The sequence below is a fragment of the Collimonas sp. genome, from assembly GCF_039923675.1.
Classification (GTDB): domain Bacteria; phylum Pseudomonadota; class Gammaproteobacteria; order Burkholderiales; family Burkholderiaceae_D; genus Collimonas.
On the sequence record NZ_JBDTCG010000078.1, the window covers coordinates 1 to 57,671 of the forward strand.

General features: G+C 57.5%; 49 protein-coding genes and 1 pseudogene. 28 read left to right on the top strand and 22 right to left on the bottom strand.

Translation table 11 applies throughout. From position 1 onward, the window contains the following. The first annotated feature begins 171 nt into the window (after nt 1-171). The 6 genes from ABI171_RS16240 (at nt 172) to ABI171_RS16265 (ending at nt 6,078) form a co-directional block, all read left to right on the top strand. Nucleotides 172-1,416, top strand: a complete 1,245-nt coding sequence (locus tag ABI171_RS16240; protein WP_348093568.1) for a glycosyltransferase family 9 protein — start codon at nt 172-174, stop codon at nt 1,414-1,416. A gap of 203 nt (nt 1,417-1,619) precedes the next feature. After that, nucleotides 1,620-2,456: a transporter substrate-binding domain-containing protein gene (locus ABI171_RS16245; protein ID WP_348093569.1), complete on the top strand. Its 837-nt coding sequence runs from the start codon at nt 1,620-1,622 to the stop codon at nt 2,454-2,456. A 14-nt stretch (nt 2,457-2,470) separates the two neighbouring features. Continuing rightward, nucleotides 2,471-3,139: an amino acid ABC transporter permease gene (locus ABI171_RS16250; protein ID WP_348093570.1), complete on the top strand. Its 669-nt coding sequence runs from the start codon at nt 2,471-2,473 to the stop codon at nt 3,137-3,139. A gap of 14 nt (nt 3,140-3,153) precedes the next feature. Continuing rightward, nucleotides 3,154-3,945, top strand: coding sequence for an amino acid ABC transporter ATP-binding protein (locus tag ABI171_RS16255; RefSeq protein ID WP_348093571.1), 792 nt, complete (start codon nt 3,154-3,156; stop codon nt 3,943-3,945). Between the two features lie 15 nt (nt 3,946-3,960). Further along, nucleotides 3,961-5,295, top strand: a complete 1,335-nt coding sequence (locus ABI171_RS16260) for an FAD-dependent oxidoreductase (RefSeq protein ID WP_348093572.1) — start codon at nt 3,961-3,963, stop codon at nt 5,293-5,295. A gap of 36 nt (nt 5,296-5,331) precedes the next feature. Then, the gene (locus tag ABI171_RS16265) at nt 5,332-6,078 is read left to right on the top strand and encodes an aspartate/glutamate racemase family protein (protein ID WP_348093573.1); all 747 of its coding nucleotides are present in this window, start codon (nt 5,332-5,334) and stop codon (nt 6,076-6,078) included. Between the two features lie 105 nt (nt 6,079-6,183). Here the strand turns inward: ABI171_RS16265 and dinB are convergent, their stop codons facing one another. From dinB to ABI171_RS16285, 4 genes are all read right to left on the bottom strand, one after another. After that, nucleotides 6,184-7,341, bottom strand: coding sequence for a DNA polymerase IV (gene dinB / locus ABI171_RS16270; protein WP_348093574.1), 1,158 nt, complete (start codon nt 7,339-7,341; stop codon nt 6,184-6,186). Nucleotides 7,342-7,459: 118 nt separating this feature from the next. Next, nucleotides 7,460-7,849, bottom strand: coding sequence for a VOC family protein (locus tag ABI171_RS16275; RefSeq protein ID WP_348093575.1), 390 nt, complete (start codon nt 7,847-7,849; stop codon nt 7,460-7,462). Nucleotides 7,850-7,871: 22 nt separating this feature from the next. Further along, a complete protein-coding gene (gene cls, locus ABI171_RS16280; RefSeq protein ID WP_348093576.1) occupies nt 7,872-9,293 on the bottom strand; it encodes a cardiolipin synthase in 1,422 nt (473 codons plus the stop codon). Nucleotides 9,294-9,357: 64 nt separating this feature from the next. After that, complete coding sequence (locus tag ABI171_RS16285) at nt 9,358-9,999, bottom strand: LysE family translocator (protein ID WP_348093577.1); 642 nt, start codon at nt 9,997-9,999, stop codon at nt 9,358-9,360. 218 nt (nt 10,000-10,217) lie between these two features. On the opposite strand from ABI171_RS16285, the gene ABI171_RS16290 reads away from it, so the two are divergent. The 3 genes from ABI171_RS16290 (at nt 10,218) to ABI171_RS16300 (ending at nt 14,351) form a co-directional block, all read left to right on the top strand. After that, nucleotides 10,218-11,078 carry a fumarylacetoacetate hydrolase family protein gene (locus ABI171_RS16290; RefSeq protein WP_348093578.1) on the top strand — a complete coding sequence of 287 codons (861 nt, stop codon included), beginning with the start codon at nt 10,218-10,220 and terminating at the stop codon, nt 11,076-11,078. A gap of 103 nt (nt 11,079-11,181) precedes the next feature. Beyond that, a complete protein-coding gene (gene gorA, locus ABI171_RS16295; RefSeq protein WP_348093579.1) occupies nt 11,182-12,546 on the top strand; it encodes a glutathione-disulfide reductase in 1,365 nt (454 codons plus the stop codon). A gap of 125 nt (nt 12,547-12,671) precedes the next feature. Next, complete coding sequence (locus tag ABI171_RS16300) at nt 12,672-14,351, top strand: acid phosphatase (protein WP_348093580.1); 1,680 nt, start codon at nt 12,672-12,674, stop codon at nt 14,349-14,351. A gap of 112 nt (nt 14,352-14,463) precedes the next feature. Here the strand turns inward: ABI171_RS16300 and ABI171_RS16305 are convergent. Both ABI171_RS16305 and ABI171_RS16310 read right to left on the bottom strand, forming a co-directional pair. After that, nucleotides 14,464-15,213: pseudogene (locus ABI171_RS16305) on the bottom strand (YoaK family protein); the annotation flags it as partial. A 153-nt stretch (nt 15,214-15,366) separates the two neighbouring features. Beyond that, a complete protein-coding gene (locus ABI171_RS16310) occupies nt 15,367-15,948 on the bottom strand; it encodes an NUDIX hydrolase (protein ID WP_348093581.1) in 582 nt (193 codons plus the stop codon). Nucleotides 15,949-16,430: 482 nt separating this feature from the next. Here ABI171_RS16310 and ABI171_RS16315 point away from each other — a divergent pair, with 482 nt between their 5' ends. Both ABI171_RS16315 and ABI171_RS16320 read left to right on the top strand, forming a co-directional pair. After that, nucleotides 16,431-17,576, top strand: a complete 1,146-nt coding sequence (locus ABI171_RS16315; protein WP_348093582.1) for a porin — start codon at nt 16,431-16,433, stop codon at nt 17,574-17,576. A gap of 290 nt (nt 17,577-17,866) precedes the next feature. Next, on the top strand, nt 17,867-19,324 hold the full coding sequence (locus ABI171_RS16320) for a catalase (protein WP_348093655.1): 1,458 nt from the start codon (nt 17,867-17,869) through the stop codon (nt 19,322-19,324). Between the two features lie 147 nt (nt 19,325-19,471). Here ABI171_RS16320 and ABI171_RS16325 read toward each other — a convergent pair whose 3' ends face one another. Next, complete coding sequence (locus ABI171_RS16325; RefSeq protein WP_348093583.1) at nt 19,472-22,111, bottom strand: TonB-dependent receptor; 2,640 nt, start codon at nt 22,109-22,111, stop codon at nt 19,472-19,474. A 79-nt stretch (nt 22,112-22,190) separates the two neighbouring features. Then, a complete protein-coding gene (locus ABI171_RS16330) occupies nt 22,191-22,340 on the bottom strand; it encodes a hypothetical protein (protein ID WP_348093584.1) in 150 nt (49 codons plus the stop codon). A 426-nt stretch (nt 22,341-22,766) separates the two neighbouring features. On the opposite strand from ABI171_RS16330, the gene ABI171_RS16335 reads away from it, so the two are divergent. The 3 genes from ABI171_RS16335 to ABI171_RS16345 all read left to right on the top strand — a co-directional run bounded on the left by ABI171_RS16335 (nt 22,767) and on the right by ABI171_RS16345 (nt 25,414). Next, complete coding sequence (locus tag ABI171_RS16335) at nt 22,767-24,308, top strand: CHAD domain-containing protein (RefSeq protein ID WP_348093585.1); 1,542 nt, start codon at nt 22,767-22,769, stop codon at nt 24,306-24,308. A gap of 120 nt (nt 24,309-24,428) precedes the next feature. Then, complete coding sequence (locus ABI171_RS16340; RefSeq protein WP_348093586.1) at nt 24,429-24,677, top strand: hypothetical protein; 249 nt, start codon at nt 24,429-24,431, stop codon at nt 24,675-24,677. Next, entirely contained in the window at nt 24,674-25,414 is a 741-nt protein-coding gene (locus tag ABI171_RS16345; protein WP_348093587.1) for an rRNA pseudouridine synthase, read from the top strand. Before ABI171_RS16340 ends, ABI171_RS16345 begins: the two co-directional genes overlap by 4 nt. A gap of 30 nt (nt 25,415-25,444) precedes the next feature. On the opposite strand, the gene ABI171_RS16350 is transcribed toward ABI171_RS16345, so the two are convergent. Genes ABI171_RS16350 through ABI171_RS16370 form a run of 5 tightly spaced genes read right to left on the bottom strand, consistent with a single transcriptional unit; the run spans nt 25,445 to nt 30,393 of the window. Beyond that, nucleotides 25,445-26,719 (bottom strand): DUF445 family protein, encoded by a 1,275-nt coding sequence (locus ABI171_RS16350; protein WP_348093588.1) that lies wholly within the window; start codon nt 26,717-26,719, stop codon nt 25,445-25,447. Between the two features lie 43 nt (nt 26,720-26,762). Then, nucleotides 26,763-27,398: a PqiC family protein gene (locus ABI171_RS16355; protein ID WP_348093589.1), complete on the bottom strand. Its 636-nt coding sequence runs from the start codon at nt 27,396-27,398 to the stop codon at nt 26,763-26,765. Beyond that, nucleotides 27,395-29,056, bottom strand: coding sequence for an MlaD family protein (locus ABI171_RS16360; RefSeq protein ID WP_348093590.1), 1,662 nt, complete (start codon nt 29,054-29,056; stop codon nt 27,395-27,397). Before ABI171_RS16360 ends, ABI171_RS16355 begins: the two co-directional genes overlap by 4 nt. Beyond that, on the bottom strand, nt 29,049-29,780 hold the full coding sequence (locus tag ABI171_RS16365; RefSeq protein ID WP_348093591.1) for a paraquat-inducible protein A: 732 nt from the start codon (nt 29,778-29,780) through the stop codon (nt 29,049-29,051). The genes ABI171_RS16360 and ABI171_RS16365 overlap by 8 nt, the downstream gene beginning before the upstream one ends. Beyond that, complete coding sequence (locus ABI171_RS16370) at nt 29,773-30,393, bottom strand: paraquat-inducible protein A (RefSeq protein ID WP_348093592.1); 621 nt, start codon at nt 30,391-30,393, stop codon at nt 29,773-29,775. The genes ABI171_RS16365 and ABI171_RS16370 overlap by 8 nt, the downstream gene beginning before the upstream one ends. Before the next feature lie 260 nt (nt 30,394-30,653). Between ABI171_RS16370 and ribA the strand changes: the two genes are divergently transcribed. Then, complete coding sequence (gene ribA / locus ABI171_RS16375) at nt 30,654-31,328, top strand: GTP cyclohydrolase II (protein WP_348093593.1); 675 nt, start codon at nt 30,654-30,656, stop codon at nt 31,326-31,328. Between the two features lie 56 nt (nt 31,329-31,384). Here ribA and fusA read toward each other — a convergent pair whose 3' ends face one another. Continuing rightward, entirely contained in the window at nt 31,385-33,505 is a 2,121-nt protein-coding gene (gene fusA, locus ABI171_RS16380; protein WP_348093594.1) for an elongation factor G, read from the bottom strand. 214 nt (nt 33,506-33,719) lie between these two features. Here fusA and ABI171_RS16385 point away from each other — a divergent pair, with 214 nt between their 5' ends. After that, complete coding sequence (locus tag ABI171_RS16385; RefSeq protein WP_348093595.1) at nt 33,720-35,528, top strand: aminopeptidase P family protein; 1,809 nt, start codon at nt 33,720-33,722, stop codon at nt 35,526-35,528. Between the two features lie 12 nt (nt 35,529-35,540). On the opposite strand, the gene ABI171_RS16390 is transcribed toward ABI171_RS16385, so the two are convergent. Then, nucleotides 35,541-35,750 (bottom strand): SlyX family protein, encoded by a 210-nt coding sequence (locus ABI171_RS16390; RefSeq protein ID WP_348093596.1) that lies wholly within the window; start codon nt 35,748-35,750, stop codon nt 35,541-35,543. A 448-nt stretch (nt 35,751-36,198) separates the two neighbouring features. On the opposite strand from ABI171_RS16390, the gene ABI171_RS16395 reads away from it, so the two are divergent. The 4 genes from ABI171_RS16395 (at nt 36,199) to ABI171_RS16410 (ending at nt 42,074) form a co-directional block, all read left to right on the top strand. After that, nucleotides 36,199-37,545 carry an MFS family transporter gene (locus ABI171_RS16395; RefSeq protein ID WP_348093597.1) on the top strand — a complete coding sequence of 449 codons (1,347 nt, stop codon included), beginning with the start codon at nt 36,199-36,201 and terminating at the stop codon, nt 37,543-37,545. Between the two features lie 24 nt (nt 37,546-37,569). Then, a complete protein-coding gene (locus ABI171_RS16400; RefSeq protein ID WP_348093598.1) occupies nt 37,570-39,366 on the top strand; it encodes an ATP-binding protein in 1,797 nt (598 codons plus the stop codon). Then, complete coding sequence (locus tag ABI171_RS16405) at nt 39,366-40,718, top strand: sigma-54 dependent transcriptional regulator (RefSeq protein ID WP_348093599.1); 1,353 nt, start codon at nt 39,366-39,368, stop codon at nt 40,716-40,718. The genes ABI171_RS16400 and ABI171_RS16405 overlap by 1 nt, the downstream gene beginning before the upstream one ends. A 213-nt stretch (nt 40,719-40,931) precedes the next feature. Next, nucleotides 40,932-42,074: an acyltransferase gene (locus ABI171_RS16410; protein WP_348093600.1), complete on the top strand. Its 1,143-nt coding sequence runs from the start codon at nt 40,932-40,934 to the stop codon at nt 42,072-42,074. Between the two features lie 15 nt (nt 42,075-42,089). Here ABI171_RS16410 and ABI171_RS16415 read toward each other — a convergent pair whose 3' ends face one another. Next, nucleotides 42,090-43,379, bottom strand: coding sequence for a TCR/Tet family MFS transporter (locus tag ABI171_RS16415; RefSeq protein ID WP_348093601.1), 1,290 nt, complete (start codon nt 43,377-43,379; stop codon nt 42,090-42,092). 139 nt (nt 43,380-43,518) lie between these two features. Further along, nucleotides 43,519-44,073, bottom strand: a complete 555-nt coding sequence (locus tag ABI171_RS16420; protein ID WP_348093602.1) for a hypothetical protein — start codon at nt 44,071-44,073, stop codon at nt 43,519-43,521. Nucleotides 44,074-44,464: 391 nt separating this feature from the next. Between ABI171_RS16420 and ABI171_RS16425 the strand changes: the two genes are divergently transcribed. The 8 genes from ABI171_RS16425 (at nt 44,465) to ABI171_RS16460 (ending at nt 54,501) form a co-directional block, all read left to right on the top strand. Continuing rightward, nucleotides 44,465-45,490: a hypothetical protein gene (locus tag ABI171_RS16425; protein WP_348093603.1), complete on the top strand. Its 1,026-nt coding sequence runs from the start codon at nt 44,465-44,467 to the stop codon at nt 45,488-45,490. A gap of 297 nt (nt 45,491-45,787) precedes the next feature. Then, the gene (locus ABI171_RS16430; RefSeq protein ID WP_348093604.1) at nt 45,788-46,912 is read left to right on the top strand and encodes a heavy metal-binding domain-containing protein; all 1,125 of its coding nucleotides are present in this window, start codon (nt 45,788-45,790) and stop codon (nt 46,910-46,912) included. Between the two features lie 126 nt (nt 46,913-47,038). Then, a complete protein-coding gene (locus ABI171_RS16435; RefSeq protein ID WP_348093605.1) occupies nt 47,039-49,003 on the top strand; it encodes an SPFH domain-containing protein in 1,965 nt (654 codons plus the stop codon). A gap of 173 nt (nt 49,004-49,176) precedes the next feature. Further along, complete coding sequence (locus ABI171_RS16440) at nt 49,177-49,842, top strand: TetR/AcrR family transcriptional regulator (protein ID WP_348093606.1); 666 nt, start codon at nt 49,177-49,179, stop codon at nt 49,840-49,842. A gap of 13 nt (nt 49,843-49,855) precedes the next feature. After that, nucleotides 49,856-50,845, top strand: coding sequence for an HlyD family efflux transporter periplasmic adaptor subunit (locus ABI171_RS16445; protein ID WP_348093607.1), 990 nt, complete (start codon nt 49,856-49,858; stop codon nt 50,843-50,845). After that, on the top strand, nt 50,842-51,843 hold the full coding sequence (locus ABI171_RS16450) for an ABC transporter ATP-binding protein (RefSeq protein ID WP_348093608.1): 1,002 nt from the start codon (nt 50,842-50,844) through the stop codon (nt 51,841-51,843). Before ABI171_RS16445 ends, ABI171_RS16450 begins: the two co-directional genes overlap by 4 nt. Further along, nucleotides 51,840-52,982 (top strand): ABC transporter permease, encoded by a 1,143-nt coding sequence (locus ABI171_RS16455; RefSeq protein WP_348093609.1) that lies wholly within the window; start codon nt 51,840-51,842, stop codon nt 52,980-52,982. The genes ABI171_RS16450 and ABI171_RS16455 overlap by 4 nt, the downstream gene beginning before the upstream one ends. Nucleotides 52,983-52,992: 10 nt before the next feature. Then, on the top strand, nt 52,993-54,501 hold the full coding sequence (locus ABI171_RS16460; protein WP_348093610.1) for an efflux transporter outer membrane subunit: 1,509 nt from the start codon (nt 52,993-52,995) through the stop codon (nt 54,499-54,501). 17 nt (nt 54,502-54,518) lie between these two features. Here ABI171_RS16460 and ABI171_RS16465 read toward each other — a convergent pair whose 3' ends face one another. The 5 genes from ABI171_RS16465 to ABI171_RS16485 form a co-directional block, all read right to left on the bottom strand. Continuing rightward, nucleotides 54,519-54,989 carry a DUF2269 domain-containing protein gene (locus ABI171_RS16465; RefSeq protein WP_348093611.1) on the bottom strand — a complete coding sequence of 157 codons (471 nt, stop codon included), beginning with the start codon at nt 54,987-54,989 and terminating at the stop codon, nt 54,519-54,521. Beyond that, on the bottom strand, nt 54,986-55,387 hold the full coding sequence (locus ABI171_RS16470) for a DoxX-like family protein (RefSeq protein ID WP_348093612.1): 402 nt from the start codon (nt 55,385-55,387) through the stop codon (nt 54,986-54,988). Before ABI171_RS16470 ends, ABI171_RS16465 begins: the two co-directional genes overlap by 4 nt. Then, a complete protein-coding gene (locus ABI171_RS16475; RefSeq protein WP_348093613.1) occupies nt 55,351-56,457 on the bottom strand; it encodes a saccharopine dehydrogenase NADP-binding domain-containing protein in 1,107 nt (368 codons plus the stop codon). The genes ABI171_RS16470 and ABI171_RS16475 overlap by 37 nt, the downstream gene beginning before the upstream one ends. A gap of 75 nt (nt 56,458-56,532) precedes the next feature. Continuing rightward, the gene (locus ABI171_RS16480; RefSeq protein ID WP_348093614.1) at nt 56,533-57,057 is read right to left on the bottom strand and encodes a hypothetical protein; all 525 of its coding nucleotides are present in this window, start codon (nt 57,055-57,057) and stop codon (nt 56,533-56,535) included. Nucleotides 57,058-57,155: 98 nt separating this feature from the next. Beyond that, entirely contained in the window at nt 57,156-57,575 is a 420-nt protein-coding gene (locus tag ABI171_RS16485; RefSeq protein WP_348093615.1) for a hypothetical protein, read from the bottom strand. Nucleotides 57,576-57,671 lie beyond the last annotated feature (96 nt).

Genomic DNA, 57,671 nt, shown 5'->3' on the forward strand with positions numbered 1-57,671 from the left:
CTGTCTCGCAACGGTCCATCTTCTCTTTTCGTTTCTTCGGCATTGTGTATCGCTTGCACGTCATCGCAAACCTGATTGTTCCATTTTGCGGATATTTACCCAAAATGGGGCGACGGCCGATGTCGGCAACCTGGGATATATTGTCAAATTCAGCAATAAATTATATAAATTATGACCGACCTGAACGACCTGATCATTTCCTTTTCCGCGTATCAACGGCAGAAAAATCCCGGTACGGCGCTTGATCTCATCAGGAAATTGACCGTTGCCAGGAAAGTTGAGGATGCTATCGATCTTGCCGGTAAATGGGGATCACGCACTGAGTTGCCATCCGCATGCGTTCAATTGGCCTTGCAAATGAATAACTTGGGCATGTATGAACCTGCCGAAATCTTGCTGACCCAGGCTTTGTCGGACTTGCCGTCAGATTTTGATAGATATATCTGCAAGAGCGAATTGTCGCTGGCGCAATATGCGCAAGGGAAGTTTGATTTCGCTTATCCGCATTTTGCAGAGATTCGTCAGCCAGCTTGGTGCGATACCTGGTTGCGTCTAGGTTCCGCGACCCTTGATAGCAGTTGGTTTGCGCCTTTCAAGGACAAAGTGCTGGGCAACCACGCGATCGATGGCAAGCGAATCATGGTGAGTGGCGAAGGTGGAGTCGGTGATATTTTCCAGCTAGCCCGTTATATAAAATATCTGAAGGCGGAGGGCGCATCCACGATCTATTGGCATCTTCCCGAGTCCCTGCACCGGATGTTTGCGCATAGTTCATTGCCTGTCACTTTTGTCAGTGGTATTGTGGTTCCGGCCGACGCATGGGACTACATAACCTGGCCATTTACTTTGCTAGCCCGCTATCAAAAAAGCCCTTACTTTCCAAACGAACCGCCGGGATATCTGGGATTGCGTTCTAGCGAACCGTTATCAGATAGTCTTCTTGGGAAGTTGCGCTGCCGTTCAGGCGATCGCCGGCGGATCGGGCTAGCGTGGCGCAGCGCAAGCGGAGCGCGTCAGGAGCCGTTTCGATCGATGAAATTAAAAGACCTGGTGCCGTTGCTTGAATCCAGCGATGCGGATTTCTATTCGCTTCAGGTGGATGGCATCCGCGAGGATGAACAGGAAATTATGGACCGTTACCGCATCGTCGACCTCGGTGCGCATCTGTACTCGTTCGGCGATACGGCAAATATTCTGGATCAGCTGGATTTGTTGATTTCGATCGACTCGGCGCCGATTCACCTTGCCGGGGCACTGAATAGGCCGGTCTGGGCCATGTTGTCGAAATCGGCGGATGCCAGATGGTACAACTGCCAGCGGTATACGCCATGGTATCCATCGATGCGGCTGTTTCGCCAGAACCATCTTGGCGACTGGGGGCCTGTGATTCACGAGATGATTGCCGCCGGGATTTAAGAGAATGAAACGGCCTGCAGTTTTGCGATAGGGTTTCCGGCTTCGTATTTCATCTTCGCGTGTCAGGCCCTGATCTTGCTTGGATTTTATTCGGCCTCGATAGGCGGCGGACTCATTTTCGGATGACTTTGCACTTCAAACCGAGTATTTTCAAATGTTCAAGATGCATCTTTACCGATCACCCTTAAATCAAGAAGGCAATCATGTATATCAATCGCCGGGATTTCATCGCCAAAACTATTGCCGCTGGTTCATTAATTGCAGCCGGTTCGGTATTTTCCGAGGAGCCGGAGTCAACCGCCGCCAGAATCAAGCGCACCGGCAAGCTGCGACTGGGTGCGATTAACGGCGCCTCTCCCTATTTCACAAAGGACCTGGCCACCGGCGAATGGCGCGGCTTCATGGTTGACCTCGGGCGCGATCTTGCCAGATATCTCAAAGCTGAAGTCGAGTGGGTTGAAACAACCTGGGGCAATGCGGTGCTTGACGTACAAACCAATAAAATCGATTGCCAGCTTGGCATGGCGCCGTCGCCGGCGCGGCGCGAAGTGGTCGACTTTTCCGGCCCGATTTTCCAGAACTACAACACGGTTGTCGCTAAAAAGGGATTCAATTTTACGCGGTGGGAACAGATCAATTCGCCTGACGTCAAGGTGGCGGTGGATGTCGGCTCCAGCCATGACCAACTGGTGACCAGGATCCTGCCAAAGGCAAACGTCCTGCGGTTCGAGACGTCGGCAGCCGCCACCATGGCTCTGCAATCCGGCCGTGTCGATTGCCAGGTGCTCGTCATCCTTCTTTCAACCGCGTTGCTGACCAAGTTGCCGAACGTCGGCCACATCGTATTTCCGTCGCCGGATGAAACCAATCCGACCAATGTCGGCATCCGCAAACAAAAAGATCAGACATTTACCAAGTCCGTGAATGCGTGGCTTGACGAAGCCAGGGCATCGGGAAAAATAAAAACCGTCATCCTTTCCAACATGCAGACTCTGGTCGGCGTACCTCCGACCGCTTTTCCACCGCAAGTTCATTTCTGAGTCGTGAGGCAGGTATGTATCAGTGGGATTTCCATACGCTTTGGCAGTACAGAAACATCATATTCACTGGCTTTGGCTACACCGTAGGGTACACCGTCGTCGTCGTCATACTGGGCCTGCTGGTTGGTCTGGTTACCGGTCTTTGCCGGCTGTCGCCGAAAGCATACATATCGGGGCCGTTCCGGGCTTATGTGGAAGTGTTCAGATGTACGCCGGTGCTGGTGCAGCTGATCTGGTTTTACTACGCGCTGCCGATATTGACCGGCATCGAACTGACGCCAGCCATGGCTGCGATATTGTCATTGACCTTGTATGGCGGCGCCTTCTATTCCGAAATCATCCGGGGCGGCGTGATTTCAATCGACCCCGGGCAGTCGGAGGCCGGCATGGCGTTAGGCATGACGCAATTCCAGTTGATGCGGCGTGTGGTGCTGCCGCAGGCGTTCAAGCGGATGACGCCGCCGCTGGTCAGCCAGTCCATCATGCAACTTAAAAACACTTCGCTGCTATCGGTTCTGGCCGTGCCCGATCTGCTCTATCAAGGACAAATCATCGCCCACGATACTTATCGGCCACTGGAAATCTACTCGCTGATTGCGGTTTTGTATTTTGTCATTTTGCTACCGGCGACGATTCTGGCAAAGCGGCTCGAAGTGAAAGTATCCGACGGGCGAGGTGCATAGCCATGGATAGCGCAATGAATGCTTCAGGAAGCAGCAGTGAGATGGTTTCGATCCGCAATCTTAAAAAATGTTTTGGCGAGAACGTCGTCCTCAAAGATATCTCCCTGCAAATCGGCAAGGGTTCGGTAGTGGCGATCATCGGACCGTCAGGGTCCGGCAAATCTACTTTGCTACGCTGCATTAATCTATTGACCATACCGGATGCCGGCATCGTCAATGTCGGCGGCCAGTCGATCACCTTCGACGGCAAAAACACGAGACTGCCGAATGCGCGGAATCTGGCAAAATTTCGCTCAAAGACAGGCATGGTTTTTCAACATTTCAACCTGTTTCCGCATATGACCGTTCTGCAAAATGTCATGGAAGGCATGGTCACGGTTCTTAAAACGCCGAAGCAAGATGCGCGCATCGCGGCCGATGCGCTGCTGCAGCGGGTTGGCTTGAGCGATCGCGCAGACGCCTTTCCCGGCATGCTGTCGGGAGGGCAGAAGCAACGCGTCGCCATAGCGCGCGCATTGGCCATGAAGCCTGATGTGATGCTGTTCGACGAAGCAACCTCCGCGCTGGATCCGGAACTGGTCGGCGAAGTGCTCAACGTCATACGGGCGCTGGCGACGGAAGGCATGACCATGATCCTGGTAACGCATGAAATTGCCTTTGCCAGGGAAGTGGCCGACCAGGTGATTTTCATGCGGGACGGCATCGTGGTCGAATGCGGGCCGCCAAGCGTCGTCATCGACAAGCCGGAAAAAGAAGCCACGCGCAGTTTTCTGTCGCGCTTCAAGAATAACGCTCACACAGCTTAATGACAGGGATGCCACTTGGACCACGAGAATAGTCGGGACAACAGCTCTCACAACGGCTCAGACCGCAGCCAAAATCAAGATCCGTCCGCCGCTTTGCGGGTGGTGGTCATAGGCGCCGGCATTGTCGGCGCCGCCTGCGCCATCGAACTGCTACGCGATGGCCATCATGTAACGCTGGTCGATCCGGGACAGCCTGGTGGAGAACAGGCCGCCAGTTACGGCAACGCGGGCTGGCTAAGTCCGGCTTCGGTGGTGCCGATGTCCATGCCCGGTTTGTGGAAAAAAATACCCGGCTATCTTCTCGATAAAAATAGTCCGTTGACGATACGCTGGCGCGCGCTGCCGGCGCTGCTGCCGTGGTTGGTCCGGTTCATCCTGGCCGGCGCGACCGTCGCCCGCGTGGAAACCACGGCACGCGCCTTGTCGGCCTTGCTGCGGGACGCGCCGGCACGGCATCGGGCGTTGGCGGCGGAAGCCGGAATCCCCGACTTGATTGCCAGCCGCGGACTGCTTTATGTCTATCCCGATCGCGCGGCCTTCGAAGCCGAAGCGCTGGCCTGGCGCTTGCGGCACGACAATGGCGTGCACTGGAAGGAACTGGACGCCCGGGCATGCCATGCGCTGCTCCCTGAACTCGCGCAAAAATATCAGTTCGCCATCCTGCTGGAACAAGGTGCGCATTGCACCGATCCGGGGCGCTATGTCGCCGCGCTGGTCCGCCACGCCACTCTCCAGGGGGCCGTGCTTCATCGCGCCAAGGCCAGCGGATTCGACATCCGGAACAGGCGCCTGCACGCCGTCCTTACCGACGGCGGCGAGCTAGCCTGCGACCGTGCGGTCATCGCTGCCGGCATTCACTCAAAGACCTTGGCAAAAGCGGCAGGCGACAAAATCATCTTGACCAGCGAGCGCGGCTATCATGTCGTCATTGAAAATCCACCCTTCAAACCGGCAGTTTCGGTGATGACAGGAGACGCCAAGACCGGCAATACCTTGACGTTGTCGGGTCTGCGGATCGCAGGGCAAGTGGAACTGGCCGGCGTACAGGCAGCGCCGGACTGGGCGCGCGCAGACAACCTTCTGCGGCACGCCGCGACCACCTATCCGGCACTTGCTGCGGTGTTCAAGACTGCTGTGATCCGGCGCTGGATGGGGAACCGTCCCTCTACCACCGATGGCCGGCCGGTGCTGGGACCGGCGTCCGGCTGCCAGGACGTGGTTCACGCTTTCGGACACGGTCATGTCGGTCTGGCGTCAGGACCGGCTTCCGGCCGGCTGGTGGCGGATATCATCGGCGGCCGGCCGACTTTCATCGATCCGGCTCCCTATGCAGTAAAGCGGCGTGACTGACACCGCCGCATTCTTCCATTCAATGCGAGAAAAATCATGATCATTCGCGGTGGTCGCGCCATATACGGCGAGAGTGTCGGCATTCTTGTGCTGGATACGAAATTTCCGAGAATTCCCGGCGATGTCGGCAATGCCACCACATTCGATTTTCCAGTGCGATATAAGGTGGTACGCGGGGCGAATCCGGAGCAGATTGTTGGGACGGCTGATCGGGCACGCGCGCTATTGCCGGCATTTATCGAGGCCGCCAGGGAGCTGGAAAACGACGGTGTCCGTGCAATCACCACCACCTGCGGTTTCCTGACAGTGGTCCAGGATGACATTGCGGAAGCGGTGAATATCCCCGTGATTACTTCAAGCCTATTTCTCATCCCGATGATGCGACGCATGCTCGGCCCCAAGCGGTCGATTGGGGTAGTCACCGCTGATGCGCAAAACCTGTCGGTCGCCCACTTACGCGCAGCCGGCATCGAACCTGGCTGGAATATGCTGATAAGAGGCATGGAATCGTGCCCGTCTTTCGGAACCATTTTGGGCAAGACAAGCGATCCTGATCACGCTCTTGACGTTGATAAAACCAGGCAGGAAGTAGTCGACGTGTGCCGCGCGATGCAGGCCGAAGTCCCCGGCCTGGGGGCATTCCTGTTCGAATGCACCAACCTGCAACCGTACGCGGCGGCAGTGCAATCCGCAACCGGACTGCCTATCTTCGGCATCTATCACGTCGTCAATCTGCTTCACTCCGCTGCGATAGCGCCTGACTTTGGGCGTGGCTACCTATGACTTGCATGTAAGTAAAGGCAAAGCAGTAACGTGATTGCCGCCGCCGGGGAGTGCATCGATTAAAGATGTCGCGAAGGAGATCGTCGCAGCTGGTTTGCCACGAAATCAATCGATGCTGAACAGCTCGCCTTGGGCAAGCACCGGAACGCCGTCAGCAAGTTCCTTCTTCGACAGCGCCGTAGCCCGCACCCCAAGCAAGCGCAAGCGCCGGTCCAGCTTTACCCGGCGCAGGCATTCACCCGCAGCTTGCCGGATAGTTGCGGCGTCATCGGTCGCATCCGGCAGGGTCAGATCCCGTGTCACACCGCGAAAATCGGCAAATTTCAGTTTGATCCCGATGGTGCGCCCGACATAACCTTTTCTTTGCAGGTCGCCGGCAAGGCGCACGCACAGATCCGTAAAGATCGGCGTGAGCGTGTCGCGGTCCAGTTTGGCGTGCAGATCCCGTTCAAACGTCGATTCTCGGCTGATAGACTTGGTTTCCGAACTGGTGACCACCGGGCGCTCATCCAGCCCATGGGATATGCGCATCAGCCATTCGCTGTAGGTGAGCCCGAAATGGTCTTGCAGCAGGGCCGGGTCGGCGGCGGCCAGGTCGCCGATGGTGTGCAATCCCAGCGCGCTCAGCTTTTCCGCCGCCTTGGGGCCGATGCCGTTGACTTTTCTCGCCGCCAGCGGCCAGATGCGCGTCGGGACGTCGGCTTCGGTGATGACGGTGACGCCGTTCGGTTTGTCCAGTTCCGAGCAGATCTTGGCCAGCAGCTTGTTGGGCGCGATGCCGATCGAGCAGGACAGGCCGGTGGCGTCGCGCACGGTATCCTTGATGCGTTGCGCCAGCGGCCGGATGTCTTCTTCATGGTCGCTGAGGTCGATGTAGATTTCGTCGATGCCGCGATCTTCTATCAGCGGCGCAATCGCGGCGACCGCGTTCTTGAACAGTCGTGAGTAGTGGCGGTAAGACTCGAAATCGGTTGGCAGCAGGAGGGCGTCCGGCGCCAGCTTGGCGGCTTTCATCATGCCCATCGCTGAAAATACGCCGAGTGCGCGCGCTTCGTAAGTGGAGGTGGTGACGACGCCGCGGCCGACATAGTCGCGCAGTTTGTGGAATTGCAGGCTGCCGTCTGCACCGATGTCGGGCTGGTGGCGCGAGCCGCCGCCGATGACCACCGGCTGGCCGCGCAGTTCAGGGTAGCGCAGCAGTTCTACCGACGCGTAGAAAGCGTCCATATCCAGATGTGCGATACGACGAATTGGCGAAGGCATAAGGTGTTTGATGTCAGATATTCGATACGGGCATAGAATACCACTACTGTATATAAATACAGGTATTGAAGGTGAAAATTTTATCTGATTGTATTGATGCCTTTTTGATACGGGATGATCAGGCCTTGGCCAGATGCGTGCCTATCCACCAGATATTTCCCTCGGGATCGCGCACGCCGGCGCTGCGGTCGCCATACGGCTGATCCTTCGGTTCAGAGATGCTGGCAGCGCCTGCGGCGAGCGCTTTTGCATAGCAGGCGTCTACCGAGGGCACATACACATGGGTGGAACAGAGGACTGGATCACGATCGTCAGGGCGTTCGCCCAGCATCACGATGGAATCGTCAATTTTCACCTCGGCGTGCCTGACCGAGCCGTCGGGCAGCGCCATTTTGTAGATTTCAGCCGCATCGAATGTGGCGTAGAGGAAGGCCAGCATGGCTTTCATGTCTTTTACCAACAGGTAGGGCGAGACTGCATTGTGGTTGGCGGGTTTATGTCGAGTCATGTTTTCTCCGGCAAGGTTAGATTCAAAGCAGGGGGCTGACGAGTCGTGCGATATGGATGAGAACCCGGTACAGATAATGCAGCTTGGCGTAATCGGCGACGTCGATTTCGACCACATGCTTAAAATCAGCCAGCAGCATGTGCTCGACCTCGCCGGCGAAGGCGTTGTCGATGTTGAGCGCGGTGATTTCAAAATTCAGCCGTAGCGAGCGGTTGTCCAGGTTCATGCTGCCGACCGAGGTGGTGTCGTCGTCGATCAGCATTACTTTCTGATGCGTGAAGCCGGGCTGGTAGCGGAATATGCGGACCCCGGAGCGCACCAGTTCGTGCGCGTACAGGGTCGACGCCAGGAATACGGTGCGATGATCGGCGATGGCGGGAATGATGATGCGGACATCGACGCCGCGGAATACCGCCAGTTGCAGGGCGGAATACACTGCCGAGTCGGGCACCAGGTAGGGTGTGGTCAGCCACAGTCTGTGGCGGGCGGCGTGGATCGCCGTGACGAACAGTAGCGAACAGGTTTCTTGCGCATCGGCCGGACCGGTGGCGGCGATCAGCGTGGTGGCCTGGCCGTCGGCCGGGCGCGGCGCCGACAGGCTGAGCGGTTGGCCGGTGATCCACTGCCAGTTCTCATCGAAAGCCAGCTGCAAATCGGCGACCGCCGGTCCTTGCAATTCCATGTGCGTGTCGCGCCAGGGCGCCAGCGGCGGTTTGTTGCCGAGATATTCTTCGCCGACATTGAGGCCGCCGACAAAGCCGCGCCAGCCATCCACCACCACCACCTTGCGATGATTGCGGAAGTTGAGCTGGAAGCGGTTACGCCAGCGGCGCGTGGCGAAGCGATGGATTTCGACGCCGCCGGCGCGCAGGATCGCGCCGTAGGAAGCCGGTAAATCGTGGCTGCCGACGCCGTCATACAGCACATACACGCGGACCCCGGCAGTGGCGCGTTCCAGCAGCGCCGCTTGCAGTTTGCGGCCAAGTTCGTCGTCGTGAATGATGAAAAATTGCACCAGCAGGTAATGCTCGGCGCTGGCGATGGCGGCAAACATCGCTTCGAAACTGGCGGCGCCGTTGACCAGCAGACGCAAGCGATGGCCGCTGAGAAACGGCACGCCCAGCATCTCGCTGATGGCTTGATAGCGTTGCGCGCCGGGGTGCGGCGGGTATTGGGACGCCAGATTGAGCAGCGCAGGATCGTCCAGCTGGCGCAGGCGCGCCAGTCGCGAGTGATGCAGTTCGGCATAGCCCGAGAAGCGTTTACTGCCGAGGAACAGATAAGGCAGCAGGGTAAAGTAGGGCAGCAGCACCAGGCCGAATACCCAGGCCACCGCGCCCTGCGGCGTGCGCGTATGCATCAGGGCATGGATCGCGGCGACGATGCCTGCCGCGTGCAACAGCAGAACCAGGGCGGAAATCAGGGCAAACGGCAAATGCGGCATTCAGACAACTCCAGATCTCTTGGACAGTTTGCATGTTAGCCAATAATCGACGCTTGCGGCTTCCTTATTTTCTAGCTTGCAGTGCAATCTTCACAGCCAGGCCGGCCAATACGGTGCCCATCAGCCAGCGCTGGATCAGCAGCCAGCTGGGCCGCGTGCCAAGAAAGCCGGCAATGCTGCCGGCCGCCAGCGTGACCATCGAATTGACGGTGATGCTGATCAGAATCTGGATCACGCCCAACTGCAGCGATTGCACCAGGACGCTGGCGCCGTGAGGATCGATAAATTGTGGCATCAGCGCCAGGTACATCAAGGCGACCTTGGGATTGAGCAGGTTTGTGAACAGGCCCATGAAGAATAGTTTGCGATTGCTGTCCTGTGGCAGGTCGCGCACAGCGAATGGCGAACGGCCACCCGGCTTCACCGCTTGCCATGCCAGGTAGAGCAGGTAGGCGGCGCCGCCGAAACGCAAGATATCGTAGGCCAGCGGCACTGCAAACAGCAACGCGGTAATGCCGAATGCCGCGCACAGCATGTAGAACAGAAAGCCGACAGCGACGCCGGCCAGAGAAATGAAGCCGGCCTTGGGGCCCTGGCAGATGGAACGCGAAATCAGGTAGATCATGTTCGGGCCGGGCGTCAGCACCATGCCGAAGGCGACCAGCGCAAAACCCAGTAGTAAATTAAAATTCGCAAGATTCGCCATAGATGATTCGATGAAGTTGTGGTGGAACCCATAGCGGGTCAGGCCCCGTATTCTGACCTAAAACCTGCCGGGCTGCATAGCGGCGCGCTTGACAGTACCGGTCTTCACTCTTACTCTTTTGGTTTAATGGTCGGACCAGATATCGGCCGAAGCAGCATTTTCAATGTCTGGCCGCTTGGCCATTTGCGCAGGCCCGGGAAAACACAAGGAAGCGATAGATGAAGCTATTACGAGTTGGTCCCAAGGGCCAGGAAAAGCCGGCCATGCTGGATGCGAGCGGGAAATTGCGCGATTTGTCCAGCGTTATCAAGGACATCACGGCAGAGCAGCTGACGCCGGCCGGCCTGGCGCAATTACGTAAAGTCGATGCCGCCAGCCTGCCGGAAATACTCGCGCCAGGCCGCATCGGCACGCCGTTCACCGGTCTCGGCAAATTCATGTGCGTCGGCTTGAACTATAGCGACCACGCGGCAGAATCGGGTTTGGCGGTACCGGAAGAACCGGTGCTGTTCAACAAATGGACCAGCTGCTTCAGCGGCCCCAACGACCCTATCGTGATGCCGAAAAATTCCATCAAGACCGACTGGGAAGTCGAGCTTGGCGTGGTCATCGGCAGCAAGGCGCGCTATGTCGAACTGGACCAGGCGCTGTCGCATGTGGCAGGCTATTGCGTCGTCAATGACGTCTCCGAGCGCGAATACCAGATTGAACGCAGCGGCACCTGGGACAAGGGCAAGGGCTGCGACACCTTCGGTCCGGTCGGTCCTTGGCTGGTCACGGCCGATGAAGTCGGCGATCCGCAAGATCTGTCGATGTGGCTGGAAGTCAACGGCAAGCGCTTCCAGAACGGCAGCACCAAGACCATGATTTTCAACGTCGCTTTCCTGATCCATTACATCAGCCAGTTCGCCACGCTGTACCCGGGCGACATCATTTCCACCGGTACCCCGCCTGGTGTCGGCATGGGACAGAAGCCATCGCTGTATCTCAAGCACGGCGATGTGGTGCGGCTGGGCATCGAAGGCCTGGGCGAACAGCAGCAGACGGTGCATGCATGGGATGAGAGCTTACTGGATTAGGGCCGGTTGACGTTTGATTTGCAGAGTGGATCGTACCCGCTGACTCTCTATGGCGTAAGATTTGGCATTGTTCGTCGTTGTAGAGCAGGCAAGGAGAATGCCAATGTCTTTCGATGTAGACCTGTTTGTAGTCGGCGCCGGTTCCGGCGGCGTGCGCGCCGCCCGTTTTTCTGCGGGCTTCGGCGCCCGTGTAGCGGTGGCGGAAAGCCGCTATCTGGGTGGCACCTGCGTCAATGTTGGCTGCGTGCCAAAGAAATTCCTGGTATACAGCGCCCATTTCAGCGAGGATTTCGAGGTCGCTTCCAGTTTCGGCTGGAGCGCCGCCAAGCCTCAGTTTGATTGGCCGACCCTGATCGCCAACAAGAATCGCGAGATCCACCGGCTCAATGAAGTCTATCGCGGCCTGCTGCACAACAGCGGCGTCGCCCTGCATGAAGGCCACGCCAGATTGCTGGATGCGCATACGGTCGAGATCAACGGCCAGCGCATCAGCGCCGCCAATATCCTGATCGCCACCGGCGGTTGGCCGCAGGTGCCGGAGATTCCCGGCAAAGAACACGCGATCACTTCCAACGAAGCTTTCTTCCTCAAGCAGTTGCCGCGCCGCGTGCTGGTGATCGGCGGCGGTTACATCGCGGTTGAGTTCGCCTCGATCTTCCACGGGCTCGGCGCGAAGACTAGTTTGCTATATCGCGGCGATATGTTTTTGCGCGGATTCGACCAGGGCGTGCGCGAACATCTGCATCAGGAATTCCAGAAAAAAGGCGTCGATCTGCAGTTCAAGGCCGACGTTGCGCGCATCGACAAGCAAGCCGACGGCAGCCTCAAGGTCACGCTGAAAGACGAGCGCGTGCTGGAAACCGATTGTGTGTTTTACGCTACCGGCCGGCGGCCGATGCTGGACGATCTCGGCCTTGAGAATGTTAACGTGGCGCTGGACGACAAAGGATTTGTCAAAGTCGATAAGGAATACCACAGCTCGGAGCCGTCGATTCTGGCTTTGGGTGATGTGATCGGCAAGGTCCAGCTGACGCCGGTGGCGCTGGCCGAAGGCATGGCGGTGGCGAGGCGTTTGTTCCGTCCGGAGGAATATCATCCGGTGGATTACCGGTTGATCCCGACCGCGGTGTTCAGTTTGCCCAATATCGGCACGGTCGGCCTGACGGAAGAAGAGGCGCGCAGCGCCGGCCACGCGGTCAAGATCTTTGAAGCCAGGTTCCGTCCGATGAAGCTGAGCCTGGGCGACTATCACGAAAAAACCATGATGAAACTGGTGGTCGACGCCGTTAGCGACAAGGTACTCGGCTGTCATATGGTCGGTCCGGATGCCGGTGAAATCATCCAGGGCATTGCCGTGGCCTTGCGCGCCGGCGCCACCAAACGGGTGTTCGATGAAACCATCGGTATCCATCCGACCTCGGCGGAAGAGTTCGTGACCCTGAGAACGCCGCTGCCGGAAAAGAAGTAAGGATCTTGGCATCGAGGCTGGCAGCCGCCGCAAAGGGGTCTAGATTAATCGATCCTCATCGGGTATCCAGCGAACGACGGCGGCCCGGCCATCATTAAATCTGGTAAAGACTGTGAATCGCACTTATGAATGAAAACGAAAACCCCGAATCAACAACAGCAGAAGAAGAGGCAACAGGTTTCACCCGCCGCCGTTTTCTCGGCAGCGTGGTGGCGGCTGGCGCTACTTTGGCGCTGTCCGATTGCGCCAGCGATGGCAGTCGGCAGGTGGCGGAGGCCGCCCAGGACAAGCTGTTGGACCAGCGGTTGCAGGCGACGGTCAAGCATGTGGTGGTGATCTATGCCGAGAATCGCAGTTTCAATAACCTGTACGGTAATTTCCCCGGCGTGCAACGGCCTTTGGCGCAGGCGATGCAAGCGCACTACACACAGCTGGACCGCGATGGCAAGACGCCGCTGGCGCAATTGCCCAAGATCTGGGGCGGCATGGTGCCGCAGGCGCAACAGGTGGACGGCCAGCGTTATACGATCACCGAAGCGCAGATTTCCGGTTTGCCGAACGCGCCTTTCAAACTGAGCGACGCACAGGGCAAGCCTTTGCCACTGGGCGTGATCACGCGCGATTTGTGGCACAAGTTTTACCAGAACCAGATGCAGATCAACGGCGGTAAGAACGACCAGTTTGTCGCCTGGGCCGATTCCGGCGGCCTGACCATGGGTCATTATGGTGAAACCGCCAGCAAGCTGCGCCTGTGGAAATTGGCCGAGCAATATACCTTGTGCGACAATTTTTTCATGTCGGCCTTTGGCGGTTCCTACCTCAACCATATCTTCCTGATTTCCGGCCAGACGCCTTTCTATCCGGATGTGCATAACAGTCCGGCGCGGCATAATGTGTCGACCGTGGAAGGCGACGACCCGAAGGGCACGCGGTTGAAACTGGATGACAAGAATCCGGCATCGGCCATCGACGGTCCGCCAAAATTTGTGCGCGACCGCGCCATCACGCCGGATGGCTATGCGGTCAACACCATGGCGCCGCCGTATCAGCCGAGTTTCGTCAAGCCGGCCAAGGGCGGCGATGCCGCCTACGCCGACGCCGGCGATCCGATGGTGCTGCCGCCGCAGACCTATCCGACCATCGGCGACCGTTTGTCGGAAAAAGGCGTCAGCTGGCGCTGGTATTCCGGTGCCTGGCAAGCGGCGCTGGACGGGAAGGCCAACGACGATGCGGTGCCGAACTTCCAATATCACCACCAGCCTTTCAACTATTTCAAGAGCTTTGCGCCGGGAACGGAAGCGCGCGAGACGCATCTGAAAGACGCCGGATTGGGCGATGATCCTGCCACCAATAAATTCCTGGCGGATGTCGACGCCGGACTTTTGCCCAAGGTCAGCTTCTATAAGCCTCAGGGTAATCTCAACCTGCACGCCGGCTACGCCGATGTCGAATCCGGCGACCGCCATATCGCCAATGTGATCGCCCATTTGCAGCGCGGGCCGCAATGGCAGAACATGGTGGTGATCGTCACGCACGATGAAAATGGCGGCTGGTGGGACCACGTGGCGCCGCCCAAGGGTGATCGCTGGGGACCGGGCTCGCGGATTCCTGCGACCATCATTTCACCGTATGCAAAGAAGGGTTTCGTCGATCACACCGTGTACGACACTACCTCGATCATGCGTTTCATCACGCGCGTGTACGGTTTGCGCAAGCTGGACGCGCTGGTGGCGCGCGACGTGGCATTCCTGGAAAACCAGCAAGCGCCGTTGGGAGACTTGACCAACACGCTGAATTTGACCTAGGCGTTTTCGGGCTGGTCGGGGTAGCCGCAGCCATACCAGCTTGCATATTGAAATGCGCGTTGTAAAAATAAGAGATGGCGAGATTTTGACCAAGTTGACATGATTGTCAGGCCTTGCGCCGATATCTCAGGAAGTCATCGAAGATAGGGACAACGGCCAGGCACATCAGCGTGGCGGCAAGCGGTGCGGTGGCGATGAAGCCGACATGCTTGAAGCCCATTGCGCCGATCAGGCCACCGCTGAAAAACAAGCTCACCAGCGTTACCAGCAACCGCAGTTTGTCGCGGTCGGCGAGTACTTGCGGCCGGCTGTGGTCCGGCTTGAGCTTGTTCCAGTAGGCCAGTTTGCCAAGTTCGATACCGATATCGGTCACCATGCCGGTGACGTGGGTGGTGCGGATTTCAGCCTTGGAAATCTTGGTGATGATGGCATTCTGCAAGCCCATGATGTAGCACAGCAGGATGACCGTGATCGGCACGAACAGCCATTTGTGGCCCTCAAGATTGCCGCCCAACAGCCCGAACAATAAAAGCAAAGCCGCTTCCAGCATCAGCGGCAGCGCGTATTCCGCCTGCAGTTCCTGGCGCCGGCCCCAGTTGATCAGCAGCGCCGAAGTCATCGCCCCTGCCAGGAACGCCAGCAGGCAAGCCAGTCCAGCCAGCATCAACCCGAGCGATCCCAGCGCCAGATTGTCTGCCATCGATGACACGATGCCGGACATATGCGAGGTATATTGCCCAACCGCGAGGAAGCCGCCGGCGTTGATGGCTCCGGCAATAAATGACAGGAAAAAGGCTAGATGGCGATTCGCTTGCTGGCTGCGATCCTTGCCAGTCAGCTTTCTCAGATACGGAATAGGCATGTATTGCAATTCTTTGCGGGACGACAAGTTGATACTACGCCGTTGAGAGCGATGCGCGCAGATTAAACGCGGTTGACAGGAAATGAATCCGGAAGATCATCAACATCGAGGGCTTGCCTGACAGAAAGAGAGCCATTTCTTTTGGCATTCAGGTTAGTCTGCATGTGCAGACGCTGACCATTGGAGCCGGCCGAGCTCCATCAACGCATAGAAAATACAGGTCAGATGGACGTTGCCGATGAGTGTGCCGGATGCCACAAGGTGTTCGACCTCCGTCAGTGAGAGCAGGGCCAGTTCTATTTTTTCGTCGGGGTCGAGCGCGTTCGAGCCGGTATCCGCGCCGCCCAGCGCCAGAAAGCAATGAATCTGGTTGTTGTGGGTGCCGGGATTGGGGGAGACAGAAATCAGAGGAATGATCTGGTCGAAGATGTAGCCGGTTTCCTCTCGCAGCTCACGGCGGATGGCGGCTTCGGGATGCTGGTCATGCGGTTCCACCCATCCCGCCGGAATTTCCAGCGTCATGGCCGCGGCAGCGTGACGGTATTGGCGCACAAAAATCACCTGGCTATCGCGCGTAACGGCGAAAGCGTTGACCCAATCAGGATATTCCAGCACGCACGCGGCGGTGTGGATCTGCGTGCCTGGAACATGAAACTGATCTTTGCGCACCACCATTTCTTTCTCGCGCAACAGATATTCAGATTCCAGGACTTCTGCCTGCGAGCCTGCATTCATGGCGACTCCCCGCCGTCTTCTTCAGCTTGACTGACATCCGATATGCGCATAGGAACGACGGGCATGCGTCGTTGTATTTCGCTACATTGAGAATAACATTTCCCATGGGAAAATTAAGAAATGTTTTGTAACGATCAATGGGCCGGACGCGAAGGGCGGCTACAGCGATGCCGGGCAGTTGCGTAGTCGAGACAGGTACAACAATAGCCGGAAAGCCTACGGCAAATGTTTTTTTGAAAATATCATTATCTCACTATGAAGCACATTCGCAGCTGCAAAAAATACTGAGGTAAATTATTGGGATTTATCTTAACTATATGAAAAATATAGTAAAAAAATAATAGTGCATATTTTACAATTGCCATTTTATATATATTATGGATCATCCATCCCCGTTATCGCGCAATGGCAGGGCTGGAAAATTTACCAACAGGGATAGCGGTTAAAACGAAACCCTGATTTCAATCAATTGAGGATATGGCATGAAAAAATTAGTATTGATCGCGGGCGTTCTGGGCTGTATTGCCGGCAGCGCCCAGGCGCAAACCAATGCCACCATCTACGGTATCGTGGATCTGGGACTCAACTTCACCAATAATGCCGGTGGCAGCCGCGCTTACCAGATGGAAAGCGGTTATCCGTCTGGTAGCCGGCTTGGCGTCAAAGGCAAGGAAGATCTGGGCGGCGGCCTGAGCGCCGTCTTCCAGCTGGAAAACGGTTTTAACGCTGATACCGGCGGCATGGGCCAAGGCCAGCGCTTGTTCGGAAGGCAAGCGTTCGTCGGCTTGTCCAACAAACAGCTAGGGACGCTGACCATGGGGCGTCAGTACGACTCGGTTGTAGACTATCTCGGCCCGTTGACCGCCAATGGCAACTGGGGCGGCTACCTGTTCTCGCATCCGTTTGACAACGACAACACGGACAATTCGTTCCGTGTAAATAATGCCGTCAAATACACCAGCGCTGACTACAACGGCTTCAGCTTCGGCAGCCTGGCCGGCTTCGGCGAAACCGCTGGCGCGCAACGGACAAACCTGACTTACAGCCTTGGCGTCCAATACGTCAACGGTCCGTGGGCCGTCGCCGCCGCGTATATGAACAACCGCCTGCCAGGCGCGAACGCCATCGGTTCGATCGCGACCAACGACGCCAATTTCATCGCCGAACAACAGAGAACTGCGGGCGCGGGGATCAATTACATAATGGGCAACGCCACTTACGGCTTCGTGTATTCGAATACCAACTTCACCAACCCGCTGTCGTCGGTATATGTCGGCGAGATTACGCCAGCCTTAGGTAGTTTGAGCAAACTGGTGTTCAACAACTATGAGTTCAACGCTAAATATCAATTCACGCCCGCCTTTTCGCTGGCGGCGATGTACACCTTTACGCAAGGAAAATTCAATACATCGGAAGCCAATTTCAAGCCGAAGTGGCACATGCTCGGCCTGATGGCCGATTACGACCTGTCAAAGCGTACCGATATTTACGCCCAGGCGGTCTATCAGCAAGTTGCCGGCAGCCCCACCGGCTCGGTGCTTGACAGCGCCTATATTCCGGGGGCAAGCGATGTGTCGTCGGCAGCGCGGCAAGGCATGCTGCGTCTGGGTTTGCGTCACAAATTCTGAGTTTATAGCTGGCGCCTGTTTGCAATCTCCGCCGCCATATTGCGCCGGACTGCTGTCAGGCATCTCGCCGACCATGTTTACATTAGTTGCCGCAAGCCATAGTTTTAATTTATTAAATTAATTAATAATTGAAATTATATAGTTATCATCTATTTGTGTAAATTGCCTATACGCAACTCTGCGTATAAATAGGAGGAACAAGCATGAATTTCCCGAGAGCTTATTCAGTGACACAATTGGCTGCGATTGGATTGACCGCATTGCTCGGTAGCAGTACAAGCGCCCAAACCATGATGACCCGCGACAACGGCGCCGCGGTGGGCGACAACCAGAATTCCCAGACCGCGGGACCACGCGGTCCGGACTTGCTGCAAGATGTACATCTGATTGAAAAGCTGCAGCGCTTCGACCGTGAACGGATTCCTGAACGGGTAGTGCATGCACGCGGCACCGGCGCTTCCGGCGAGTTTGTCGCCTCGGCCAATCTGTCGGAGCTGACCCGCGCCAGCCTGTTTGCCGCGGCTGGCAAGAAAACGCCGGTATTCGTGCGCTTTTCTACCGTTATCCATCCCAAGGGATCGCCGGAAACCTTGCGTGACCCGCGTGGCTTTGCCACCAAATTCTATACCGATCAAGGCAACTGGGATCTGGTCGGCAATAACCTGCCGGTATTTTTCATTCGCGACGCTATCAAGTTTCCAGACATGGTGCATTCTCTGAAGCCGTCGCCGGTCACTAACGCGCAAGACCCGAACCGCTTCTTCGATTTCTTCAGCCATCAACCGGAAAGCACCAGCATGCTGACCCGGGTGTATTCCGATCTCGGCATTCCGGCGTCCTACCGCATGATGGACGGCAATGGCGTACATGCCTACAAGATGGTTAACGCCCAACACCAGGTGCGCTATGTGAAATTCCACTGGAAGAGCCTGCAGGGCGAGAAGAACCTGACCCGCGCCGAAGCCGCACACGTGCAGGGCGAGGACTTCAATAACCTGACCAACGACCTGTATGCGGCAATCAAGCGCGGCGATTTTCCCAAGTGGGATCTGTATGTGCAGATCCTGAAGCCGGAAGACCTCGATAAATTCAAGTTCGACCCGCTGGACGCCACCAAGGTCTGGCCGGGCATCGCCGAAACCAAAATCGGCACCATGACCCTGAACAAGGTACCGGAGAATTTTTTCGAAACTACGGAAATGGTGGCGTTTGCGCCTTCCCATCTAGTGCCTGGCATTGAAGCATCGGAAGACCGTTTGCTGCAAGGCCGGATGTTCTCCTATGCAGATACGCAACTGCATCGGTTGGGCCCCAACAACCAGCTGATCCCGGTCAATCAGCCGCTGGTCAAGGTGAACAATTACAACGCCGATGGCGCAGGCGATACCGGCAAGCGCAGCGGTGACGTCAACTACCAGCCTTCACGGGAGAACGGCAGCGCAGTCGACGACCCGGCTTATAAACCGGTGCAAATGCCGTTGTCCGGCAGCACGCAACAGGCCGCGATCGCAAAAACCGACAACTTCACCCAGGCCGGCGATTTTTACCGTTCGCTGTCCAAACAAGACAGGGAAAACCTGGTCGGCAACCTGGCTGCGGATCTGGGGCAGGTGAAGAATGCAGAAATCAAGCAGATCATGCTCAGCCATTTCTACAAGGCCGATGCTGATTATGGGACGCGCCTGGCGGCAGCGGTAAAAGGAAATTTGAGCGACGTGCAGCAACGTGCACAGAAATTGACCGACTAAATGGACGAAGGTTAGCCGGGCTCTTGACAGTAGCTGCAGGAGTTTCAGAGAAATAACCGGGCAAGCATATCTTGCGATATGCTTGCCCGGCGGCGTATCAAAAACGGTACCTAGGCAGAGGGCCTTAGGCGAGGCACATGCAAGCCATTATTGAAACTGATAGCGCATATTCACGTAGAAATAGCGTCCCACCAGATCATTGATGCTTTGCACGAAGTCGTCCTTATAAGCCGTGTTGGCATATACCGGGCCCTTGTCAAATACGTTGTTGACGCCGAAATTCAAGGTCATGCTTTTGTTGACCTTGGTGTTCAGGTTCAAGTCCCAGACAGTGAAAGAACCGATGCGCGCATTGGTGATGGCAGGATCCTGAGTGTGGGTCGGGTCGTCGATGTTCAGCGTGCTGGCCTGGGTCCGGGCCGTCAAGGCGAGTTCGGTGTTGGCATACTCATAAGCCGTGCGGAAGGAATTGCTCCAGCGCGGATGATAGATGGAATCAAGCCGGCTTTGCGGGGAGGTGCCTGGCGTGATGCTTTGTTTGTATGTCAGCGTATAGTCATTGACTTCACGGAATTTCAGCTTACCCCATCCTGCCAGCGGCAACTCATATGACAAGTCGATATCCAGCCCCTGAATGTCGGTTTTGCCGACATTGATATAGGGTGTGGTGATGCTGTTGATACGGCCCTTGTTCAGCCCCGGATATCTGGCTTCCAGCGCAGGATTGCGCGGGTCGCGCCCGACCAGAGCGGCGTAACCCGGAATGATATCTTCGTTGTCGACGATATACTGCGGATCCAGCGCCTGGATTGTGTTGCGCTGCTTGATCGCATACCAGTCGACCGATGCAGACAAGCCTTTCAGCGGCTGCAGTACGATGCCGAGTGAGTAGTTGTTGGCTTTTTCTGCCTTCAGGTCCGGATTGCCCGACACATACTGCCTCGGGCTGTAGCTGCAATTTGCCCCGGTATAACCGAGCGGACCACAGCGGGCCAAGTCGGCGATACCGTTGGCATAGCCGGCAGTGGTCGAGCTCATTTCGGGCAAAGTAGGCGCCTTGAACGAGGTGGTGGCTGAACCGCGCAGCAGAATTTCCTTGCTAGGACGCCAGGCCAGGGCGATTTTCGGATTAAATGAAGTGCCAAAATCGCTGTAGTGGTCGCCGCGCAAAGCCAGCTGCATTTCGACCTGCTTCATCAGCGGTACATTGAATTCGCCATAGAGCGAATAGATCGAACGGCTGGCGTTGCTGGCCGTGGCGCCGGCGTTGACGATGTTGCCGGCTACGTTGAGCGGATCCGGATGGTCGTCGATGGATTCGTGACTGGCTTGCGCACCCCAGGCAAAGCCGACCGGTGCGTCGTTGAAGGAAAACAATTCCGGTGCAGACATTTTCCAGTCCAGTGTTTCGAGGCGCGATACCGCCACACGCTCAGTTGTGGTCAGCATCGGGTTAATCACGCTGGCTGGATTCCAGTAGGCAAACGGATCGTAGCCGCCGTTGCCAAGCAAACCGCTTTGCAGGGATGCCGAGGAGACGTCCTTCAGTACCGAATTCGAGGCAACGTCCTTGAGGCGGTTCTGGTTGAGGCTGATGGCGCCTTCACTGTCCCATTTGCCAATCGTGCCGCGCCATCCGCCTACCAGGCGGATGGTATCGCTGGTGATTTTATTTACGGTGGCCGGCGCTTCGTAAATGCTGCGGAACAAGCGCAGCTGATCGCCGGGCGTAAATCCTTGCAAGGAACCATCCGCGCTAGGACCTGGCAGGTTGGCCAGGCCAGGGTTGGTCGAGCCGGCGGTCTTGCCGATGAAGGACGGGTCGAAGCTCGGCAAGCCATACTCTACGCTGGTTTCGCTATGGTTGAAACTGGCTTCGCCGAACAGTTCATCCTGGCCGCTGAGTCTCTTGGTAAAGATCGCGGAAATCCCGCCACGCAAAATTTTGGGGGAGAGTTGAGTGGTCTGGTTGGTGTAGCAACGCGTGTCCTGAGTGCCGCTGCTGACGCCGACTGTGCCGCGGCAGCCGGGTATGACGAAGCCTGGCTCCCCGGTTGTAAAGTCATTGACGCTGCCCAGATAGCGGTCCACGCTGCGTTTATCGCTGCCGCCAAAACGGCGGAAATCCTGATCAGCGGTGGCATCGTGCTTGTCGCTCAACAGGGGGTTGCGGCGGAAGACGTCAACCGTCAGCAGCAGGTTCTGGCCGTCCTTGTCCAGATCGCCCCAGCCAGCCGTAACGCTGGCGCTGGCGGTGCCGCCGTCGCCCTTCTGATTGGTGCCGAGATTGGCGGTACCTTCGACGCCCTGATAATTTCTCTTGGTCTTGAAGTTGACTACGCCGGCCACCGCGTCGGAGCCGTAGATTGCTGAAGCGCCATCACGCAGGATTTCGACGGATTCAATCGCCGCCAGCGGCAGGTTGTTCAAGTCAACAAAAGAATTTTCGGCGCCGTCGGCAAAACCGTAGTTCGCGAGGCGACGGCCGTTGAGCAGAATCAACGTGTATTTGGCATCCAGGCCTCGCAAGCCAACTGAAGCTGCGCCCTGGGCAAAGGATGTATTGCTGTTGCCGTCCAGGCCGACCGAAACGGAAGGTAGTTTGCTCAGCAATTCAAGAACGGTGCTGGCGCCGGATTTTTCAATTTCTTCGCGCTTGATCACTTCGACCGCAGTCGGGCCTTCTTTGTTGATGCGCGAGATATTCGAACCGGTGATGGTGATGCGTTCGAGACCGTCCGAGGGCGGCGCGGCTTGATCGGCGCCGAAGGCGATGGGGGCGTTCATGAACCCGATTGCGGCGACTGCTGATGCCAAAAACGTCTTCTTCATCTGTGAGTGCTCCATATTATTGATAAGGAAATGATCAATTTCGCTTCATGCCTTTTGTTACAGCCAACTCGGTAAATCGGCCGTAAAGCATGGTTTGCAAAGCTTCATCAGACTGGATTTCATGCGTCCATTTGATAAACAACGCCCGCCGCTTTTGTTGCCGTTTGGAGCGTCGCAATTTCATTTTGTATCAATCTTCAAGTCGATGTAACACGGAGGAAATATTTATGTTTTTTCTTCGTTTTCCGTTGTTTTATTTTCTTGTTAGCACTATTTTTGAAGAAAATATGATAAATAAATTTCTTTTTGATAATAATTGTTAAATAAAGTTTGCCGTTTTTTTAATGATTTATTGCGTAAATAAAGCGAATTTATTGATAAATGGATGCTGATAAATGAAATTAAAATTAAAAATAGTTTGTTGCTTTGCGGGCATGAATGTAAAATCAGGAATCGGGTAAGCGATTGCAAATTAATTGCTTTATCGCTACCGATAAATACTGGCGCAGCACCTATCCAGCCGTATATGCTGTAGGTATATGGTCAAGACCAAGGGCGTTTCGTCAGACGGACTTACTGTTAACCTCTGTTTTGTTTTACATTGGAAGATATGGAAATCGAATTAAAACTGTTGCTGGATCCGGTCGATGTAAATCGCTTCCGGCGCCACCTCTTGTTAAAGAAATATGCAATCGACAAGCCGCGTTCGCAGCAGCTGAACAGTATTTACTTCGATACGCCTGACCTGCATCTCAAGCAAAATCACACTGCCTTGCGGATACGCAAAGTGGGCCGGCGCCTGATCCAGACCTGCAAAAGCGGCGGTCAGGTAGCCGCGGGTTTGCATCAGCGGCCAGAATGGGAATCGGAGATTCGCGGCGGCACGCCCGATTTGCCGGCTTTGCTCGGACTGATCGAAGCCGGCTCGGCAGTCGCTGAATTATTATCGGCGCCGGCCCTGGCGGGGCGCTTGCAGCCGATCTTTACAACCCGGTTCCGGCGCACTATCTGGATGTTGCGCATGCCTTCCGGTGCGGAAATCGAGCTGGCGCTGGATCAGGGCGCAGTGCTGCACGGCGATCAATCCACTCTTATCAGCGAAGTTGAGCTGGAATTGAAATCGGGCGATTCAGCCAGCCTGTTCGATGTCGCCCTCGAACTGCAAATCAGTTTGCCGCTGCGCGCCGCCAATGTCAGCAAGGCCGAACGCGGTTATGCCATGCACGCGCCGCAAGCCCCGACGGTAGCCAAAGCGCAGCCAGTCAGCCTGTCGCCGGTGCTGACGGTCGAGCAGGGATTCCAGGTATTGATGCACAACTGCCTGGCGCAGATACAGGGCAACGAAGACGGCGTGATGCATGGCCGCGATCCGGAACATCTGCATCAGATGCGGGTTGGGCTGCGGCGCCTGCGCGCTACCTTGAGTATGTTTAAACAGTTTATCCAGCCGCCGCCGGAGATCGCCATGCAGTTGCGCTGGCTGGCCGGCATGCTGGGACCGGCGCGCGACTGGGAGGTGCTGGCGGTATCCACCCTGGGCGTGGCGATGAGACGATGCCAGGATGAATCCCAGCTGGATCATCTGCGGCAGCTTGCAATCGCTGAAGCAGACAAGCATCGTCATGCTGCCGCAAATGCCGTGAATTCCCATGCTTATGCACGGTTATTGCTATTGTTGGGCAGCTGGCTGGAGGGGCGGCGCTGGCGCCAGCAGCAAAGTGCCGAGCAGATTGCTGCGCTATCGGCGCCGCTGAAGAAATTCGCTCGCAGCAAGCTGGCCGGTTTGCAGAAAAAACTCTTGAAGCGTGGCAAGGGCGTCAAGCGCCATGACGCTGCCAAACGGCATCGGCTCAGGATCGCGGCCAAGAAGGTGCGCTATGCAGCGGAGTTCTTCGCCTCGTATTTTCCGCTTAAACGGATGCGCAGCTATGTCGAGGGTTTGAGCGATCTGCAGGATATATTGGGTGCGTCAAATGACCTCAGCGTGGCCGGCGGCCTGCTGCAGCAAATCGCCGGTCGGCGGCCTGAGCTGGAGTCGCATTGCGATTTGACGCTGGCATTGCTGGACAGCGGCGACCGGCAGCGCGCATCGAAAATCAAGCGTGCCTGGCATAAATTTATTGAACTGACGCCGCCAGTCAAGCCAGGTTGAGGCCGATAACTTGGTCTTCAGGACGGTTTGATGAGAAAATACGGCCGCCGGGCTCTTCCTGTAACAAAATGGATGAAGGTGAGCAAGGCAGGAAATACCAGGAAACACAGGAGTTAGATCATGACCTACGAAGAATTTCTCGATGAAGTGGCAACCATCCTCACTGAACTTTACGAGCTGGAGGATGCCGAAGCCATCAAGTTGGTTGTTGATGCACAAGAAGTCGATTTTTTCAGCCTGCACGACGACCGTCCGGAGATGTGTACGGTCGAGCAAGCGAAGAAAGATGCGATAACGCTATTCGAGCGCAAACAGAACAAACAGCAGACGCAAAAAAAGCAGCAGCAACGGGTACGGCAAAAAAAATGAACGTTGCTATGTCGATCCGTCTCGCAAAACAGCTCGCCGAACAGGTTTCCTGTTCCCGCCGCGAAGCCGAGCAATATATTGAAGGTGGCTGGGTCAAGGTCGATGGCGTGGTGGTGGAAGAGCCTGGGCTTCGCATCAACGCCCGGCAACAAATCGAACTGCTGCCCGAAGCCACGCTGGAACAGCAAGATCCGGTCACCATCCTGTTCCACAAGCCGGCCGGACTGAATCTGTTCGCCGAGACGCCGATGGCCGAGCTGGCGGAGCGTCTGATTGCGCCGGACAAGCGCGCTGCCGGCGACCGCGCCGAATTGCGCTTTCTCAAGCGCCACCTGAGCAACCTGAACCTGATTGAACCCCTGGAAGCGCTGGCTAGCGGCTTGCTGATTTTCAGCCAGGATTGGCGAGTAACGCGCAAGCTGGTCGATGACGCCGCCAAGATCGAACACGAATTCATTGTTGAAGTCGCTGGCGACATCATTCCTGACGGTTTGAAATTGCTGAATCACGGTCTCAGTTTCAACCGCAAGCCGCTGCCGCCGATCAAGGTCAGCTGGCAGAATGAAAAGCGCCTGCGTTTCGCTCTCAAGGCGCCGCCGCGTGGCTTGTTGGCGCATATGTGCGAACAGGTCGGATTGCAAGTGATGTCCATCAAACGCATACGCATCGGCCGTTTGCCGATGGCTAGCCTGGCGGTCGGCGAGTGGCGTTATCTGCTGGGTTACGAGCGGTTCTGATCGCTCATCGGCATGAAGAGCTGAGGGTTTTTAAAAATGCGGCATCCATTGCCGCAGTTGTGAAATCAGATACAACAGCAAGCCGATCAGGCCACCGACGATGGTGCCGTTGATGCGTATCCATTGCAGATCCTTGCCGATGTTCAGCTCGATCTGTTGCGCCATTTCCTTGCTGTCCCAATTCTTGACGGTATCGCTGATATGGCGAGTCAGGAAATCAGCGAAGTCCGGCGCCATGTTTTTTGCCGCGTCCTCAAGATGCGCATTGACCGAGCGGCGCAAGGCAGGATCGTCCGCCAGTGTCTTTCCAAGCCAAAGTCCGGCGGCGACAATGTTCCGGTGCAGCAGGGAATCGCTGCGTTCCAGGTTGTCTTTCAGCCACGCCCGCAGCGAGCCCCACAGGTCTTTCAGATAGTTGTTCAGGATTGGATCATTGAGCAGGTAGGCTTTGATCTGCTCACCTTTTTCGATGAATTCCGGATCGTCTTTGAGCTGCCCGATAAAACGTTTGGTAAAGTCATCGAACCTGCCGCGCAAGGCGTGGTTTTTATTGGCGCTGATCTCGGCAAGCAGGTGGCTGACGGCATTGACTGCGATATCCGCGCCTTGCCGGCCTATCCATTCGGACGGCAGGACCTTTTCCTTCAGCGGATGATCCTGTTTCAGCCAGATCACGATTTCGCTGGCGATCAGGTCTTGCGTATCCTGGTTCGCCAGCAAATCCGCGCATTGCAACAGTGCTTCATCCAGCAAAGCCTGATGGCGGCCATCCTTGGTCAAATGTCCGAGGATCACGCCTGCCGATTGCGACAAATCCACCTTTGCCAGCGCCACGTGAAGCGCACGTGTCATGAAGCGTTGCACCGGCGCGTCCTCGATGAAATCCAGCATGCGCGCGGCTACCGTCAGCAAGTGGCGGCCGAGGTTTTCGGTATTGCCCGGTGCGATCAGCCAGGTCGAAAGCAGGTTGGCAGGATCGTGTTTGCGGATCAGGCCGGCGATGGAGTCGATGTCAAAGAACTTGTCCTTGACGAAGATCGCCAGATTGTCCGCGATCTTGTCTTTATTCCTGGGGATGATGGCGGTATGGCGCGACAGCAGCGGAATCGGCACCCGCCGGAACAGGGCATGCACCGCAAACCAGTCGGCCAGCGCGCCCACCATCGCCGCTTCGGAGACCGCCTTGACCAGGTCGGGCCAGAAGCCGCCCGGAATGAACAAGGTAGCGATAAACACAGCGCTGGCGACTGCCAAAAATAACAGGGCGATATTCTTGGATTTTTTCAGTTCACGCTGTTTGTTCATCGTGGCGACTGGTTGGCCTCATGCGGGCTGCCGTTTTGCATGCTCAGCTTGGGCAAGCAGGCGTGGCGCCACTTTTGAACGTAGTGACATTGGCGGCGATAGCGTTGACCGCATCCGCCACCGTCCGTTGTACGCCCTGCACCAGAGCATCAATGCCGGCAGCGACCGGCTGCGATACGCTCAACTGGCAGGCGCTGGTCTTGGCATTGTCCGAGCGGGTGATGCTCCAGCCATAGGTCGCCTGTACTTTGTCGCCCGGCGCCGCATCGAATTCGCGCAACTCGATGGCGATCCGGTAGACCGGCTGGTCGGTCGGCCTGCCGCTGCGGCTGACATCGATCGCGCCGAGGCGGTTGGCGATGCCGCTAGCCAGCGCATCGCGCAATTCGTTGTTGAATGGTGAGGACCAGCGCTCCTGCTCCAGGATATCGACCCGAGCGCCGGAACTGCTGCCCGCGCTTCTCACCACCAGTTGCGGCCGCGCCAGCCGCTCGGGCAGGGCGATTGGTGAAATTTCGATAAATAACCGGGAATTTTGCGTCTGCGTCTGCGCTTGCGGCGGCGTCGAGAGCGTATAGAAGCGCGTCGGGCTGGAGGCGCAGCCGGCCAGCGCCAGCGCTGCTGCCAGGGTGAGAATGGCGCTGCACAGGCGGTTTGATGTGGTCTTGGTCGTTATCATTTGTTGCTTTCCTCTTGCTTGCCGCGAATCAGGGATTCCGGATGACGTTCCAGGTAATCGGTCAAGATCCGCACCGAGGCTGCCGAGCGTGTCAGCTCTTGCAAGGTCTGGCGGATGTCTTGCTGCAGCGGCGAATTGTCGGACAGGGTGCGGTCGGCGTTGTCCAGCGTCTTGCGCACATCTTTCATCGCCGCCATGATTTCCGGCGCAACATCGTTGTTCAGGCTCTTGGTCAGCTGTTCGGCGTTGAGCAGCGTGCGGTTCATGGTGCCGATGGTCTTTTGCAGGTCGGCGGCGATCTGGTCGAACGGCACCTTGCTCAGTTTCCTGGCAATCTCGGCGATCTGCGACTGGATTTCATCGAGACTGTTCGGAATCGTAGGCAGCACGATCACTGACGTCGAGGTATCGAATTTCACCGGCGGCGCTTTCGGGAAAAAGTCGAGCGCGATATACAGCTGGCCGGTCAGCAGGTTACCTGTACGTAGCTGTGCCCGCAGGCCGCGGCTGACCATGTATTCCAGCCTCTGCTTGGCGGTATAGGTGGATCGCCGCTCATCTTCGGCATATTTGCGGCCCAATCGTTCCGGATAGATCTGTACCGCTACCGGCATCTGGAATTCGCGCTGCTTGGTGTCATACTGGATGCCTATCGATTTGACTTCTCCCAGCACCACGCCACGGAAGTCAATTGTGGTGCCCGGCGTCAGGCCGCGCAGCGACTGGTTGAAATACATGACCACGGTTTCCGACGGTCCATCCGGTTCTTTCAAGGCGGTTTCTTCATCTTCAGCGAGGTTGAAGGTGGTGTTTTCCTTGGCTTTCATGCCCAGTTCGTCATCCGGCGACTGGAACGCGATGCCGCCCAGTACCACGGTCGCCAGCGATTGCGTGCGCAGCTTGAAGCCGCTGGCGTTGATTTGCATGTCGAAGCCGCTGGCATGCCAGAAGCGGGTATTGACGCCGATGAATTTGTCGTAAGGCGAATTGATGAAAATGCGCAGGGTCACGCCTTTACCGTCTTCATCGAGGTCGTAAGCCGCCAGTTGGCCGACTTTGATGTGGCGGAAATAGATCGGCGAACCGATATCCAGCGAGCCGATATCGGTCGTGTGCAGCATGTATTGCTTGCCCGAGGCGTCCTGCGTGACGATAGGCTGGACTTCCAACCCGGTAAATTCGTCCTTGGTATCCTTGGCGGTGCCGGCGTCGGCGCCGATGTAGGCGCCCGACAGCAGGGTTCCCAGCCCGGAAACGCCGGAAGCCGCTACGCGTGGCCGCACTACCCAGAAGCGGGTGTCGGCGGCTGTGAAGCTGTCGGCTTCTTTCGACAGCTGGACGTTGGCCAGCACGTGCGAGCGGTCTTTGCTGAGCTTGATGGTTTGCACCAGGCCGATGTCGACATCCTTGTACTTGACCTTGGTCTTGCCGGCTTCCAGCCCTTCGGCAGTGCGGAAAGTGATGGTGATCGAGGGGCCGCGCTCGACCAGGATCTTGACCACCAGCGTCAGGCCGACCACGGCGGCGACAATCGGGATCAGCCAGATCAGCGACGGCAGCCAGTCGCGTTTGCGGCTCAGCTTGGGTTCGGGTAAAGGCGGCAGGGCCGGAGGCTGGCTGCCTGGCGGGGCGCCAGGCAAAGTATTCTCGTCACTCATCTTGTGCTTTCATTCTGTTACTTTGATTTGCTGTCAATTCCGTATCGCTGCTATCCCAGGTGAGGCGTGGATCGAAGCTGAGCGCGGCCAGCATCGTCAGCACCACCACCGAGGCAAACGCCACCACGCCGAAACCGGCCGTGATCTTGGCGAATCCTTCAATCTGCACCAGCCCAGCCAGCAGCGACACCACGAACACGTCCAGCATCGACCAGCGGCCGATGATTTCAACCAGGCGATACAGCTTGGCGCGTTGCAGGCGGCGCCAGCGGCTTTGCCTTTGCGCCGTCAGCGTCAGCAGGATCAGCGAGGCCAGCTTGAACAGCGGCACCAGGAAACTGGCGATAAAGATGATCGCCGCCAGCTCCCAGGAGCCGGACACCCAGAAATAGATGACGCCGCTCATGATGGTGTCCTGCTGCGTGCCCAACAGGGTTTTGGTGACCATCACCGGCAGCAGGTTGGCCGGGATGTACATGATGCAAGCGGCGATCAGCAAGGCCCAGCTGCGCATGATGCTATGCGGCTTGCGCATGTGCAGCGGCGTGCCGCAGCGCTGGCAGTCTTCATGTTCGCGGACTTCCTGCCACACTGTTGCGCAATGATGGCAAGACATCATGTCGTGGCTGGCCGCGGTATGCACCGGCAGATCGGCGTCGCCGGCGACAATGATCGGGCCGTTGTCGTTGTTGTCGCTAGCGCTGAGGCTGCCGGCCTTATTCATGGTGATCCTTGCCGGCGAACGCCATCTGCCAGAAATGGCGCGGATTGAAGGAAACCACAGCAGTCAACAGTACGGTCAGCACCCCGAACGCCCATAACGCCACACCGGGAATCACCGTCGCCATGTTCGATAATTTCACCACCGCCACCAGCACCCCTAGCAGAAACACCTCTACCATGCCCCATGGTCGCAGGTTTTGCATGGCGCGCACCAGCCATCTGAAGCCGGGCGGGCGCTGCTGTTTGCGTAGCGATAGCAGTAAATACAGTAAAAACAACAATTGCAGCAACGGAAACAGAATGGTGGTCGCGAGCACCAGCATGGCTACCAGCGACATGCCCTCGGTGGTCAGCGACAGCACCGCGCCGAACAGGGTGGTCTGGCTGCGCAAGCCTTGCAGCTCGATTTCGACAATTGGAAAGCTGTTGGCAATCAGGAACATGATCAGGCTGGCGACGGTCAGCGGCAGGATACGGTCGCGCTGGCGGCCTTCGTCGCGCTCCAGTTCGGTGCCGCAACGCGGGCAGTGGGCGATTTCTCCACGGCGCAAGGTCGGCTTGCGATACAGCGCATCGCATCCTTCGCAGGCAATCAGGTCAGGGACTTCAAGCATTGATGGTCTTAAATTTGAGTAGATGAGATTCTAACAATAAATTCCCCGAGTAGATGAGAGAGTGTTGAAATCGCCGGATTAAGCCCTACTTATGTTCTCTACTTATATGGCCGGGAGTTGTCCTCGGGATACGCTGTCATACGTAGTTTTTCGAATGATCGTAAAATGAACCCTGTGTCGGACAATGTTAGAACAAATATCATTTTTCAGGCATATCATTTATGCAATGACATGCCTTTTATTCACCTCGAACCTATCTGATGAGCACCACTAATAATAAAGGCAATCTACCTGCCGCCTCAATCAATCACAACCTGGAGTATGTGACGTCGTGCGCGCTGCCGACGCCATGGGCAACATTCCAGCTGCATGCGTTTATCGAACATAGCACCGGTAAAGAACATCTGGCCCTGACACTGGGCGAAGTCAACGACGGCGCGCCGGTACTTGCGCGCGTCCATTCCGAGTGCCTGACCGGCGATGCGCTGTTCAGCCAGCGCTGCGATTGCGGCGCGCAGCTCGAAGGCGCCTTGCAAAAAATCGCCGCCGAAGGGCGCGGAACCATCTTGTATCTGCGCCAGGAAGGGCGCGGCATCGGTTTGATCAACAAGATTCGCGCCTACCATATACAAGATGGCGGCGCCGATACCGTGGAAGCCAACCAGCAACTGGGTTTTGCGGCAGATTTACGCGACTACAGCATCTGCGAAACCATGCTGGAACATCTGGACATTACGGCACTGCGGCTGATGACCAACAATCCGCGCAAGGTCGCGGCGCTGCAAAAAATCGGCATCAACGTGATCGAGCGGATTCCGCTGATACTCAACCGTAATCCCTTCAATACCCGCTACCTGGACACCAAGGCAGCCAAGCTCGGGCACTTGCTGCCGATTGACGGCATGGAACACGATCTCGACGAAAACGAATTGTGATTGCATCGCAGGCCGGATGGTGTTGCACTCTTCCGGCCCACGGTTCTTTATCGGCGTTAATGCTTTGACGTCCCCACATGCTTGGCATTGATCACCGCATCGGTTATGTTGGCGGGCGCTTCCGCGTAGTGCTTGAACTCCATCGTATAGGTGGCGCGGCCCTGGGTTAGCGAACGCAGAGTGGTGGAGTAGCCGAACATTTCGGCTAGCGGCACTTCGGCGCGGACGATCTTGCCGACGCCGCCTGGAATGTCATCCATGCTCTGGATCATGCCGCGCCGCGACGACAAATCGCCAATCACGTCGCCCATTTTTTCTTCCGGCGTTTCCACCTCGACCGCCATCATCGGTTCCAGCAAGGCCGGGCTGGCTTTGCGGCAGCCATCCTTGAAGGCCATCGAGGCCGCCATGCGATAGGCGTTTTCGTTGGAATCGACATCGTGCGAGGAGCCGAAGAACAGCGTGACCTTGACATCGACCACCGGATAGCCCGCCAGGACGCCGGTAGCCAGCGTTTCACGTACGCCTTTTTCAACCGCCGGGATATATTCGCGCGGCACGGTGCCGCCCTTGATGGCGTCGACGAATTCAAAGCCCTTGCCGGGCGTTTGCGGTTCGATTTTCAACACGACGTGGCCATACTGCCCGCGGCCGCCGGATTGCTTGATGAATTTGCCTTCGCTCGATTCGCATATCTTGCGGATGGTTTCGCGGAAGGCCACTTGCGGCTTGCCAACCGAGGCTTCGACGCTGAATTCGCGCCGCATGCGTTCCACCAGCACTTCCAGGTGCAATTCACCCATGCCGGAAATGATGGTCTGGCCGGATTCTTCATCGGTCTTGACGCGGAACGACGGGTCTTCCTCGGCCAACCGGCTCAGCGCAACCCCCATTTTTTCCTGGTCGGCCTTGGTCTTCGGCTCGACTGCCTGCGAAATCACAGTATCCGGAAAAATCATTTTTTCCAGCATGATGATACTGCCCGGATCGCACAAGGTATCGCCGGTGCTGGCTTCCTTGAGGCCGACCGCGGCGGCGATGTCGCCGGCGTACACTTCGCTTATTTCGGTGCGGTGATTGGCGTGCATCTGCAGCACGCGGCCGATTCTTTCCTTCTTGCCCTTGTTCGGATTGAATACCGTATCGCCGGAGATCAGCACGCCGGAATAGACCCGGAAGTAGCTCAGGTGGCCGATAAACGGATCGGTCATGATCTTGAAGGTGAGGGCGGAGAATTTCTCGTCGTCGCTGGCGCTCCGTTCAACCACCAGATCGTCCTGGTCGTGGCCTTTGACTGGCGGGATGTCGGTAGGTGCAGGCAGGAAATCGATGACGGCGTCCAGCAAGGCTTGCACGCCACGGTTCTTGAAGGCGCTGCCGCACAGCATCGGCACGATTTCGCCCGCGATCGTGCGCTGCCGCAGGGCGGCCTTGATTTCATCCTCGCTGAGGTCGTCGCCATCCAGGTATTTCTTCATCATGGCGTCGCTGGCGTCGGCCGCCGCTTCCAGCATGCGGCCGCGCCACTCCTTGGCGCTCTCTTGCAGCGCCGCCGGAATCTCGATGTACTCGAACTTGACGCCCTGGCTGGCGTCGTCCCACATGATGGCCTTCATCTTGATCAGGTCGACCACGCCGTGGAAATTCTCCTCGGCGCCGACCGGAATCTGCACCAGCACCGGATTGCCCTTGAGGCGGTCCTGGATTTGCTGGTGCACCCGGAAAAAATCGGCGCCGACGCGGTCCATCTTGTTGACAAAAGCCAGCCGCGGCACGCCATACTTGTTGGCCTGGCGCCAGACGGTTTCGGATTGCGGCTGGACGCCGCCAACGGCGTCGTACACCATGCAGGCGCCATCCAGCACCCGCATCGAGCGTTCCACTTCAATCGTGAAATCGACGTGGCCAGGGGTGTCGATGATGTTGATGCGGTGGATCGGGTAGTTGCCGGCCATGCCTTGCCAGAAGCAGGTGGTGGCCGCCGAGGTGATCGTGATGCCGCGTTCCTGTTCCTGCTCCATCCAGTCCATGGTGGCGGTGCCGTCGTGCACTTCGCCGATCTTGTGGCTGACGCCGGAATAAAACAGGATGCGCTCGGTCGTGGTGGTCTTGCCGGCGTCGATATGGGCGCTGATGCCGATGTTGCGGTAGCGCTCGATGGGTGTTTTGCGCGTCATGACGATTTCCTCTGAGAGAAATTATGATGATCAGTTTTTTGCAACTGCATTGAGGTGTGAGCTTACTCGTTTTTCAGGTTCCCGGTTGGGGGAGATGGCAGCCCTCGCCGCAACCCCCGTTTCCCTGCGCGCAGTGGTATGCTAGCTACCTTCACGGTAAGCAAACACCAACCATCCGATTTGTTCCGAATAGCCTATCTGCCCACTGCCAACGATGAATTCCCGAACTTTCTCCCAGACTACCGCCGCGCCACGCATCCAGTTGCTGCGCGACGCCATGAAACGCCATAATGTCGACGCCTGCCTGATTCCTTCGGCCGATCCGCACTTGTCCGAGTACCTGCCGGGACGATGGAAAGGCAGGGAGTGGCTGTCGGGATTCACCGGTTCGATGGCGACTTTGATCATTACCGCCGATTTTGCCGGCCTGTGGGCCGATAGCCGCTATTGGTCGCAAGCCGAAGCCGAACTGGCCGGCACGGAAATCATGCTGATGAAAATCCCGACCGGCGGCAGCTTGCTGCATCTCGACTGGCTGGCCGCCAACCTGGCTGCCGGCCAGACGCTGGCAGTCGATGCCGCAGTGCTTGGGCTGGCCACCGCACGCGCGCTGGAACAGGCGCTGGCCAAGGGCGGCAGCACATTGCGCAGCGATCTGGACTTGCTGGAAGAGGTCTGGAGCGAGCGTCCGGGCCTGCCGATGGCGGAAGTGTATCAACACCAGGCATCGCATGCGCCGCTGTCGCGCGCCGCCAAGCTGGAACAATTGCGGCTATCCATGCAACAGCATGGCGCGCAATGGCACTTCATTTCTACCCTGGACGATATCGCCTATCTGTTCAATCTGCGTGGCGCCGACGTCAACTACAATCCGGTCTTCCTGGCCCACGCTCTGGTCGGCCCGCAACAGACCACGCTGTTTCTCGCCGACGGCAAAGTGCCGGCGGCCCTGCGCGACATTCTCAGCGAGGACGGCATCGTCCTGGCGCCTTATGCGCAAGCGACCGCGGCCTTGGCCGCCTTGCCGGCCGGCGCCACGCTGCTGATCGATCCGCGCCGCATCACCCTGGGCTTGCGGCAGGCGGTGCCGGCCACGCTCAAGGTGGTGGAAGCATTCAATCCGACCACTTTCGCCAAATCGCGCAAAACCCCGGAAGAGATTGCCCATGTGCGCCTCACCATGGAACAGGACGGCGCGGCGCTGTGCGAATTCTTTACCTGGCTGGAGCAGGCGCTGGGCCGCGAAACCGTCACCGAACTGATGATCGACACCCACATCACGGCCGCGCGTGCCCGGCGTCCGGGTTTCGTCAGTCCGAGCTTCGGCACCATCGCCGGGTTCAATCCCAACGGCGCCATGCCGCACTACAAGGCTACCGAAGAATCGCATGCCACCATCAGCGGCGACGGCTTGCTGCTGATCGATTCCGGCGGCCAGTATGTGGGCGGCACTACAGACATTACGCGCATGGTGCCGATCGGCCAGCCCTCGGCCGCCCAAAAGCGCGATTGTTCGCTGGTGCTGAAAGGTGTGATTGCCTTGTCTGCCGCGCAATTCCCGCGTTCGATCAAATCGCCGCTGCTGGACGCTATCGCACGTGCGCCGATCTGGGCTGCCGGCGTCGATTACGGTCATGGCACCGGCCACGGCGTAGGTTATTTCCTGAATGTCCACGAAGGCCCGCAAAGCATTTCCGCTGCGGCGCCGGAAGCGCATACCGCGATGGAAATCGGCATGATCACTTCGATCGAACCGGGTATCTATCGCCCGGGCCGCTGGGGCGTGCGGATCGAAAACCTGGTGCTGAACCAGGCCGCCGAGACGACCGAGTTCGGCGAGTACCTGCGTTTCGAAACGCTGACGCTGTGCCCGATCGATACCCGTTGCCTCGATATCAGCCTGTTACGCAGCGATGAAATCAGCTGGCTCAACGCCTATCACGCCGAAGTGCGTGAACGGCTGTCGCCGCATCTGCGCGGCGATGCCCTGCAGTGGCTGGAAACCCGTACCCAGGCGCTGTAAAAGCCGGCGCTATCAGTAATGCGGCGGCCGCTCGTGGGCGGCCTGGCTTGTATTGCTGTTGTCGGCGGCATCCTTGATGCGCTGCGCCAGCGCCGCGCATAGCGCTTCCAGCTGGTCAATCTTCAATTGCTGGCGATAGACCAGTTTGTTCAGCTCGTCCAGCAAGTCATCCTGGCGGGTCAGCTTGATTTCGATATCGACCATGCGTTCTTCTTGATTCATCTTGCCTCCTTGATTTTTGCAGCGCAGATGGTAGCGCAATAGCGCCCGCTGTATCTGAATATTCATCCTGTGCCGGCGATCCGGCCGGGCGAAAAACCGCAAGCGGTTAGTCGGAAATTCGGGATTTCCGCACAAAAACCAGCCTCCGATAAAAGTTTCGTGTAAGAAATTCGTCAGTAAATCAATTACTTGGCCTATTTACCCGGGGCTGGCACGAAGTCTGCGATGTCTTTTATAAAAATATAATCAACAGGAGACAAACATGCCTAACAAGACAGCTTTTCTGCGTCGCGCCGTAAGCGCGGCCCTGCGCCGACTCTACCCGTAAATTCCCCCTTTGCTAGTTGTGCCTTCCGGATGGCATGATGTCACTTGCGCACCAGTTCATGCTGCACAAGTACGGCCGTTGCCAGGATTGCACAAAAAACATGAAAACCAGGAGACCACCATGACCATACTTCATCCGTCCGAGCAGGCCGCCGATACCAAAAAACGCATTTTTGCCATCGTCGGCGCTTCTTCCGGCAATCTGGTGGAATGGTTCGATTTCTACATCTACTCGTTTTGCGCGATCTATTTTGCGCCGGTATTTTTCCCTAGCGATAATCCGACTACGCAACTGGTCAATACTGCCGCGATTTTTGCAGTTGGCTTCCTGATGCGGCCGATTGGCGGCTGGCTGTTCGGACGGATTGCCGATAAACACGGCCGCCGCACCGCCATGATGATCTCGGTGCTGATGATGTGCGGCGGCTCGCTGATGATCGCCTGCCTGCCGACCTATGCCAGCATCGGCATGGCGGCGCCGGCGTTGCTGCTGCTGGCGCGCTTGTTCCAAGGCTTGTCGGTTGGCGGCGAATACGGCACCAGCGCCACTTACATGAGTGAAGTCGCGCTGGAAGGACGGCGCGGCTTTTTTGCCTCGTTCCAGTACGTGACCTTGATCGGCGGGCAGTTATTGGCGGTGCTGGTGCTGGTGATCTTGCAGCAATTGCTGACGTCTGAACAGCTGCACGCCTGGGGCTGGCGCATTCCCTTTGTGTTGGGCGCGATGTCAGCCCTGATTGCACTGTATCTGCGTAAATCACTGAGCGAAACCTCAACCGCGGAAACCCGCAAGAACAAGGATGCGGGCACCTTGGCCGGCTTGATGAAACATAAAAAGGCGTTCATGACGGTGGTTGGCTTTACTGCCGGCGGCTCGCTGATTTTCTATACTTTCACCACCTACATGCAGAAATACCTGGTGAACACCGCCGGCATGAACGCCAAGACCGCCAGCACCGTCATGACGATGGCGCTGCTGGTGTACATGCTGATGCAGCCCCTGTTTGGCGCGCTCTCCGACAAGATCGGCCGCCGCACCTCGATGCTGTGGTTCGGTGCATTGGCCGCGGTGGCGACGGTGCCGATCCTGCATGCGCTGAAAGACGTGACCAATCCGTATGCGGCGTTTGGCCTGGTGATCCTGGCATTGTCGATCATCAGCTTCTATACCTCGATCAGTGGTTTGATCAAGGCAGAAATGTTCCCGCCGGAAGTCCGGGCATTGGGAGTGGGCTTGTCTTATGCGGTCGGCAATTCGATTTTCGGCGGCTCTGCCGAGTATGTTGCGCTCAAGCTGAAGGAGTTCGGCATCGAATCCAGCTTCTACTGGTATGTCTCGGTCATGTGCGCGCTGGCTTTCATCGTCGCCTACAAGATGCGCGACCCGAGCAAAGAGGGCTATCTCAAGGACGTTCCGCTCGACATGCGCAAGTACGCACCCGATGGCGCTGCGTCAGCGTCACGTTAAACAAAGACGCCGCCAGATGCCGTCATGAAACTGAGAAAACCGTGGTTGCTGCTGGCGCCGGCGATCGTTCTTTCGATCGCCGTAGTGGCGGCTACCTACGTGCTGGCGGCCAGGAAGGCGGGCAACGATATCAGTGAAGCCAGCGAGCGGCAGTTGCAAATCGTCGCGCTGGATCTGGAATCGGTACTGCAAAAATTCGAAACCTTGCCGTTTGCGTTGGGCTTTCAGTCGGATGTGCTGCAGGCGCTGGCGCAGCCTGGCGACCAGCGGAATATCCAGCGCCTCAATCTGGTGTTACAGCTGATACAGCGGCAGTCCAAGGTGGTGGCGATCTACATGCTGGACCGCAAAGGCATGACGCTGGCCTCCAGCAATTGGGATACCGCGACCAGTTTCGTCGGCAGGGATTTCGGTTTTCGCCCCTATTTCAGCGCGGCGATCGATGGCAACCCCGGGCGTTTCTATGGCATCGGCAACGCCACCAACGTGCCCGGTTATTTCATCGCCCAGCCGATCTATGCCAACGCCGCCGAATACGGCGGCAAGGCTGCGCTGGGTGTGATGGTGGTCAAGATCGACCTGACGGAATTCGAGCACACCTGGAGCAGCAGCGAAGACCCGATTGCACTGACCGACAGCCGCGGCGTGGTGTTCCTGAGCAATCGGCCGGCGTGGAAATATCACAGCATGTCTCCCCTGAACGGCATGGTGCAGCAGGATCTCACAGGCACCCATCAATATGCCGACCAGACGATCACGCCGGTGGCCTCATTGCCGAAGCCACAGAGGGCCGGGTTCGGCCAACATGTTTCACGCCAGGTAGGGCGGCTCGGCTGGCAACTGATGGTATTCCCGTCGCAAGCAAGAATCTCCCGCATCGCCATGTTATGGAGCCTGGCCGCGGTGCTGTTGCTGGCGCTCGCGGCACTCGCCTTGTGGGCGGCTTACCAGCGGCGCCGACGCTTGGAAGAGCGGCTCACATCGGCGGAATATCTGGATCGCACGATTGCCCAGAGAACCCAGGAACTGATGGTGGCGAACCATACGCTGGAAGTGAAGTATGCCAAGCTGAAGGAAACCGAGCACCTGTTGCGATCGACCCAGAACAAGCTGATCCAGGCCGGCAAGCTGGCGATGCTGGGCCAGATGGCGGCAGGCATCGCGCATGAGCTGAACCAGCCGCTGGCGGCGATCCGGGCGTTTGCCGACAACGCTATTACTTTCCTGTCGCGCGAGCAGCGCGACAAGGCCACCGAAAACCTGGGCCATATCAGTAATGCCAGCGCCCGCATGGGCAAGATCGTCGGCCAGCTCAACGGATTTTCCAGGAAAAGCCATGAAGCGGTGGCAGTCATCGATTTGTCGAAATCGATAGAAGCCTCGGCCTTATTATTGAACAACGAATTCCAGACGCACGGCGCCAGCCTGAGTATCGATATCCGCGATGCCGCTCAGGTGGTGGGCGATTCGGTGCGCACCGAGCAGGTGCTGATCAATCTGTTGCGCAATGCGTTGGACGCGGTGGATAATGCCGAACAAAAAAATGTCTCGCTGGTGCTGGAACAGGAAGTAGGTGAAGCAGTGATCCGCATCCGCGATTCGGGACCGGGCATTCCGGCGCAGGTCGCTTTGCATCTGTTCGAGCCGTTTTTCACCACCAAGCCTTCCGGCAAGGGACTCGGCCTGGGCCTTGCGATTTCCTCCTCCATCGTGCAAGCGATGAACGGCCGGCTGACGGCGAATAATCACAGCGATGGCGGCGCCGAGTTCGTGTTGCGCATACCATTGCTGGAATCGATAGAAAAAGCGCTTGAATCCTGATGGAGAAGACGGTGGCGACGCTGGAAGCAGTATTGATTGAAGATGAACAGTCGGTGCGCGAGGCGATCAGCCAGACGCTGGAACTTGGCGGTTTTGCCGTGCATGCTTGCGACAGCGTGGAACAGGCGCAACCCTGGCTGACATCAGGTTTTGCCGGCGTCATCGTTACCGACGTGCGTTTGCCCGGCCGCTCCGGACTGGAATTGTTGGCGCAGGTAGTGATGCTGGATCCGGACTTGCCGGTCATCGTGGTGACCGGCCATGGCGATGTCAGCATGGCGGTGGATGCGATGCGCGCCGGCGCCTACGATTTTATCGAAAAGCCGTTTGGCGCCGAGCGCTTGCTGGAAACCGCGCACCGGGCCCAGGAAAAGCGCAGTCTGATCCTGGAAAACCGTCGCCTCAAGGCGGCTTGGATCGCTCATCCTGACATGCCCAGCCTGATCGGCCAGTCGGCGCCGATCGAAAGGGTCAGGACCATGATCCGCAGCGTCGGCCCGACCATGGTCGATATCCTGATCAATGGCCAGACCGGCAGCGGCAAGGAAGTGGTGGCGCGCCAGTTACATCTGGCCAGCGGCCGCAAAGGGCCGTTCGTGGCGATCAATTGCGGCGCCTTGCCGGAAGCCGTGTTTGAAAGCGAGATATTCGGCCACGAAGCAGGGGCGTTTACCAGCGCCCAGAAACGCCGTATCGGCAAGCTGGAATACGCCAAGGGCGGCACGGTTTTCCTGGATGAAATCGAAACCATGCCGCTGGCCTTGCAAGTGAAATTATTGCGGGTGCTGCAAGAGCGCAAGCTGGAGCGGCTGGGCGGCAATGAAGCGATTGCCATCGACTGCCGCATCATTGCAGCCAGCAAGGCCAACCTGCTGCAGATGAGCGCGCAAGGCAGTTTTCGCGAAGACCTGTATTACCGCATCGGCGTCGTCAGCATCGACCTGCCGCGACTAAATGAACGGCGCGAAGATATTCCCCTGCTGCTGGCGCACTTTATCCAAGGGGCGGCGATTCGTTATCAGCGACCGTTGCCGCAATGGAGCCTGGCGCAAATGGCGCAATGGCAAACCCGCGACTGGCCCGGCAATGTGCGCGAATTGCGCAATTTTGCCGATCGCCTGGTGTTGGGCGTGGCGGAAGGCGTTGCCGATCTGGTTCAGGAGGAGATCGGGGATTTGCCGCAAGGCCTGTCTCTGCCGCAACAAATGGATGTCTACGAACGCCTGCTGATTGCGGAAATGCTCAATGCCAGCAACGGCAATGTTGCTACTGCAGCAGACCGCCTTGGTTTGCCCAAGAAAACCCTGTACGACAAAATCAAGAAATACCAGCTGGCCGTTGGCAAGGCATGATGCGGCTGGGTTTGGTGAGCCTTGGACCATGCCATACGGATGCAAACCAGTGCTCCATGAAATGAAAGTCTATAACGTTTGATTGCATCGCTTTTGCGCAGGTTATAGGTGGTTTGCTGCGGTTCACATTCCTAATTGTTACAAAACGATATTCCACTGGACAAGCGCGTCTGGATGTTTATCATTGGCATCTTTTTTAACATGGATGTGACAATGAGCGCTTCATCGCAGCTGCCAAGCTCATCTTGCGCACCAGATCGCAATACCAATTTTCAATTCGGCTTTATCGACCTGTTAAAGGTGGTTGCCGCCCAGTTGATCGTTTTGCATCACCTGGCGTTCTACGGCCCGATGGCCGATTACGTGCGCCCGCTGGCGCCGGCCTTGATCGACTGGCTGGATACCTATGCCCGCATTGCGGTGCAGGTGTTCCTGGTGGTTGGCGGTTTCCTTGCCGCCAAGTCGTTGTCGCCGCAGGGGAATTCCGGCATTGCCGATCCGATGCGCGTCTTGTGGCGGCGCTATATGAAGCTGGTGCCGCCGTTTCTGATCGCGACCGGATTGGGTGTCGGCGCTTCGGCCTGGGCCGCCATGTGGATGGACCATTATTCGATATCCGCCATGCCGTCGGCACTGCAACTGGCTGCGCACGCGCTGTTGCTGCATACCGTGCTGGGCTACGAATCGATTTCGGCCGGCGCCTGGTATGTCGCCATCGATTTCCAGTTGTATGCCTTGCTGACCATGCTGCTGTGGTTTACCGGCAGCATCGCCAGCCGCCGCTCGGCGCCTTGGCTGGCGCCGGTATTGGTGGTGATCGGCGTCACCACATCGCTGCTGTATTTCAACCGGGATGCAGCCTGGGATGCCTGGGCCCCTTACTTCTTCGGCAGTTACGGCCTCGGCATCATCGCCTGGTGGGCGCGCGACCTGAGCCGTCGTCCCGCAGTGGTGGCGCTGTTGCTGGTGGCGATTCTGCTGCCGGCGCTGTGCGCGCTGGCGATCGATTTCCGTAGCCGCATCGCGCTGGCGCTGGTTGTCGCTTGCGCCCTGGTGCTGGTGAGCCGGCGCGGCGTGCCGATGTCGCGCCAGCGGCTGTCGTGGATTCGCGCCTTCGGCCGAATTTCCTATTCGATTTTCCTGGTCCACTTTCCAGTGTGCCTGGTCATCAATGCCGCCTTCACGCGCTTTGTGCCGCCGCAGCCGCTGTACCAGGCTGCCGGCATGCTGCTGGCATGGGCTGCCAGCCTGGCGGCCGGCGCCCTGTTTTACCGCTGGGTGGAGATCCCGCTGAGCCGGCTTTCCGCGCGGGCATCTGGCCGGGATATGGCTTTGCCTATCGCCGTCACTGCCTGAGCAGGGCGGCCGGTTTTATCCTACGTCCTCAGTTTCAGGTCGGCCGGCAAGGACAGGCGTTTCTGCCGGTGACTGGCGTTGCCGCCGGAAGTGCAGAAACGCCAGCACCAGCGACGCTAACTGCAGCGCCGCGCAAAAATAGAATGGTGCACCGATGCGCCAGTCGCCTTTCGGCAAATTCGATACCGCACCTAGCAAAGGCGCGCCGATCATGGGCGCAACCACCGCCATCAGACTGTTGAGCGAACTGACTGCGCCCAAGGTCTGTCCCTGGTTATGCGAATCGGCCGCGCCGGAAATGATGCTCTGGATCGCAGCGTTGACCGTGGGGCCGAAGATGTTGCCGAAAATGATGGCGTACATCATCCAGCCCTGGTTCGCCGCACCCCACAGCAGGTAAGCGGCAGTCGACGACAGCAGGCCGATGATCGCCAGCCGCTGCGGGCTGAAGCGCTTGAGTAGCGGACCCAGCAATACTCCTTGCACCAGCACCGACATGATGCCGACCGCTGCCAGCGACTGGCCGTTTTGCAGCGGGCCCCAGTCAAACTTGAACGTGGTGTACAGCACCCAGGTGGTGAACAGCATGAATTGCGCAAGGCCGCTGCAGGCAATGACTCCCACCAAAGGGCCGACCGTCTTCAGGCGCGACAGTGCTTGCAGCGATGACAACGGATTGGCGGATTTCCAGCTGAAGGCGCGCCGCCGCTCCATGGGCAGCGATTCGGGCAGGACAAAATAACCGTAAGTCAGGTTGATCAGCGCCAGGCTGCCGGCCACAATGAACGGCAGGCGCAAATTGACCGCACCCAGCAATCCGCCCATTACCGGCCCGATGATAAAGCCGACGCCAAACATTGCGCCGATCATGCCGAAGCGTTTGGCGCGCTGCTCCGGCGGCGTAATATCAGCAACATAGGCGTTGCACACCGCGGCATTGGCTTGCATGGCGCCGCCGACCAGGCGCACCACGATCAGAATCCACAGCGCGGTCGAAAAAGCGGTGGCGAAAAAATTCAGCGCCAGGCCGCAAAACCCCAGCAATAATACCGGCCGCCGGCCATATTTATCGGACAGTGCGCCGAGGATCGGCGCGCCGAAGAAATTTGCCAGGCCAAAGGAAAACGCCACGGCGCCATACCAGAACGCCTGGTCGGCTTGCGAGCCGGTAAATTTGCCGACCAGCGCAGGTAATACCGGCACAATCAGTCCGATCGAAATCATGTCGATCAACACCGTCAGCATGATGAAGGGCATGGCGGCGGCGCGGGCCTTGTGCTGCGTCGTGGTGCTGGAATTGGTCACGCTTTGCTACTCCGGTAGGTAGTTTCATGGTGTGGTGGCATACAGGGATCACCTATTGCCACCCGTCATCATATCCAAAACACCATCACCGTGTGATGACAATGTGTTTACATCAGCGCGAATTCACCATTGCATGGCATCAGGGGTTTTTTGCCTCGGCATCCATGTGTTGTTGCGTCACCGGACCGATGCTGAAATGTTCCGCCGCCGCCGGCAACTGCTGTTCGGTAAACGTCGACCAGTTGATCTTGTCGTACAGCGCCCGCGTCATCACCAGCGCATAGGCGGCCACCGGCGTGTTGTCCGCCGGGGTAATGGTTTGCAAAAAGCCGCAGCGGTCGATTTCGGGATGGTCCTTGAAGGTGCTCTGAATCAATTTCGGCTGCAATTTCAAGCCTATCGCTGAAGCGGTAGTCCACGCATGCGTGCGGATGTGGGCGACGTCGACATTTTTCCGCACCATGCCACTGCGTTGGAGATCGGCGGTTTTTGCGATCATGGTTTCAAGATCGATATTGGAGGCAACCAGGCAGTCCTGCGGCGTGGCTTTGGTCAGGATCGAGTAACCCTGCTCGGTGAATGGGGTAGTCACATCGACAGGCGTCGCCGCCGGGGTGGCGCTTGCAGCCGAAGCGGATGTTGCAAAGCTGAACGACGCAGCGGCTGCGATGGCGATGATAAGGGAATTACGCATGAGAGCCTTGGATCCGTTTGACAGCCTTTGAGTATATTACGGCCCGCCGGCAAGTGCGTAGCTCCGCATTCTGACTTCGCTATTGACGTTGAAAATCGATTCCCTATTGGTACTCGTTGCGACTGCGCAACGCAACTGTCAATTCTTGCATTATGTACATTTGGTAACATTTTTTTATTATCAACCAGTCATGTTGCTGTGTAGTATCCAGCTTCAGTCGTGTCGAGAAGGTAATACAAAGGCTTAAGCGGGGAGTGCTATTGAGACGCCGGTTGATTTTGCCGGATTGGCGCCAGCAGAAAAAGAGCAACTTGTTACCGAGCTGTCTGTATCAATCCTATTGATGCCCCTGTAGTTCAATTTGTCAAAATTTAAATTGCAAAGGTTATTCATGAAGATAGTTCCATGTGCCGTGACCGTGTTGACTCTCGCGCTGGCAGGTTGTGGTGGAGGTGGCGGCAGCTCTTCCAACACCCCGGTCACGCCAGCGTTAAGCGATGCGCAAAAAAACTTTGAAAGTATGGGGCTTGCTGCAAATGGCGGGTTACATGAACTGGATGGATACTTAAGCATTTCCAGCTCATCGACCGGTGCGCTGACGGTGAATCCGGGTAGCTATTTTTTCACTTACGACTACAGTATTCCTCTTACAGCGGCGAATCAAACGCAGCCGATGACGCTGACTTACTCGACAGCGTCTACACTGTCATTACCTACATTTGGTCCCGCGCCTAGATATCTGATTAACTCAGCCGTCTATTCGGGCGCGGTGCCGGTGCAAGATAGCGTTAGCTACACTGGTGGCAACGTCCGGACCGATCATTACGCGGCTGACGGCAAAACTGTCATTAACTCTACGATTGAAATCAGTTCAACGGTCGTGGGATTGACAGGATTGATCAAAAACTCACCGGCCGAACTCTTCACCAATAGTTACCTTGGCCTCATTACTAACACCCTCAACGGCGCATCGCTATACAACCAGCAGGCTAGCTGGCAAGCCGGCTCGACATATCTCAAGTCGGTCAAGCAAAGTGTCGGCGATCGTCTTTATGTCTCCGACTGTGTGCTTCCCGTAACTACCGGGCCGAATCTGACGCCTTGTTCCACTACCATTTCTGCGTTAGAAAATTTCTTCCCGCATGTGAGCGCAGACGCATTGACCTATCAGTTGGGCGATGGCCAGATAGTTACACTGGGAGGTGTGCGAGCCTGGGTCGCGAATGCGCCACTGAAGGCATCCGCTACGACTGAATACCGCGTGTATTATCAAAACAATGGCGTCATTTATCGCGGTACCCTGATAAAAGACGGAACGCAGCTTCAAGTGCAATCGATTGGCGGCGTGGTGCAAAATTTCACTCTTTATATGAACAGTGCTGCTATGCAGTCGATCAAGTCTGCAGTCATTTTCTAAAACTTATCGCACTAGCGGCGAATGGCTTCTTTGTGACGCTATTCGCCAGCGCAATATCAGACTGGAACAGATTTATCTCGATACCGCAAAAAAACCAAGAAATACCACCCCTGAATATCAGTAATTCACGCCACCATGCCTGAAGAAACCCTCGAATCGCAACCCTCCGAAATCAGTAGCAGCCTTCCAGATTAAGGTTCAGAATCAATTCGTCTCCGGTGCATATTCCCTGGTTATCCAGGGCGAACCGTTGGACATTTGATTAGACATTCATTGTCGATAAAAAAAGGAAGGCGTATGGCTAAAGTCACGGGTTTATCCGGAAATGAAATCTTCTGCCTGGCGTTAAAAAATTATTCTGCGGGCGAGATCGTAGTAGGCAACAGCGTCAATTCGATGGGCTTTCTGGGCGGGATTGGTACCGGTCTGAAGAACATGCTGGGTGGCGAAATCACCCAGGTCACTGCGGCGATTCACGAAGGCCGCGCCAATGCCTTCGAGCGCATGAGCAAGGAAGCCAAACAAGAAGGTGCGTCGGGCGTGGCGGGCGTTTCCAGTGAGCTGAGATCGTTCAGTGGCAGCACCGAGTTCCTGTTTGTGGGCTCCTGCGTGCATGCAAATGGCGTTTCCGGCCGCTTCTTCACCACCGCAGGCGATGCGCAGGAACTGTACTGTCATATGGATGCCGGCTATGAACCGATCCAGCATGCGTTCGGCAATATCGCGTATTCGATGGGCGTCGGCGGCGGCATCATGGGCTCGCTGAAGACCCTGGTGCGTGGCGAGATCGCCGAGTACAGCAATATCTTCAACGCCACCCGCCACAAGGCGCTTGAACGTCTGGTCGCTCAAGCCAAGGCAGATGGCGCCAATGCGGTGGTTGGCATCCGCACCACCATCCTGCCATGGATGGGTACGCACGAGATGCTGATGGCCGGCACGGCTTCGCGGCATAACGCGCTGCCATCCAGCGCCGACAGCAATCCGGTCACCAGCGATCTCACCGGCGAAGAACTGTGGGCCATGACCAGCCTTGGCTATGCGCCGGTCAAATTGCTGATGTCGACCTCGATCTATTCGCTGGGCGTGGTCGGCGGCTTCATGGCGGCATTCAAATCCTTCACCAAGGGCGAAATCAGCGACCTGACGACATTGATCCATGATGCCCGCGAAATAGCGATCGACCGCTTGAAAAATGAAGCCGATGCATTGGGCGCGGAAGAGGTGGTCGGGGTCAAGACTTACATTGCTGAAATCGGCAGTGGCCTGGTGGAGTTCATGGCGATCGGCACCGCCGTCAAGAAAATGTCCGGCTTTTCGGTCAAGACCGCAGCATTGCCGGCGCAGGCCATCATTCGCGACAAGGATACCTGGATCGACGGCGATTTCGGCTTTTCACTGGATCGCGGCGCCAATTCCTGACGGGCCTGGTCTCGGATCGTCATCAAAAAATCCCACTTTTGCTATGACATTTCTGACTGGAAGATCGTCGGCACGCGTTCGGCGATAGGGAAAGCGTAGCACTCAAAAAATAAAAGAAAGAATTCTATGTTTAATCTGTTTTCAAGCCTGGGCTGGTTTCCCTCGGTGGTCATTATCCTGGTGGCGGCTGCCATTCTGATTGCAATATTTTTTTCGGTATCCGGCATCATCCGTTACATCCCGAACGACAGGATCGGCGTCGTTGAAAAATTGTGGAGCTCGAGCGGGTCGGTGAAAGCCGGTTTGCTGGCCTTGCACGGCGAGGCTGGCCTGCAACCCGACCTGCGCCGCGGCGGCTTTCATTTCTTTGCGCCGTTCCAGTTCCGGGTACATATCCATCCGATGGTGTCTGTCACGCAGGGCCGTATCGGCTATGTCTTTGCGCGCGACGGCATCGACCTGCCGGCCGGGCAGACGCTGGCTGACAACGCCAAGGTAGAAGATTTCCGCGACGTCCGTTCATTCCTCGAGGGCGGCGGCCAGAAAGGGCCACAACGCAAGATCCTGCGTGAAGGTACGCACATCATCAATCCCGCCTTGTTTGTGGTGATGACCGAAGAAGCGACTTACTCGTTGTCGCTGGATGCCCAGGAGAAGGCTTACTACGAGCAGATGCGCGGCGTGCTCGATGAGCGCAGCGGCTTTACGCCGGTGGTGCTGAAGGAAGTGGCCGGCACCCATGATTCGGACCAACTGGCGATCGTGACCGTGCAGGACGGGCCTGGCTTGCCGAAGGACGAGTTGCTGGCGCCGGATGTCGGCGATACCCACAACTCATTCCAGGAGCCGGAGAAATTCCTCGCAGCCGGTGGCTTGCGTGGTCGTCAGGAACGGGTGCTGGTGGAAGGAACTTATTACATCAACCGCCTGTTTGCCACGGTTGAACTGATCAGGAAGACCATCATTCCGGTCGGCTATGTCGGCGTGGTGGTTTCCTATACCGGCCGCAAGGGTTCCGATTTGTCGGGCAAGGAATACAGCCATGGCGAGTTGGTGGAAAGCGGTTGCCGCGGCGTCTGGCGCGATCCTTTGATGCCGGGGAAGTATGCGTTTAACACCTATGCCGGCAAAATCGAGCTGGTGCCGACCACCAATTTCGTGCTGATGTGGAAATCCGGCGAGAGCGGTTCCAGTTTCGACAGCAATCTGCGTGAAATCACGCTGATCACCAAGGACGCGTTTGAACCGCAGTTGCCGTTGTCGGTGGTGGTGCATATCGATTACCGCAAGGCGCCGATGGTGGTGCAGCGCTTCGGCAATGTGGCGCAACTGGTGGAACAAACGCTCGATCCGATGGTGTCGTCTTATTTCAAGAATGTGTCACAGACCAAGACCTTCATCGAGCTGATCCAGTCGCGCAGCGAATTGCAAAGCAATGCGTCGGCCGACATGAAGGAACGCTTCCAGGCTTATTCGCTTGAATTCCAGGAAGTCTTGATCGGCACGCCGAAACCGCAGCCGGGCGATACCAAGATCGAAAACATCATGGCGCAGCTGCGTGACCGCCAGATTGCGCGGGAACAGGTAGAAACCTTCGCGCAAAAGCAGATCGCAGCCGATAAAGAGCGCGAACTCAACGAAGCCGAGCAGCGCGCCGCCAAGCAGAAAGAACTGACCGGTTCGCTGGTGGATATCTCGATCAAGGAAAACCAGGGTTCGGCCAATGTCAAAGCGGCTGAAAAGAAACGCCAGGAGATCGAAGCGCTGGCCCATGCGGAGAAATTCAAGCAGGAAATGGAAGGTTCCGGCCGTGCATCCGCGATCAGATCGGTGGGTGAGGCCGAGGCCTCTGCGATCAAGGCAAAATCCGAAGCGATGCAAGGAGAGGGCGCCGATAAACAGTTGATGCAAACCGTGATGCTGCGTCTGGCTGAAGCGTTTGAAACCTCCAAGGTGCCGCTGGTGCCGCAGATCCAGATCGGTGGCGGCGGTGACACCAATGCGTTCAATACCTTGTTGTCGCTGATGGGATCGCTGAAAGCAGGAGAGCTGGCGCAATCGCTGAAGCATGACGAGACGCCAAAGACGTAAATCATCTGTTTTTAAATGGGTTTGTTTGACCGCTAAAAACCCATGTCCACGGAAAACACAGAAGGCACGGAAAATCCAGGTTGGTTTCCGTGCCTTCCGTGGGCAACGCTTTTGCTCTTAGCGTTACACATGCATCCTTGTAATTAATTAATTCGTTGATTAATATTTGATGCATGACTACGCCAAAGGCAACCCGTGGTCGCCCCTTGGCGTCCGATCAGGATACGCGTGAAAAACTGCTTGATACCGCCACCTTGTTGTTCTCTTCACAAGGCATCGCCGCCACGACCGTCGCGGCGGTTGCGCGCCAGGCGGGCGTTACCGCCGCCATGGTGCATTACTACTTCAAGAACCGTGATCAACTGATCGAAGCGGTAGTCGATGAGCGGGTGAGCTTGTTCATCCACAGCATCTGGGATCCGATTACCGGCGATGAGCCGCCGCAGCAAATGATCCTGGGCATCGTCGACAGGATGATCAGCAGCACCGAGAAAATGCCATGGATGCCGGCTTTGTGGGTGCGCGAAGTTTTGAGCGACGGCGGCCAATTGCGCGAACGCATGGTGCAACGGGTGCCGCTGGACAAGGTGGCTTTATTCGCCGAGAGCATTGCGCGCGGCCAGCAGGCGGGTCACATCAATCCGGCGCTGGAGCCGAATCTGATTTTTATCTCGGTCATCGGCTTGACCATGCTACCGCTGGCGATGGCGCGCACGTTGAGGGACAAACCTTTGCTACCCATCATGAAAAAAGTAGCGTTGATGGATAAAAGCATTCTGGCGCGGCATATCAAGTCGCTGCTGATACACGGCTTGGCTTCGACCCATGCCGACGAATAAAGCGGAGACTTTCATGCAATCCAGCCTGGCCGACCATCTCAAGCAATTTTCCCGATCCGTCTTTGTGATTGCCGCGACTTGTTGCTATCTCGGCTTGGCCGGCTGTACGCCTGCCAACGATAATGACTGGCAAGGCTATGTCGAAGGCGAATATGTGTATGTGGCGTCGTCGCAGGCTGGCCGGCTGGACCGCCTGTCGGTAGCGCGCGGCCAGCAAGCCGTAGTCGGTGCGCCGCTGTTCATGCTGGAAGCAGGCGACGAAACCGCTGCCAGGAATCAGGCCCAGCGCCAGTTGAAGGCTGCCGAAGCGCAGCTAGCCGACATCCAGAGCGGCAAGCGGCCGCAAGAACAAGACGTGACGCGGGCGCAATTGATCCAGGCCCAAGCCGGCGCCGGCAAAGCCGTGCTGCAGTTGCACCGCGATGAAACCCAATTCCAGGCCGGCGGTATCGCCAAACAGCAGCTCGACGATTCCCGCGCCGCGGCTGACACCGCGAACGCCCAGGTCAGGCAATGGCAAAGCCAGCTGACCGTCGACCGTTTGCCTAATCGCGATGCCCAGGTGCGAGGGCAACAGGCACAGGTCGCGGCAGCGCAGGCGGTGCTGGATCAAGCTGACTGGAAGCTCGGTCAAAAGACCATAACCGCAACCCGCGCCGGGCTGGTGTTCGACACCATGTACCGTGAAGGCGAATGGGTGGCCGCAGGCAATCCGGTGCTGCGCATGCTCCCGCCGGAGAATCTCAAGATCCGTTTCTTCGTTCCGGAAACCACGCTCGGAAGGCTCCGGGTAAACCAGGCGGTGACGCTCAGTTGCGATGGCTGCCAGGCTAACGTGGCGGCGCACATTTCCTACATTTCGACCGAATCCGAATATAACCCGCCGATCATTTACAGTAACCAGTCGCGCGCCAAGCTGGTGTACATGATAGAAGCACGCCCGGCGGCGGCCGATGCGCTCAAGTTGCACCCGGGTCAGCCGGTTGAAGTGAAACTGCCATGAGCGCCGCCGGCAGCAATCTCGCCAGTGGAGCAGGCAAGATCAATGGCGACCTGGTGGTCGATGTCGACCGTATCAACAAACATTTCGGTAGCAAGCATGTGGTGAAGGACCTGTCGCTACAAGTCCGGCGCGGTGAAATCTTTGGTTTCCTGGGGCCGAACGGCAGCGGCAAGACTACATCGATTCGCATGATGTGCGGCTTGCTGACGCCGGATTCGGGTCACGGCACTTGCATGGGCTACGATATTATCAAACAGAGTATGGAGATCAAACGCCGGGTCGGCTACATGACGCAGCGGTTTTCGTACTGGGATGATCTCAGCATCCGCGAAAACCTGGATTTCGTGGCGCGCATCTACGGTATGAAAAACCGCAAGGAGGCTGTCGACCAAAGCCTGGAGAAACTTGGCCTGAGCAGCCGCGCCAAGCAACTGGCCGGTTCCTTGTCTGGCGGCTGGAAGCAACGGCTGGCGCTGGCCGCCAGCATGTTGCACAAGCCCGAGCTGCTGTTGCTGGATGAACCCACCGCAGGCGTCGATCCGGCTGCGCGCCGCGATTTCTGGGAGGAACTGCATCGGCTGGCGGCGGAAGGCATCAGCGTCCTGGTCAGCACGCATTACATGGATGAAGCTGAACGCTGTCACAAGCTGGCCTATATCGCTTACGGCGAACTGCTGGTGCAGGGCACCGCAGCCGAAGTGGTCGCAGGGCAGGGACTGACTACCTGGGCCATCTACAATAGCCGCAACAGCGACATCCGTGACAACAAACTGGTCGGACTGTCGCAACAATTGCATGACCAGCCCGGCGTCGACCAGCTGGTGGTATTCGGCACCTCCTTGCACGTGTGCGGCAAGGACGCCGTCTCGCTCGAGCAAACCTTGCGCCGCATCACCGAGGGCCAGGGTTTGCGCATGGAGCGTATCGACACCAGCCTGGAAGACGTTTTCATCTACATGATGAAAAAATCCGCCGATAATTTTGGAGACCAGGCATGAGCGGTTTCGCAGGTTTTTCATTTGCCAGGTGGTGGAGCATCGTGCTCAAGGAATTCCTGCAACTGATGCGCGACCGCGTCACCGTGCGCATGATCACCGTGATACCGATCATGCAGATGTTGTTGTTCGGCTTCGCCATCAACAGCGATCCCAAACATATGCCGACCGCTATCATCGCCGCCGATCACAGCGAATTCACGCGCACCTTCATCGCCGCCATGAAGGTTTCCGATTACTTCGACATCGTCGCCGAACTGCCGAATGAAGCGGCGGCGCGCACCGCGCTGGCGCAAGGCAAAGTATTGTTCGTCCTGAATATCCCCGCCACCTTTACCCGTGATTTGCTGCGCGGCGCCAGGCCCGCGCTGCTGGTCGAGGCCGATGCCACCGATCCCACCGCCACCGGCATGGCGCTGGCTGCCTTGCCGCAACTGGTGCAATCAGTGGCCGACAAGGACTTGAAAGGCGCGCTGGCCAAATTCAGCGGCGGTGCGCCGGCCTTCGAGGTCCAGGTGCAGCGCCTGTACAACCCGGAAGGCGTGACCCAGTACAACGTCGTACCCGGCCTGATGGGCGTGATCCTGTCGATGACCATGGTGATGATGACCGGCCTCTCGATGACTCGCGAACGCGAGCGCGGCACCATGGAAAACCTGCTGGCGACGCCGGTCTCGCCGATCGAAGTCATGAGCGGCAAGATCATGCCGTATATCGCGATCGGCCTGATCCAGGCCAGCATCATCCTGCTCGGCGCGCGTTTCATGTTTCATGTGCCGTTCGCCGGCAGCGTGGCGGCGATCTATCTGGCGGCGCTATTGTTTATTGCCGCCAGCCTGACGGTCGGCATCACCTTGTCGTCGATTGCGCAAAACCAGTTGCAGGCGATGCAGCTGACCATGTTCTATTTTCTGCCGAACATCCTGCTGTCGGGTTTCATGTTCCCGTTCCAGGGTATGCCGAAGTGGGCGCAATTCATCGGCAACCTGCTGCCGTTGACCTATTTCAACCGCCTGATACGCGGCATCCTGCTCAAAGGTAACGGCTGGGTCGACCTCTGGCCGAATGTCTGGCCGTTGATGTTGTTCACGGTGATCGTGATGGGCATTGCACTACGTTTCTATCGTCGTACGCTGGATTGAAGGAAATTCCATGAAACCAGGAGCTATGGCCGCCCACATGTGGCGCGTTGCGATCCCAGCTTTGTACTTAGGCCTTGGCGGCCTGCTAGGCGGTTGTGCGGTCGGGCCTGACTTCAAGGCGCCGGCGGCGCCGGCCGTGCAGCAATACACCGCAACCGGACAGCCGCAAAGCACCGTTGCCAGCATCGGCGTGGGCGGCGTAGCCCAGCATTTCGATGCCACCATGGATATTCCCGCACAATGGTGGACCTTGTTTCATTCCGTCCAGCTGGATGCGCTGGTACGCACCGCGCTGGCCAACAGTCCGCTGATTGCGCAGGCAAAAGCCACGCTGCGCCAGGCCAGCGAAACCTTGAACGGTGAGACCGGCGCCAAGCGCTATCCGCAAGTCGACCTGCAGTTGGGTGGTACACGCCAGCAAATCGATACCACGGCGCTTGGCATTCCGAATGTGCCGCAAGCCGGACCATTCAACCTGTATAACGCGTCGCTCAGCGTTTCCTACACCATCGACGCTTTCGGAGCCAACACCCGCATGCTGGAAGGCTCGCAGGCGCAAGTGCAATACCAGGCCGAGGAATTGCAGGCGGTGCGCCTGACGCTGGCCGGCAACGTCGTGACGGCGGCGATCAGGCAGGCAGCATTGCAGGCACAGATCAACAGCACGCAGCAGATGCTGCGACTGCAGCGCCAGCAACTGGTCATTATGGCGCAGCGCCTGGCCGCCGGCGGCATTGCCGAACTGGACTTGAAGAACCAGCGGACATTGGTGGCGCAAAGCGAGGCAGCGCTGCCGTCGTTGCAACAGCAACTGGCGCAGGTCACGCATCAGCTTGCCGTCTATCTCGGCAAGCCGCCCGGCGAGGCCGCAATCCAGCCGCTGGATTTGAACCAGCTGACATTACCCGAGCAATTGCCGCTGAGCTTGCCATCCGCCTTGGCCCGCCAGCGCCCCGACATCCGGGCGGCGGAAGCCACGCTGCACCAGGCTAGCGCGCAGGTAGGCGTAGCTACCGCCGGACTCTATCCGCAACTCACCTTGTCCGGCAGCGCCGGCGTGGAGCAGACGCATATTTCCGATATCGCCAATAGCATCAACGTCTGGAGTCTCGGCCTGAAACTGATGCAGCCGCTGTTCCATGGCGGTGAGCTGCGCGCAAAAAAGCGCTCGGCCGTGGCCGCCTACGATGCAGCAACTGCCGGCTATCAGCAGACCGTATTGCAGGCCTTGCAACAGGTGGCGGATAGTTTGCGGGCATTGGAGAACGATGCGTTGGCCTTGCAGGCAAGAACGCAAGCCGCGGAGAGTGCTCAAAGCAGCTTGGCGATCACGCAGAAACAATATCAGGCCGGCGGCGTCAGCCATCTGAGTCTGCTGGATGCCCAGCGCCAGAGCATGCAAAACGATCTTGACCGCACTGTGGCCCAGGCCGCGCGGTATAGCGATACCGCGGCGTTGTTGCAAGCGCTGGGAGGTGGATGGTGGAATGCTACGGAGCCGGACGCAGTGTCGCGGTGATTGCTGCCGCCGGCGGCTTATCTGATGGGTTTGAAGACCATCAGCCAGTAAATCCCCAGCATGGCGATAAATGCCGGATAGCCGAGCCATTCCCAATAGCGAGCGAATTGCCAGTATTGCAGGGGAAGAGGCGCATTGCTTTGAACAGACGCGGCCGCTATTCTCGCCATGTTTATCTGCAGCCATACCACTGGCAGCCAGCACGCGCCTGCCAGGACATACAGGCCAAAAGTCCATAGCAGCCAGTATTGCGTGAGCGGTGCGCCGGCCAGGGTTAGCATGGCATAACCTGTCAGCGGCTGGATGACAATTGCGGGCGTGGTGAACCACAGATCTGCGCGTACCACCAGCCGTACCACTGCAGCAATCGCCGCCGGGTTACGGGTGCGGTTGACGAAGTAGAGATAAAAGGCGCTGCCAAAGCCGGTGCCGACCAATACGACGCTTGACAGGATATGCAGCCATTTCAGCAAGAGATAGGGATTCATGGCGCTTGTTTTTCATATTTGTAGAGTAGCCAAAGCATCAGCAGTAGCGGCAGATTTTTAAGAATCGGGCCGAAAGGATGCCGCAGGTATTCAGGAAGCCAGACGGAAATAATGACCGTGTAGACAAGGATCAGGCAGGCTTGTATGGTCCACAGCAGCTTTCCATGCCAGAACAGCGTCAGCAGACCGAGTAGGATATCCAGCCCCGCGGCCAGATAGAGCGCGGCAAGAGCAATGGCGCCAGACAGTCCGACCGGCGTCAGGAGATTCAAACTGCTTTGCTGGTTGCAGATGCTGAGCACGCCTGTCACCAGCCAGACAATCGCAAGCACCAGGCGCATCAAACGCAGGTCGGACGATTTCATGTTTCCTCGATAATCTCGGTCAGCATGTTCCATTTTGCAAATTCAGGCGCAAAGTCGGACAAATTCAGTTGCCCGATGCTGTTGTAGGCGCCAGCCTCAGTCAGCGTATTCTTGGCCAGGCGCCGAGTCAGCAGAATCGCCGCCATGCAGGGAATTTCCGGGCCGTGATCATCGTCGGCCGCAATATGCCAGGCCTGGCGAACCGGCCTGCCGTCGGCATCAGTGCCCGCAATGCGGACCACCATGCCGCCCAGTGCCGAGCCGAGAAAATCCAGGCATTTTGCCGTGCTGTTCAACAATCCTGCAAATCGTTCAGGATGGCTGATAACGCCCGCCCTGCGCAGCCACGCCATGGCTGCCAGCGCACGCTGGCTTAAGCCGATTTCCAGCGCGGCGCGAAACATGACGGAGCGAACGCCTTTGTAATGCAGCGGAAATAGTTCCAAGTCTGGAATGTCGCACAAGGCACCGATACGTGGCCGCAGGCGGGAAAAATGGATACGGGCCAGATCAGCCCAGCCGTGGCGGGTGACCCATGTTCCGTCTTGCCAGACCTGGATCGGCTCCCCGCAATAATCGAGCACCGCCGCCAGTGTCGCTATGCCGCGCGGTGCGGTCTGTGCCGGAGCGATGCAAATGTCTACCGAATCTATGCTTTTCCAGTGTTCAGACAGTTGGGTCACAACCGCAGAAGACAGGGCTGGCACTGTGCTGGCGCCGGTAACGGCGATACGCCCGGTTTGGCGGAATGCAGCGTCCAAGGCCTGCGGGAAGTCGCAGACGAATCTACGGCCATCCGCCAGATCGATGTAGTGTGCATTGGCCGCGGCGACTGCCAAAGGAACAGAATAGCCCTGTTGCTGAAACGGCCCCGCTGTATGAATCACGAGTTGGGCGTCTATGCCGCGCAAGACTTGCGTCAAATCCGACTGGGAGACGTCGAGGCGGATGGAACTGGCGCGGCCTCCGAGTTCTGCCGCGAATTGCGCCGCCCGCTTTGCATCGCGGCCGGCAATCACTAGTTCAATGCCGGGGGATTGTGCCAGTGCACGGCAGATGCGTGCGCCAAAATTTCCATAACCACCCAACACGACTGTCTTCAATCCGATTCCCTCAAGCTATATTTGTCGAGATCGATTATAAAGCCGGTGCGATCTAATTTGTCGCTGCAGTGGTGTTTAAGCATCGAGCAGAGCTGCCGATATCCGATAGCGCAGCATAAAAGCTTCATCAGGCAGCAGGCGCAACATGCGATGCGCCAGCGGGTGGTTTTCCGGCGGGATTGCCACCCGGCCGAGATCAAAAGGGCCGGCGAGCGGTTCAACTCCCAGGGCAAAGTGGCGGCCATTCCAAGGCGCGTGATGGCGGCCGCCGTTGCTGATCCACAGCATGGCGTCGGGTAGCAGGCGGCGATCCCAGTCGAGGCTGACTCTGACGCCCTCGCGTAAATAATCGAGGTGGACCGGACCGCGGCAATTCACCGCCTGCACTAATTCTTCCGTGGCAAGCGGTAGCGGTAGCAACGACAGATCAATCGTGCCTTCCGCAGTAGGCATTGCATGCAGGCCACTACTACTGCTGTTGGGGCGCAACAGTGACACACCCGGCTCCGGCCAGGTCGGATAAGTCAGCAACTGTTCTATCTCTCCGAGCGAGACGCGTAAGCCATGCGGCTGCTCCGGCATGCGGAATGTGGGGTGCACGGCAAGCGGCAGTACGGTTTCGCGGCGAACCTGAATGTGCAGCGACAGATTCACCGCCGGCGCCACGGGGTCGCCTTGGATTTCACGTTCGATCCGGGCTATCGGCGAATTCTCCGGATAGTCGATAGACAGCGCCAGATAGCCCGGCGATGCCCGGCGATGCCTGGCGATGCCTGGCTCAGCTGCCAGTCATGATGGGCGGCGAAACCGTGGCCAAACAGGTCATCCGGGATCTGCGCCTTCCAGTCAGGAGGCAGGTGCAAAGGCGCTTCGGCGCAGCCAAACGGTACGCACGGCCATTCTCCGCGCAGGCCCGCCAGCAAACCTTTCAACTCGGTCGCCGGGTTCTCGGATAGCCAGGGAGCCTGGTGCATCGGCTGGAATTTGCGGCCGTCCGCGAGATGAAAATCGATAGGCCCGAGCATGCCGCCTAAAGCGCGGACTTCGGCGTTGCCATGGGCCCAGTCGAGACGCCAGCTTTGGCCGTGCGAGTGGTATTCCGGGTTTTTTATGGTCATGGCCTGGGCTTTGTTTAGTGTGTTTAGTTGAGTCGTTCCGGTTTGTTTAATGTGTTTAGTTGGCGATAAAATTTTGTCATTCATTTTATTGAAAAA

Coding starts and splice junctions, on each gene's coding strand:
- ABI171_RS16240 (WP_348093568.1), top strand. CDS start 172: ATGACCGACCTGAACGACCTGATCATTTCCTTTTCCGCGTATCAACGG.
- ABI171_RS16245 (WP_348093569.1), top strand. CDS start 1,620: ATGTATATCAATCGCCGGGATTTCATCGCCAAAACTATTGCCGCTGGT.
- ABI171_RS16250 (WP_348093570.1), top strand. CDS start 2,471: ATGTATCAGTGGGATTTCCATACGCTTTGGCAGTACAGAAACATCATA.
- ABI171_RS16255 (WP_348093571.1), top strand. CDS start 3,154: ATGAATGCTTCAGGAAGCAGCAGTGAGATGGTTTCGATCCGCAATCTT.
- ABI171_RS16265 (WP_348093573.1), top strand. CDS start 5,332: ATGATCATTCGCGGTGGTCGCGCCATATACGGCGAGAGTGTCGGCATT.
- dinB (WP_348093574.1), bottom strand. CDS start 7,341: ATGCCTTCGCCAATTCGTCGTATCGCACATCTGGATATGGACGCTTTC.
- ABI171_RS16275 (WP_348093575.1), bottom strand. CDS start 7,849: ATGACTCGACATAAACCCGCCAACCACAATGCAGTCTCGCCCTACCTG.
- cls (WP_348093576.1), bottom strand. CDS start 9,293: ATGCCGCATTTGCCGTTTGCCCTGATTTCCGCCCTGGTTCTGCTGTTG.
- ABI171_RS16285 (WP_348093577.1), bottom strand. CDS start 9,999: ATGGCGAATCTTGCGAATTTTAATTTACTACTGGGTTTTGCGCTGGTC.
- ABI171_RS16290 (WP_348093578.1), top strand. CDS start 10,218: ATGAAGCTATTACGAGTTGGTCCCAAGGGCCAGGAAAAGCCGGCCATG.
- gorA (WP_348093579.1), top strand. CDS start 11,182: ATGTCTTTCGATGTAGACCTGTTTGTAGTCGGCGCCGGTTCCGGCGGC.
- ABI171_RS16300 (WP_348093580.1), top strand. CDS start 12,672: ATGAATGAAAACGAAAACCCCGAATCAACAACAGCAGAAGAAGAGGCA.
- ABI171_RS16310 (WP_348093581.1), bottom strand. CDS start 15,948: ATGAATGCAGGCTCGCAGGCAGAAGTCCTGGAATCTGAATATCTGTTG.
- ABI171_RS16315 (WP_348093582.1), top strand. CDS start 16,431: ATGAAAAAATTAGTATTGATCGCGGGCGTTCTGGGCTGTATTGCCGGC.
- ABI171_RS16320 (WP_348093655.1), top strand. CDS start 17,867: ATGATGACCCGCGACAACGGCGCCGCGGTGGGCGACAACCAGAATTCC.
- ABI171_RS16325 (WP_348093583.1), bottom strand. CDS start 22,111: ATGAACGCCCCCATCGCCTTCGGCGCCGATCAAGCCGCGCCGCCCTCG.
- ABI171_RS16330 (WP_348093584.1), bottom strand. CDS start 22,340: ATGAAATTGCGACGCTCCAAACGGCAACAAAAGCGGCGGGCGTTGTTT.
- ABI171_RS16335 (WP_348093585.1), top strand. CDS start 22,767: ATGGAAATCGAATTAAAACTGTTGCTGGATCCGGTCGATGTAAATCGC.
- ABI171_RS16340 (WP_348093586.1), top strand. CDS start 24,429: ATGACCTACGAAGAATTTCTCGATGAAGTGGCAACCATCCTCACTGAA.
- ABI171_RS16345 (WP_348093587.1), top strand. CDS start 24,674: ATGAACGTTGCTATGTCGATCCGTCTCGCAAAACAGCTCGCCGAACAG.
- ABI171_RS16350 (WP_348093588.1), bottom strand. CDS start 26,719: ATGAACAAACAGCGTGAACTGAAAAAATCCAAGAATATCGCCCTGTTA.
- ABI171_RS16355 (WP_348093589.1), bottom strand. CDS start 27,398: ATGATAACGACCAAGACCACATCAAACCGCCTGTGCAGCGCCATTCTC.
- ABI171_RS16360 (WP_348093590.1), bottom strand. CDS start 29,056: ATGAGTGACGAGAATACTTTGCCTGGCGCCCCGCCAGGCAGCCAGCCT.
- ABI171_RS16365 (WP_348093591.1), bottom strand. CDS start 29,780: ATGAATAAGGCCGGCAGCCTCAGCGCTAGCGACAACAACGACAACGGC.
- ABI171_RS16370 (WP_348093592.1), bottom strand. CDS start 30,393: ATGCTTGAAGTCCCTGACCTGATTGCCTGCGAAGGATGCGATGCGCTG.
- ribA (WP_348093593.1), top strand. CDS start 30,654: ATGAGCACCACTAATAATAAAGGCAATCTACCTGCCGCCTCAATCAAT.
- fusA (WP_348093594.1), bottom strand. CDS start 33,505: ATGACGCGCAAAACACCCATCGAGCGCTACCGCAACATCGGCATCAGC.
- ABI171_RS16385 (WP_348093595.1), top strand. CDS start 33,720: ATGAATTCCCGAACTTTCTCCCAGACTACCGCCGCGCCACGCATCCAG.
- ABI171_RS16390 (WP_348093596.1), bottom strand. CDS start 35,750: ATGAATCAAGAAGAACGCATGGTCGATATCGAAATCAAGCTGACCCGC.
- ABI171_RS16395 (WP_348093597.1), top strand. CDS start 36,199: ATGACCATACTTCATCCGTCCGAGCAGGCCGCCGATACCAAAAAACGC.
- ABI171_RS16400 (WP_348093598.1), top strand. CDS start 37,570: ATGAAACTGAGAAAACCGTGGTTGCTGCTGGCGCCGGCGATCGTTCTT.
- ABI171_RS16405 (WP_348093599.1), top strand. CDS start 39,366: ATGGAGAAGACGGTGGCGACGCTGGAAGCAGTATTGATTGAAGATGAA.
- ABI171_RS16410 (WP_348093600.1), top strand. CDS start 40,932: ATGAGCGCTTCATCGCAGCTGCCAAGCTCATCTTGCGCACCAGATCGC.
- ABI171_RS16420 (WP_348093602.1), bottom strand. CDS start 44,073: ATGCGTAATTCCCTTATCATCGCCATCGCAGCCGCTGCGTCGTTCAGC.
- ABI171_RS16425 (WP_348093603.1), top strand. CDS start 44,465: ATGAAGATAGTTCCATGTGCCGTGACCGTGTTGACTCTCGCGCTGGCA.
- ABI171_RS16430 (WP_348093604.1), top strand. CDS start 45,788: ATGGCTAAAGTCACGGGTTTATCCGGAAATGAAATCTTCTGCCTGGCG.
- ABI171_RS16435 (WP_348093605.1), top strand. CDS start 47,039: ATGTTTAATCTGTTTTCAAGCCTGGGCTGGTTTCCCTCGGTGGTCATT.
- ABI171_RS16440 (WP_348093606.1), top strand. CDS start 49,177: ATGACTACGCCAAAGGCAACCCGTGGTCGCCCCTTGGCGTCCGATCAG.
- ABI171_RS16445 (WP_348093607.1), top strand. CDS start 49,856: ATGCAATCCAGCCTGGCCGACCATCTCAAGCAATTTTCCCGATCCGTC.
- ABI171_RS16450 (WP_348093608.1), top strand. CDS start 50,842: ATGAGCGCCGCCGGCAGCAATCTCGCCAGTGGAGCAGGCAAGATCAAT.
- ABI171_RS16455 (WP_348093609.1), top strand. CDS start 51,840: ATGAGCGGTTTCGCAGGTTTTTCATTTGCCAGGTGGTGGAGCATCGTG.
- ABI171_RS16460 (WP_348093610.1), top strand. CDS start 52,993: ATGAAACCAGGAGCTATGGCCGCCCACATGTGGCGCGTTGCGATCCCA.
- ABI171_RS16465 (WP_348093611.1), bottom strand. CDS start 54,989: ATGAATCCCTATCTCTTGCTGAAATGGCTGCATATCCTGTCAAGCGTC.
- ABI171_RS16470 (WP_348093612.1), bottom strand. CDS start 55,387: ATGGAACATGCTGACCGAGATTATCGAGGAAACATGAAATCGTCCGAC.
- ABI171_RS16485 (WP_348093615.1), bottom strand. CDS start 57,575: ATGACCATAAAAAACCCGGAATACCACTCGCACGGCCAAAGCTGGCGT.